A 57671-nucleotide genomic window follows, 5' to 3' on the forward strand; every position below is an offset into this window, starting at 1 on the left:
CTTATCGCTTATAATCTGGTTCGCTTAGAAATGGTAGCGATAGCAAAAGAAGCCAAAGTTGCACCCACCCGTATTAGCTTTACCGCAGCGATAAGCTTGATAGACACTCAATTAAGATGGCTTGCTTTATCACCTGATGGGAAGTTGCCAGCTAAGCTGAAGCAAATGCGGGCCGATATAAAACACTTTATCCTTCCAGATAAAAGAAAGCACCGAACATATCCACGTTCAGTGCTCTATATACCCAGCCGCTATCCACTTAAATATAAGCAGTAGTGCTTATCCGAATAGCATTACACTGTAAAGTGCGCTTTTTTTTGTAGTAATACTGATATGTGACGCTTAAAACTGCAGGCTAATTCTGTGCGATATTTAGCCGAATAAAAAATCTATCACCAATACATCATCATTTAAAGCATGTTACTCACAACAAAAGCGCTAGCTTCTTGAGTGTTATCTTTAAAAACCACTTTCCCAAAAAGAATACTCTAAAATGCGTGGGATAAGCTGCTTATTACTAATTCTAAATATTTCAGTCTAAATTTTAAAAATGGCTTCAACTGATAAACCCTGTGCGCCAAGCAGATCTTTAAGACGTTTTAATGCTTCCACCTGGATTTGACGAACACGTTCGCGGGTCAAGCCAATCTCTTTACCAACATTCTCAAGCGTAGATGGTTCATACCCCAATAACCCAAAACGGCGCGCTAACACCTCTCTTTGTTTGGTATTCAGTTCATCAAGCCATTTAACAACAGACTTAGACATATCTTCATCTTGAACTTTATAATCAGGACCAACATTATCATCATCAGCAAGTACATCGAGCAATGCTTTATCGTTATCACCACCTAGTGGTGTATCGACTGAGGTAATTCTTTCATTAAGCTTAAGCATGCGGCTAACATCAGAACTTGGCAGATCGAGTTTATCTGCAATTTCTTCAGCTGTAGGCTCATGATCCAACTTATGCGCAAGCTCCCTAGCGGTTCTTAGATATACATTAAGCTCTTTAACTACATGTATAGGCAAACGGATCGTTCGAGTCTGATTCATGATCGCACGTTCAATAGTTTGTCTTATCCACCAAGTTGCATAGGTTGAGAAACGAAAACCTCTCTCAGGATCAAATTTTTCAACGGCACGAATTAATCCTAAGTTCCCCTCTTCAATGAGGTCTAACAGAGCTAATCCACGATTGTTATAACGGCGGGCAATCTTAACGACAAGCCTTAGATTGCTTTCGATCATGCGGTTACGTGACTTGCCACAGCCTTTTAAAGCTTTACGTGAAAAGTACACTTCCTCTTCCGCACTTAATAGGGGGGAAAAACCAATTTCACCTAAATACAGTTGAGTTGCATCAAGGTTTTTTTGTAAATCATCTTGAACCTGCTGTTCAAGTTCAGCTTCTTGTAATTTATTCCCTTTAGTTAAATTAACGTCAGACTCGTTCTTCGACAAGTCCACTAACGGCTCCGCTACTGCGGTACTTTTTCTACGACCCATAAAATGATCTCCCAAATTTTCAAATTAAACTACTGCACTGTACTATCCTCCAAATGCCAAAATGGCTCCTAAACCACTATTGTTTAGGTAAATATTTAAGTGGGTCAACAGACTTCCCATGATAACGGATCTCAAAATGTAACATGACCCGATCGGTACCTGTATTACCCATTTTTGCTAATGTTTGCCCAACTGCAACAAACTGCTTCTCTTTAACTAAGATTTTATCTGCATGGGCATAAGCACTTAAGTAATCATCGCTATGTTTAACAATCACTAAATTACCATAACCACGTAAAGCACTCCCAGCATAGACCACTCGTCCATCGGCAGCAGACTTAATGATGTCTCCCCGATTGCCAGCAATCTTAATCCCTTTGTTTCCCTGCTCACTCGCAGAGAAACGTCCAATCAACTTTCCTTTAACGGGCCAAAACCACCTGCTTACCTTTTTAGGGAGCTGAGTCTCTGCTCTGTGGATAGGCTTGTTAATATCTTGTTGACCAGTCGTTACAGAATACGCAGACTGCTGTGGTTGATCAAGTGGTTTCTTTTTAGGCACTTCTGGCTTATTTTTTACTGCCGATGATGCTGTAGACTGTTGTTTTTTAACACTTTCACTCTTTGTCATTGCAACTTTAGACGGAGTATTAGTAACAGGTCTAGACGTTTGGCTATTTGTAACAGCTCGTGTCATATTCAGATTAAGACGCTGACCGGGGTAAATGGTATAAGGCTGTTTCAGCTTGTTTTTATTAGCTAAATCAACAAAATCATTATTGGAAGCCCATGCAATTGAGTAGAGTGTGTCACCTTTCTTAACGACATAAAAATCAGATTTTAATGCACCTTTATTATAAGCAGTCGTCACGGGAGTGGAAACATTAGCGACTGGAGCGGGTCTATCTGATTGAAAACTACAACCAGAAAAAAAGCTACATAGAAGTAATAGAAGTAGATGCTGGTACTTCAATCTAGTAATCAAGAAAAGCTCCTAAAATAAAGCGGCAAAGAGTTAGCGGCAAAAAGATAATGAATAGAAGTTATTGACCCCAAAAGCCATCAACTTAGGCAAGCTCGCCATTGATAAGTGGCACAAAGCGAACCATTTCAACCACCTCTGAAGTATAAGTATCACCTTGGCGGACAACTTTAAGCAGTTGTTGAGCTTCATCCCCTACAGGAATAACTAACACCCCTCCATCAGCCAGTTGAGTAAGCAAGGCCTCAGGAACACTCGTCGCAGCCGCTGTAACCATGATCGCATCGAAAGGACCTTTATTAGGCCATCCCTTCCAGCCATCTCCATACTTAAACGAAATATTATGCAAATCTAAGCGTTTCAATCTCTGCCTTGCCTGAATTTGTAACCCTTTAATCCGCTCAACAGTGCACAGCTCTGGCACAAGTTGCGCAAGTATTGCGGCTTGATAACCAGAACCTGTACCAATCTCAAGCACTCTAGAGGGATCATTGCCTAACAATAATTCAGTCATTCTAGCGACAATATAGGGCTGAGATATCGTTTGCCCTTGTCCTATCGGTAAAGCTGTATTTTCATAAGCTTTATGCCCTAAGGCGGCATCAAGAAATGTTTCTCTCGGTGTACTGGCTACAGCCTGTAGTACCTTCTCACTCTTAATACCTGACTCATGTAAACTTCGAGCTAGATTCAGGGCTAATGTCGTAGCAGCGCCATTCATATCGTATCAATCCATTCTTGCAGTGGTGTAATTCTTTCAAAAGCTGTGAGATCAACGGTTAACGGGGTGACAGAGACATAACCATTGGTTATGGCATGAAAGTCTGTTCCCTCTGATGCATCTTGCTCATCACCTGGTGGGCCTAACCAATAGATATCTCTGCCTGCAGGGTCTTGAGCTTTTATCATTCCAGCCGCTCTGTGCCTAGCGCCTAGACGTGTCACTTTTATACCTTTAATCTTCTCTATGGGGAGATCAGGCACATTGATATTAAGGATCTGATCTTGTGCTATGGGCTTTTTAAGTAAGCCGGCAATAATCTTACACGCAAAGAAAGCCGCGGTATCATAATGCTCAAGATTAGCCCCTACCAATGAGACAGCTACTGCTGGTAAGCCTAAAAATCGTCCCTCCATGGCAGCGGCAACGGTACCAGAATAGAGTGTATCATCGCCTAAATTAGCGCCAGCATTGATCCCTGCCACAACCATATCAGGCTCATCAGGATATAACTCCCGTATTGCAAGGTGAACACTATCTGTAGGCGTACCACTGACTGAAACGAAACCACTGCTTAAAGTATTAATTCTCAAAGGGTTAGTCAAGGTCAAAGAGTTACTAGCACCTGAGCAATTACGATCAGGCCCTACTGTCATCACTTGATAAGACTCAGATAATGCATCCGACAGCGCTTTTATACCAGGTGCTGTGACACCATCATCATTACTTACAAGAATCTTAATCATTACTAATCCACTTGAAATTTTATTATTAAAGGTCAAAGTTAAAAGGCAAAGTTACCAGCCAAATCTGGCAACCAGCTTAATGCTTAAAGTCAGGGCGGTTAAAGCCAGAGTTACTCTTGAGAAGCTTCCTGCTCACGCCGTTCTATTTGACGCTGGCGAAACTCCCGCTCTTTTACGTCTTCATAATCAAACAACTCACGTAAAAATGAAGTAGCAAAGCTGCCTGCAGGAAGGGCAAACTTTAAGATGATGACATCATCACCTTCTTGTTGATATGAGAGGTTTTGTGGCTCAAGCATCAAAGGTCTGCGCTCTTGCTCTAGACCAGCATGTTCTAAACCATCACAGTCAGCAACAAACTCAGCGAGTACTTGAGACTCAAACTCTCCAGCATCACCTTGAGCAAGCACCTGCCCTCTTCCCCACATAGGCGCTGATAACTGAATATCCTTATCAGCTAATCGCTTTAATAGCGGCTCATCCCACAGCTGTGCAGTAAAGTAGCTACGACTTCCTGCCAGCATGACACTGTCACCAGCAAGATTCCCTAACCCATGCTCAGCAAGTCTTGCAGAAGCGACCACATTAAACAGATATGAGCGTACAGCTGAAAGGTACATGCTGCGTTTCTTTCTGTCTTTTACTTTGCGCCCAGTAAACATCTGTCGGCCAAAAACTAAATTTTTTCCATCATGACCAAAACGTTGCTCACCAAAATAATTGGGGACGCCTGTTTGTTTGATTTTATCTAAACGCGCTATCACATCACTGATATTGGTTACATTACGTAACGTCAAAGTAAAACGGTTGCCGGCCAATGCACCGATACGCAGCTTTTTACTGTGCCTACTGCTGGATAAAATGGTGATTTGTTCACTGTTCAAGCTTGCCCATTCAGGTGTTTCTTTGCCAGGAATTCGAACGCCAAACCACTGTTCAGTCACAGCATTCTTATCTTTTTGGCCCGCATAGGTCACCTCTTTAGGGTGAACATGCGCAAAGCCAGAGAGGATTTTTGCAACATCAGCAGTGTTCAAACCATCTTTACGAATATGAAGCAGATGATGCTCTCCCTCGCCTGTTGGAGAGAAAGGCAAGATCTCTTGAACAATAAAGTCACTGTTTACTGATCTTAAATCTGCTTTTGCTATTGGTTTGCCGTGCAAATAATGGAGTTCAATCATGGTTTTTTTATAATCTCAAATGGGTTTAGCTTTTCTGGCGATTTATTTATTAAGCTTAGATACAAGAACAACAGCCTCGACTGCGATCCCCTCTTTTCGCCCAGTAAACCCGAGCTTTTCTGTGGTAGTAGCCTTAACATTGATGCAATCTAGATCACTCAATAGGTCTTCTGCTATTACTTGTCTAATGGCTTCAATATGTGGTGCCATTTTAGGTGCCTGAGCAATAATGGTCACATCTAAGTTACCTAGTACAAAACCTTTATCTTTTATTAACTGATAACAGTGACGCATTAGCTGGCGGCTGTCAGCCCCCTTAAACGCTTTATCGGTATCAGGAAAATGTTTACCTATATCCCCTAATGCTAATGAACCTAAGAGTGCATCTGAAATAGCGTGTAAAACAACGTCTCCATCAGAGTGCGCTATCAAGCCACACTCATAGGGTACGTGTACACCGCCTAATAACAGGGGGTTATCGCCACCAAATTTATGTACATCGAAACCATGACCAATACGTATATTCATTTCAAATCCAAAATAGTAGCAAGCTCAATTCTTTATAATGATTGAACATGTTTATCAATTAAACTATGACTTTGTTAGCTAGCCTTTAGTACGCTGGCTTAAAAATAAGGCGGCGAGTTGTAAGTCATCAGGGTGAGTAATTTTAATATTATCGACTCGTCCGTTAACGAGGCCAGGAGAGATCCCCGCCCACTCCATTGCTGATGCTTCATCTGTGATATTGGCTTTTGCCGCTAACGCCAGACTCAAGTTTTCTTTTAACGCATCAGCCGGGAAATATTGCGGCGTCAAAGCATGCCATAACAATTCTCGACAGACCGTATGGGTGATATTGCCCTGCTTATCGCTACGCTTCATAGTATCTCTAACGGGAGAAGCCAAAATAGCCCCCTGAGGAAACGTATCAGTTGAGTCAATGAGTTTGTCGATATCACTATGAGTCAAACAGGGGCGAGCAGCATCATGCACCATAGCCCAGCAAGGCTCATCAATATGGTTAAGACATGCTAACACCGAATCGGCACGTTCACCGCCGCCAACCACTGTTTGTAACTTAGAATGGTTTGCTATAGCCAGAGATGAAAAATAGCTATCCTTGGGGTGTAGTGCGACAATAACACGATCAATTTTTGCATGGCTTAGTAATAACTCTAAGGTTAATGCCAAAATCGACTTTCCATCTAATTCTAAATATTGTTTAGGGATTTGAGCCCCCATCCGACTACCAATACCGGCAGCTGGTACAATTGCAATAATCTTGTCTATGGAGTTATTCATTAATTTGATATCTGCTAATTTCTGGCTGCAACGCTTTAGTTGGCAGGCTTTAAGCGTTCACCAACAACGCGAAAAAATGTTTCACCTTTCTTGACCATACCGAGCTCATTACGCGCTCGCTCCTCAAGCGCCTCTGTGCCGCTTCTTAGATCAATTATCTCTTCACGTAATACTTGATTGCGAGCAACAAGCTTAGCATTGCTCTCCTGCTGGACAGCAATCTGCTCTCTAAGTTGTACAGAGCCAGGCAAACTGTTTACACCAAACCATAACTGGTACTGGAGCACAGCTAACAGGCTGATTAATACAAGTAGAAACCGTTTCATAGTTAATTTTCATCACACCAATGTTCAGCAAGTCTGCCGTGATAATACAACAAAAAAGGCCACCCAGTGGTGACCTTTTCATTTAAGAGACAATTAAACCTCGCTTAAGTGCAATTAATGCCAGTGATAGCTCGCATTAATGCAGTTATTAGCCAGTTATACTTGTCCTTTTACCTCGCTGCGACCACGGTATGGTGCTTTCTCACCAAGCTGCTCTTCGATACGAAGTAGTTGGTTGTACTTAGCAACACGATCACTACGGCTTAAAGAACCCGTTTTGATCTGACCTGCAGCTGTACCCACAGCTAAATCAGCAATAGTCGCATCTTCAGTTTCACCTGAGCGGTGAGAGATAACAACAGTGAAGCCTGCATCTTTAGCCATCTTGATAGCAGCTAAAGTTTCAGTCAATGAACCGATTTGGTTGAACTTAATTAGGATTGAGTTAGCAATACCGTTGTCGATACCACGCTTCAAAATTTTAGTGTTTGTTACGAATAGATCATCACCAACTAATTGGATTTTATCACCCATTAGTTTAGTTTGGTGTGCGAAACCGTCCCAATCAGACTCATCAAGACCATCTTCAATAGAAACTATCGGGTATTCTTTAGTTAGATCCTGCAAGAAGAAGTTGAACTCTTCTGAAGTGAACTTCTTACCTTCACCTTTAAGGTCATAGATGTTCGCTTCTTTGTCATAAAACTCAGAGGCAGCACAATCCATCGCTAATGTGATGTCTTTACCTAGCTCGTAACCTGCATTTGCCACTGCAACTTTAATTGCAGCCAAAGCAGATGCGTTTGATGGTAGGTTTGGCGCGAATCCACCTTCATCACCAACAGCTGTAGAGTGACCATCAGCCTTAAGTACTTTAGCTAAGCTGTGGAATACTTCTGCGCCCATACGTAGGCCTTCGCGGAAGTTTGCAGCACCAACAGGTTGAACCATGAACTCTTGGATATCAACAGAGTTATCTGCATGCTCGCCGCCATTAATGATATTCATCATAGGTAATGGCATAGAGTAAACACCTGGAGTACCATTTAGGTCAGCAATATGTGCGTATAAAGGTACACCTTTAAACGCTGCAGCCGCTTTCGCTGCCGCAAGAGACACAGCTAGGATAGCGTTAGCGCCAAACTTAGCTTTGTTTTCTGTGCCATCTAAATCAATCATGATTTGATCAAGTTCAGCTTGCGCAGTCGCATCTTTTCCTTTTAGCGCGTCTGCGATAGGACCATTGACAGCTTCAACAGCTTTCAATACACCTTTGCCTAAATAACGTGCTTTGTCACCATCACGCAGTTCTAGTGCTTCACGGCTACCTGTAGATGCACCAGATGGTGCTGCAGCCATGCCCATGAATCCACCTTCTAAATGAACTTCTGCTTCAACAGTTGGGTTACCACGAGAATCCATGATTTCGCGACCAATGACATTAATAATTTTAGCCATAATTTCCTCGGTTTAAGTTTAAAAATTAAATTGAAAATAAAGTAAAACTGAAATTGGATCACTCAAATTTACATCACCAAAAACCAAAAAAGCCGCTTCCATTTATTGGAAGCGGCTCTTTTTATCTGGTTTAGCCTAAATCGCGTTTTTGATACGCGGCGGCTGCAGCAACGAAACCTACGAATAATGGCTGACCATCACGAGGGGTTGATGTAAATTCAGGGTGGAATTGACCTGCTACAAACCAAGGGTGGTTTGGCAGCTCAATCATCTCAACAAGCTGGCGATCTGAAGACAGACCACTAAATATTAAACCAGCTTGCTCTAAACGTTCTTTATAGTTGTTGTTCACTTCAAAACGATGACGGTGACGTTCAACACAAGAGTTACCTTTGTATGCTTCAGCCGCTTTACTGCCCTCTTCAAGGTGACAAAGCTGAGCACCTAGACGCATAGTGCCACCTAGGTCAGACTCTTCATGACGCTGCTCAACAGCACCATCTTCGTTGAGCCACTCAGTGATTAAGCCAACTACTGGATGCGGAGACTCACTGTTAAACTCAGTAGAGTGCGCACCTTCAAGGCCAGCAACATTACGAGCAAACTCAATAAGGGCAACTTGCATACCAAGGCAGATACCAAAGTATGGCAGGTTGTTTTCACGTGCATATTTTGCAGCAAGGATCTTACCTTCAACACCACGCTCGCCAAAACCACCTGGTACTAAGATACCATCTAAGCCTTGAAGCTCTTCTTCGCCTTTAGCTTCAACAGTTTGTGAATCAATATACTTAATATTGACCGACACACGGTTAAACAGGCCAGCATGCTTTAATGCTTCGTTAACTGACTTATAGGCATCTGGTAGCTCGATATACTTGCCGACCATGCCGATAGTGATTTCACCCGTTGGGTTGGCCTCTTGATAGATAACCTGTTCCCACTCGTGAAGATCGGCTTCTTTACACTCAATACCAAAACGCTTAGTCACTAGGTCATCAAGGCCCTGTGCTTTAAGTAAAGCTGGGATCTTGTAGATACTATCAACATCTTTAAGCGAGATAACAGCGCGCTCTTCAACATTACAGAAGAGTGAAATTTTAGCTTTTTCATTTGCAGGGATAGCACGATCACCACGACAAACCAGTACATCAGGTGCAATACCGATGGAGCGAAGCTCTTTCACTGAATGTTGTGTCGGCTTAGTTTTAACTTCACCTGCAGCACCTAAGAAAGGTACTAATGTTAGATGCATAAACAAGGTGCGTTCACGCCCTAGTTCAACACCCAACTGACGAATTGATTCTAAAAATGGTAGTGATTCGATGTCACCGACTGTGCCACCAATCTCTACGATAGCGACATCATGCCCTTCGCCACCAGCAAGTACTTTCTCTTTAATCGCATTAGTAATATGCGGGATAACCTGAATGGTCGCACCTAAGTAATCACCACGACGCTCTTTACGAAGTACTTCTTCATAAATACGGCCTGTAGTGAAGTTATTACGACGATTCATCTTGGTACGGATAAAGCGCTCATAGTGACCCAGATCGAGATCTGTTTCAGCGCCGTCCTCAGTAACAAACACTTCCCCGTGTTGCGTAGGGCTCATCGTGCCTGGATCCAAGTTAATGTAAGGATCCAGCTTCATAATGGTTACGTTTAGGCCTCGAGCCTCTAAAATTGCTGCAAGCGATGCCGCTGCAATGCCTTTACCTAGTGATGAAACCACGCCACCAGTAACGAAGATATACCTTGTAGTCATTCTGAACCTGAGAAAATGAGTTGGAAATATGTGCTTGTAAGAAAGCACTAGGACGGGGCGTTATTGTAGCAAATACCTAGCGCTTCGACAAACATGTTAAGCGAAATTTTTATCTATTTGCATACTTCATTTCTCTTTACTTTATCCCAATAGTGATCTAATTCCGTCAAACTATGGGCTTGCATCGGCTTTCCACTCTCTTTCGCTAAGGCTTCAACCCCTCTAAAGCGACGTTCAAACTTTGTATTTGCCTGCCTTAAAGCTTGCTCAGGTTCAACCCCTAGATGCCTTGCAAGGTTAGTAACGGCAAAAAGTAGATCGCCCATCTCATCAACGACCTGCGCTTTGATTGGCTCATCTTGCTTAACCTCATGTAAAACCTCTTCGATCTCCTCATGAATTTTATCAACCACAGGCTCAAGCTCAGCCCAATCAAAGCCCACTCTTGCAACTCGCTTTTGGATCTTCACAGCGCGAGATAACGCGGGTAAGTTCAATGGAATATTATCAAGCACCGAATAAAGCGCTTTATCTTGTCGCTCTTTGGCCTTTATTGACTCCCAATTATCTTTTACCTCCTTCGCACTCGCCCCTTTAAGCGACCCAAAGACATGGGGATGTCGTGACGTGAGTTTATGGCAAATCTTCTCAACCACATCATTGAAATCAAACAGGCCCTGCTCTTTACCTAGTTGACAATAGAACACGACTTGAAATAACAGATCGCCTAACTCATCAGGTAGCTCATCGAGTGCCATTCGCTCTATGGTGTCAGCCACCTCATAGGCCTCCTCTAATGTAAAAGGCACGATAGAGCTAAAAGATTGTTGCAGATCCCATGGGCAGCCGGACTTAGGATCTCTAAGCTTTGACATAACATCTAGTAGCGGTTGAATTTCATTCGTTTTCATCGTATCCCTTTTATACCAATTCTATTAAAGAGTTGCCCATTCAGCGGGAGTTAAAATCGCTGTAGGCAAGTAAGTGGATTGACACTAATAGTTATTCTATTTCGAAAGCCACATGCGCAGCATAAAGTGATTTTTAACCCGCACTTCGTGAGCTTCTCAGGACTTCCACTCCTACGTTGCACCGCCTCAAAAGGGAATAACCATTTCTTCAACGATGCGTCTTGGATCGAAATCCCTGAGAAAGCTCTGAATTGATCACATGTTTAATAGAACTGGTATTACTGCAACAAAAAGACGGCCAAAGCCGCCTTTCTTTATTTAATCAGATAATCATTCACTCTGATTAATCTATAACCGTCTGGCTTCGCTAACACCGTCAACCTGATTTATCTTAGACAGCACTTTCGATAAGCCATCGAGATTATATAGCTCAAGCTCCAGCTCTATGGCCGCAGTTTGCGTTTTCACATCTGATGATGAGCTCATTGCCATCACATGCGTTTTCTCAGCTGCCAGCACTGAGGTCAAATCACGGAGTAATCCTGAACGGTCACTAGCAATAATCCGTAAACGAATTTTATAACCACCAGAGTAGTTCTCGCCCCAAACAACATCCACTGCGCGTTCAGGATGCGCACGCGTTAGCTCTTTTATCTGATCGCAATCAGCTCGGTGAACAGATATGCCACGGCCTTTAGTAATAAAGCCAAAGATTTCATCGCCAGGTACTGGCTGACAGCACTTTGCAATATGACTCATCAAGTTGCCGACACCACTTACTTCAACCTGGCCTTTACCTTTTCTTCCACCTTTGCTTTGGCTTTTCTTAACGAGGTCCTCTACAACCTCCTCATCAGACACTTCATGTTTGCGCATCTGACTTTGAACGTGATTAACGACTTGATTGAGCCTAACATCCCCACCACCGATCCCAGCCAAAAGATCATCCATGCTGACCATGTTAAAACGCTCGACTGCTGTTTGTGCATCTTTAAGCTTGAGCCCGGCACGAGATAGCTCAGTTTCAAGCATCTCACGACCAGCGACGATATTTTTGTCTCTGTCTTGCTGCTTAAACCAATGCTGTATTTTTGAGCGAGCACGGGAGGAGCGGATATAGCCTAAATTCGGGTTTAGCCAGTCACGCTTAGGGTTAGGGTGCTTAGAGGTAATGATCTCTATGCGTTGCCCCGTTTCTACCTGATAGGTAAATGGCACGATACGCCCGTCAACTTTTGCACCAATACATTTATGGCCCACATGGGAATGAATATAGTAAGCAAAATCTAGCACAGTTGAACCAAGGGGAAGATCGACCACTTCACCGTTAGGCGTAAACACATAGACCCTATCTTCGAAAACTTGACTACGCACCTCTTCAACTAAATTACCGCTTTCAGCCACATCCTCTTGCCACTGTAAAATCTTACGTAGCCAGTTTATCTTCTCTTCATAACCGCTCTGCTTACCACCACTGGTGCCCTCTTTATATTTCCAATGAGCGGCGACCCCAAGCTCTGCATCTTCATGCATCTGTTCGGTACGGATCTGAATTTCAACTGTCTTACCTTCTGGGCCAACGACAATAGTGTGGATAGATTGATAGCCATTGGGTTTTGGGTTGGCAACATAATCATCAAATTCACGAGGAATATGATGCCAAAGGGTGTGCACCACGCCTAAGGCGCCATAACAATCTTGTAGTCTATCTGTCACTATGCGGACAGCACGCACATCGAAGAGCTCATCAAACTTAAGATCTTTACCCTTCATCTTTTTCCAGATGCTATAGATGTGCTTAGGGCGACCATAAACTTTGGCTCTGATCTGATCTTTATCTAATCGCTCTTGTAGCTGGGTAACAAAATCATCAATGAAGGTTTCACGATCCAATCGCTTACCATCGAGTTGCTTCGCTATATCTTTGTAGGTTTCTGGGTGCAGGTAGCGAAAAGAGATATCCTCCAGCTCCCACTTTAACTGACCAATTCCCAATCTGTTAGCAAGTGGTGCATAGATGTCAGCAATTTCCCGCGCAACCAAGACCCGCGTCTCTTCATCTGCATTTTTAATTTCACGGAGTAAACAGATACGCTCAGCGAGCTTGATAACCACTGCACGGACATCTTCAACCATGGCCAGTAACATGCGGCGAATATTATCTATCTGAGGCTCAGCGGTGCGTGATTGGTTATCAACTTTTAATGCACCTATAGCGTTCATAGTTTCAACACTACAAACCAGCGTGGCCAACTCCTTGCCAAAAGTCTCTTCGAGCGCCTCTTTTGAGAGAATGCCAGCTTCATATACGACAAAGAGTACTGAAGCTTGAAGGGTCTCAATATCCATATTCAATGGCGCTAAGATCTCTATCATCTCCCTCGCGCGCTGGGTCAAACTTAGATCGCTTTCAGAGGCTTGCGACACCATAGATTCAATCTGGCCGATCAGTTCAAGTAGAGTTTGCGCTTCATCAGTATCACTGATGTAACGGTTAACCCACTCCTCTAGTTGGAAATCCGGATCACTAAAGTGTGCTTCTCGAACTGATACCATCTGAAATACGTCCTTAATCTGATGTATAAAATTGAGTTAGGGATTCCTCCCAAACAGAATTACCTATCTTCAGCATTCCTGTTGCATTGTCAATTAACAAACGCTGACTAAAGCGCTAATGAGCTATTTTTTCAGCTCTTATCTAACTCAAACAATGCCATGGCTTCGATATGGTGGGTTTGAGGAAACATATCAACTAAACCTAACTTGACCAATTTGTAGCCATGCTTGAGCAAAGGCTCACTATCTCTTGCCAAACTGGCAGGATTACAAGAAACATAAACAATCGACTTAGGCTTCATCTTCTTCAGCCACTGCAAACTTTCAAACGCGCCCGCTCTTGCTGGGTCTAAAAGTAGCTTATCGACTTTACCAAGCCAAGGCTCCTTTGAGATATCAGCGCTGAGATCGGTATGAAAGAAGGAGACATTGGTTAAATCACTTAACTTGGCATTAATCTTAGCTTGATGCACCATCTCTGGTACCCCTTCAACTCCGATCACCTTTCCACCTTTTTTCGCTAAAGGTAGGCTGAAATTCCCCACACCACAGAAAAGGTCTAACACATTTTCATCAGCCTTCACCGACAGCCAATCTACCGCCTGGTCAACCATAGCTTGGTTCATCTGCGCATTGACTTGGACAAAATTACCCGGAGTGAAACTAAGCTTCACATCATCTCCGAGACCATAATGGGGCAGGTCTTCATCACCATTTGCCAGCGACTTCAACTCATCACCAACCAAGGTTAAATCAGATTCATTTCCTTGAATGATGAGTTTAACGTGATGCTGCTTTGCAAACTCAGTGACCTTATTGATATCGTTAGTCGAGAATTCTTTGGTCGTCCTAATCACAGAGAAAAGACCATTATCAGCTTCAATCAACTCCACATGACCTAAGGCTTTTTTACCTGACAGGCTGTTTAATAATGCCGACAAAGGTGAAATCAACTCGGAAAGCGGCGTAGCAAGCACAGGGCACTGGTCGATTTTAATGACTTGCTTACTCGATTGCGCTCTAAAACCTAAGCTTGTCTGTTTTGTCCCTTTGTCATAATAGGTTGCAAGACGCGCGCGGCGACGATAGTGCCAAGGCGCACCAACAAGGGCTGATGAAAGAGACTCTGAGCGTGCATTACTCAGCTTCGCCATCAGATCGACCAAGGCATCTTCTTTATGTTGCCGCTGCTTATCAATATCTAGGTGCTGTAGGTCACAGCCACCACACTGCTCATAATGCGGACACAGGGGCAAAACACGATCATCTGATGGAGTAACGACGTCAAGCAATTTGGCTCTAGCATGACGTTTCTTTTGTTCAATCACTTGAACTTGAGTCGTTTCTCCTGGCAAAGCACCTGGCACGAATATGATTTTTCCATCATGGTGGCCAATACCTGCACCTAAGTGATCTAACTGAGTCACCTGTAGACTCATTTTGGCTGCCATCTGCTTAGATCTGTTTGGTTTTGCTTTAAAAAACTGTGCCATTGAGGCCTCTAAATCAATAATAATACTGGCCAAGACCAACCACTTTCTGGCAGTCTAGTGAAACGTTTGTCAACAAACTGGTAGATTAGCTAACTTAATGAATAATGCCGATAACATGACCAAATACAGTCTCCGCTCTTGGGTACTTGTACTTGCGTTAGCGCCGACAATTCTAGTTGGTATTCTACTGGGCAGCTATTTTACCATAAATCGTTTCTATGAACTCGAACAAACTCTCATTGAACAAGGCAGTAATATTATTGAGCCACTCGCTATTGCAACAGCGATAGGCCTTGAGAAAAATGACTTTGAAAGCACCAAAAAGCTGATCACTGCAACACAACTGAATAAAGCTTCACTTGTTCAATTCATCGCTATCTTTGACACCAATAATCGAGTGGTTGTCACCTCCCATCATTATAAAAATCATGAAATGATGCGTTACGATCACCCCTTCACTAGCTTGCTCAATACCCAGCTAGAACAGGTTGGTGACAGTATTATTCTTCGAACGCCAATATTTTCCTCTGATAATGAACTGCACCTCAACTCAGTTGATGACACCGACTCGGAACGGCTCGTCGCAACAAAGCTTGGATATATCGCGGTACTGGTTAATAAAGAGAATGCACTATTACAACAACATCGCGCGGCTGTCGCTGCCTTCATCATTGTATTGATCGGTGTTCAGCTCAACCTATTGTTTACTTTTAGACTGGTTAAAAATGTCACCCAGCCCATCACAGAGATGGTTAGGGTCGTCGCCAAAATACGTGAAGGTAAACTTGATACCCGAGTTGATGGTAGCTTTATCGGTGAACTTGATCTCCTCAAACGGGGGATTAACGCCATGGCGGGATCGCTCGATGAATACCATGAAGAGATGCAACAGAATATCGATCAGGCCACCTCAGATTTAAGGGAAACCTTAGAACAGATTGAGATACAAAACGTCGAGCTTGATTTAGCCAAAAAACGTGCGCTTGAAGCCAGTAGAATAAAATCTGAATTCTTGGCAAATATGTCCCACGAGCTTAGAACGCCACTTAATGGTGTGATTGGTTTTGCTAAGCAGCTATTAAAAACACCACTTCACTCCAGTCAGCAAGACTACATTAATACTATCGAGAAAAGTGCGACCAACCTACTTGGCATAATCAACGACATTCTCGACTTCTCCAAACTTGAAGCGGGTAAAATGGTCTTAGAAAATATGCCTTTTGCCCTAAGGGAAACCTTAGACGATACCATCACCTTGCTTTCAAATAGCGCGAGAGAGAAAAATATCGAGTTAGTCGTCGATGTTGACCAATCGATACCCGAAGATCTATCCGGTGATGGAATGCGTATAAGCCAAATCATCACCAACTTAGTTGGCAATGCAATCAAATTTACAGATATAGGTAGTGTTCACCTAAAGCTTCAACTTATAGAGTCGAAGAATGAGAAGGTGAATCTTCGCTGTGAAGTGATTGATACAGGGATCGGCATCGATGAAAGTCAGCAAGAGTTTCTGTTCCAAGCTTTTGGACAAGCCGACTCATCAATATCTCGTCGCTTTGGTGGGACAGGTTTAGGTCTGATTATTACTAAACGCTTAGTGAATCGTATGGGTGGGCAAATTGGCTGTAACTCAAAGCCTAACTCAGGCTCGACATTCTGGTTTACGTTACCGTTAAATACCAGTCAATACCCCATAGGCCAGATTCAGGCAGTCGATAAGCTAGTCAATAAAACAGTGTTACTGCTTGAGCCAAGAGAGTTATCTAATAATACCTTAGACCGCCAAGTTAGACATTGGGGTATGCAAGTCACCAACTTACGTTCAAAAGATCAACTTATTCATAGCTTTAAGAAAAATGATACCTATTTTGATTATGCTCTGATCAGTAATAAAGGCTTAGATAAAGACGAAGAGCTTGCGCCACAACTTGAATTGATTAAATCTAGAAGTCGATACTTGCTCTTCATCAGTGGCGATCTCAACCACGAGCTTCACACCATACTGCCCTTTGCAGATAAAGTCCTCGCGGCGCCTGTTGGGGAGAAGCTGCTCGCACAAACACTTATCGACCCTCAACCGAATACAGAAAAACCAAAAGGGTCAGAACAATATAAGTTATCTGATGCAATTTCCAGAGAAACGATGAGTGTACTTGCAGTCGATGACAATCCAGCAAACCTTAAGCTTATTGATACATTACTCAAAGAGCTCGTTAGTCACGTATCTATTGTTGATAGCGGCCAAGGGGCCATAGCTCTCGCTAAAGAGAAAAGCTTTGACCTCATTTTTATGGACATTCAGATGCCTGGAACTGATGGCATCAGTGCGACGAAACAGATTAGACAAAACTCCCTGAACCGTAATACGCCAATCATCGCGGTTACTGCCCATGCTATTGCAGAAGAGAGAGAGAGAATAGAGCAAAGTGGCATGGACGGGTATCTGCCCAAGCCGATTGATGAGGCTGCGCTAAAAAGTGTGATCAGTCGTTGGAAAACACGTCCTCGCTTCACTCACTTCGATCAATTTACCCTTAACTGGGATCTCTGCTTAACCCAAGCTAACAACAAGAGTGATCTAGCCCTCGATATGCTTAAGATGCTCGTTGACTCCCTGCCTGACACTACCGAGCAGCTCGAAAGTGCTATGGCGAGCTTTGATGACAAGCTTATGCTTGCAACGGTACATAAGCTACATGGGGCAAGCTGCTATTGCGGTGTGCCAACAACACAGAAGCTTTGTCAGCAGATTGAATCGAGCTTAAAGCAAGGCGCTGTGATCGCAGAAGTGGAACCAGAAATACTAGAGTTACTTGATGAGCTAACTAAGGTAGAATCGGCAGCAAATCAAGTAATATCACAGTTATCAATGGATGTATTAGATGACAAACAAACTCGGCTTCTTTAAACGTGTAAAAGCATTAGACTTTCAGCAGAAGAAAGTATTTGCCATCGCCCTATGCCAGCGCATGCTGCCTAACTATCAACTTTTTTCAGAAGTTTGTGAATTTGGCGATCCACAAGTGTTGGATACGACCCTGAATCTTCTCTGGCAGTCTGTCTACGATAATAAACTCAAACTCAATATCGATATCTATTTAGAGAGATTAGATCTAAACACGCCAGATCCCGCTGACTATGATGTCTATGGTGTGTACCCTGCAATGGATGCAGCAACTGCACTTATTGCACTGCTAAGTGCGATACAAAGCAAAGTCGAAGAAGATATCGTTAATATCAGTAAACTCTCCTCTAGTACTGTGGCCAACTATATCGAAGCGATTTCTGATGTAGAGCTTGACGAAGACGCCTTCGATGACTACATCTTTAATCATGAAGTGATGGTTGAAGAGAAAGAGCTACAATCTATGCTGCTTCAGTTGATTGAAGATAATCCAAAACTAAAAGCAGATTTTATCAAGTCTTTACGTAATGAGATAATTGAAGCAGGCGTGTCAAACATAGGAATTGGGCGACCAGAAGCCTAATAATAGGGCCTATTTACCTTTTATGGTTGTTGTAGCATGCGAAAATTGATTTATGAAGGTTTTGTACTGACAAATGCAGAGGGACTTACTGATACTTGGAAGCTTACTATAGGTGAGCAAAGTAGAGTGGGTTCCTTGTTTGAACTAAGACGTCAGGTCAACTTTTTCTTAGAGCTGGGTGTGCTGCCTCCCATTAAAGATCCACTCGCTACACGCCAAGTGACGGTTGGCCTTAAAAAAGCTCCCCCGATCTCTGCCAAGCCTAAAGCTTTACAACATAAAACAATAAAGTTAAAAAAGAGTAAGGTTTCCTCTCGCCGACAAAAAGCTAACCAAGCTTAAACTTATCGCTAATTCGCCATCATCTATAGTTGTGGTACTTTAGTTTACTGATAGGTGCAGTACCGCTCAGACTAATACCGTTAAAAGTAATACCGTTCACAGTAGCACTGTTCAAAGTAACACCGATCTAAGCAAATCATTTACGTTAACTATTAGGAAGGAAGTTAATGCCCGCTATTTTTACCCCACTATTTGCCGTTCTTGGGATCATGCTTTTAGGCTCATTCGTTCAGAAGTTGAGGATTTTGTCCTCAGACACAGATCAAGTGTTAAACCAATACGTTTATTACATCGCTTTTCCAGCGATTATGCTGATTGCTTTAGCCGAGACACCGATAGATGGGATTATGCAGTGGGGCTTTATTGCAGGTTATAGCTTAGCGATGTTGATCACCTACCTACTGGTTATATTTATTTCCTATCGAACCAATAAAGGGCGTACAGATATTGCAGCCCTTCGCGCGTTAAACACGACATTTGGTAATTGCGCTTTTATCGGTATGCCGCTACTCACAATCTTGTTTCCTCAACACCCAAATGCATTAACCGCAGCAGCCATAGCCACGTTATTATCAGTGATCGTTTTTGCTTTTGTACTGGTTACCATAGAGCTGTATCTAGGCCAAAAACAAACTTCACCTATCATTATCGTGTCTCAGTCCCTAATTCAAAACCCAATCGTGATTGGCAGTAGCATAGGTGTCGCTTTATCAGCTCTTAATGTTGAGGTTAATCAATCTCTCTCAATCATGCTGCACCAAATCGGTATGACATCGAGCCCATGTGCCCTGTTTGCTATAGGCATGGTGCTAGTCAAAGCACGTGGCGACCAAGATAAGCCTTCCCTTGACACAAAAATAGCTAAAAGCTCATTTTCTACAACTAAACTAAATCATGTTGCAGAGTTAATCTGGATAAATTTCTGTAAGCTAATTATCCAGCCTGTGCTAGCTTATCTGTTATTACGATTATTTGGTGTAAGTGGTGAGTTACTGATTATGGGCGTTTTATTAGCGGCATTGCCCACTGCAGCAAGTGTATTTTTACTTGCACAACGTTACCGAGTTAAATCAACTATTAGTGCTCAGGCCATCATGCTAGGCACCCTATTAAGTATCATCTCTTTGCCGGCAATTGATTATTTGCTCAAGCTTTAAAGCACTCAATAGGGATTTATATTTGAGTCGGTACCTGAGTTGGTATCTGAATTAGTACCTGAATTTGTACTTAAATTATTCCTAAGATATGTGCTCTTAGCGCTATAAGGTACAAGCCTGCACCATAGTTTTATTGAACGGAAATCACACAAAGCTTTACTGTATATAAAATCAGTATATACTGTTTAAAAACACAGTACATTAAAAGGGTGTCATTATGCTTTGCCAACTTAGCATCAATAATTTCGCTATCGTGCGCTTTCTAGAATTAGATTTTAAACCTGGAATGACCAGTATTACAGGTGAAACCGGAGCAGGTAAATCTATCGCAATCGATGCCTTAGGCCTCTGCTTAGGTAATAGAGCTGATGCCAGTACTGTGAGACCTGGCGCCAATAAAGCCGAAGTGAGTGCTCGGTTTTCATTGAATGATATTCCGGTTGCTAAACGTTGGCTTGAAGATAACGATCTTGAGTTAGACAACGAATGTATACTCAGACGCACAGTCAGCAGTGACGGTCGCTCAAGGGCTTATATCAATGGCAACCCAGTACCATTAACTCAAGCTAAAAGCCTAGGGCAACTCCTCATCGGTATCCATGGCCAGCATGCGCACCACGCCATGTTAAAGAGCGAGCATCAACTTACGCTGCTCGACAGCTATGCTAACCATAAAATGCTCCTCGATTCCGTCAGTGCGGGTTATCAGAGGTGTAAACTCGTTGAAAAAGAACTCAAAATATTACAGCAATCACAGCATGAAAGAATTGCGCGTAAGCAGCTACTCCAATACCAAGTTGAAGAGCTCGATGAGTTTAATCTCTTAATTGGCGAATTCGAAGAGATAGAGGCTGAGCATAAGAAATTAGCTAACGGTACAGCACTCATTGAAGCCTGTAAAAATGAGCTATTTATTTTACAAGATAACGATCAAGGCAGCGTTGAATCACTGCTTAATGCAGGAATAACACAAGCTCAAGAGATTGAGAGTTATGACCCACTATTAACGAACGTCGTTAACATGCTCAATGAGTCCCTTATTCAGGTTCAAGAAAGTAGTAGTGAGTTAGAAAGTTATCTTGCAGGTTTAGAGTTAGACCCAGAGCACTTTGCTTATCTTGAGCAGCGACTTACTAAAACGATGGAACTTGCTCGTAAACATCATGTGATGCCTAATGAGCTTGCTAAGCATCACAAGTCTCTAAAAGATGAGCTTAACGCATTAGATTCCGATGAAGACGCACTTGATGAGCTAAAAATGCAGGTTGAAGCAAGTCGCCAAGGTTATCTAGTGCATGCTAAGAAGCTAAGTCAAAGCCGTATGCGTTATGCAAAAGAGCTTGATAAGCAGGTAACCCATTCGATTCATGAACTCAGTATGCCCAAGGGAAAGTTCACTATCTCAGTCGAGTTCAATGAAGAGCTTAGTTCACCTAATGGCTGTGACTCTATCGAATTTCTGGTCACGACTAACCCAGGCCAACCTATGCAGCCACTCGCAAAAGTAGCATCTGGGGGAGAGCTATCTCGCATAGGATTAGGCATACAAGTGATCACAGCTAAAAAAGTATCCACTCCAACCCTTATTTTCGATGAAGTTGATGTTGGGATCTCGGGCCCTACCGCAGCAGTCGTTGGCCGAATGCTTAGAAAACTGGGAGAGTCGACTCAAGTACTGTGTGTCACGCACCTGCCACAAGTTGCTGGAAACGGGCATCAGCATATGTTTGTCGATAAGAAAAACCGTTCTGGTAAAACAGAAACCTCAATGAAGTCTTTAGACAAAGAGCAAAGAATTGAGGAGTTAGCGCGCCTGCTTGGAGGGGATGAGATCACTACCAACACGCTCGCCAATGCCAAAGAACTATTAAGGCTCTAGTTGGATATCGCTTAACCCTTGGTCTATATTTTCCTTAACACCATTGAATAACCACATTGGGTATCAATGGTCTTAAGGAAGCTCATTATACCAATCGGTATAAACCGTGATAAGGCAAGGGATATGATTTATCGACAGAACACATGGAAGCGTGTAATTAACCCTCATTGTAAAATACCTCTCTACCTCATACCTTTTATTTTTACTTCAGCCCTGCTCCCCTTCCCTAGCCAAGCTGATGCGAGTTATTTTGGTTATGCAACAGTCACCACAGACCATAGAGCATATGGGGTATCGCTTACTCAGACCGATCCTGCCGTACAAGTATTAGCGGGGTATGACATAGGCAATGGCTTCTACTTAGGGACCTTCATCTCGACATTCAATTTTATCGACGATGATAGCCCTTATGAGGCAGGTGAAAATTTAGAAACCGATGTTTACCTCGGTTACCGACATATATTTAATGAAGATATCTACCTGTCAGTGACCCTATATCAATACCTCATTCACGGTACTGATAAAGGCATTGAGTTAGATTTTACCGAACTCATGTTTGACCTACACACCCCATATGGCCAGTTCTCATTTAGCCATACACTAAACGATATCTTAGGTGATTTAAGTGTCGATAAAGCTTACAGGCTTGAATACAACAAGTCTTTAGCACTATGGGACTCAGGCCTTAGCTTAGATACTCAACTAGGTTGGTGGGATACTAAAGATGCGCTAGGAGATGATTATGTCTATTACAACTTGGGCCTAAGTTACCCTATCGGGCCGGTAACTGCTTGCTTGACTTATAATGGGACAGACAAGGCCGGACAAGAGCTATTCGGTCATATTGCCGACCCTACCTTTTTTGCAAAAGCGACTTGGGTATTTTAAGCAAAATAGAAAGCCAAAACTTGTAAACAGATTAGCGAGAATATACCAGCAAGTACATCATCAATCATGATGCCAAAACCCCCTTTCACTTTGGCATCTAACCAGCGAATTGGCCAAGGCTTTATAATATCGAAGAAACGAAATAGCGCGAAGCCTACGACTAACCAAAGCCAACCAGCTGGGGCGGCAATCATAGTGATCAATAAACCAGCCACTTCATCCCAGACAATTGCACCGTGATCATGCACGCCCATATCTTTTGCCGCTTTATCACAGATATAAAAACCGGCCAACACACTCAATAATGTAAGCGCAAGGTACCAAGGCAGGCTGAGCGGAGCCATTAGAAGGTAGAGCGGAATAGCCGCCAGAGTACCAAAAGTACCTGGGGCTTTTGCCGCTAAACCTGAGCCAAATCCCAGTGCAAGAAAGTGAATGGGATTTTTTAGTGAAAGCGCCATCAGGGCTTTATCTTTAGAAAGTAATTTCATCAGGAGAAGTGTTCAAAACCTATATTTGTCAGATTAAATTGCTCTCCGTTGCGTTTCAATCTCAATTTATCACCCGGTGTGATCTGCCCAATCTGGGTAAACTGAACACCGGCATGTGCTAAGGCAGTTTCTAAAGCACCTTTCTGTGCTTCAGGTACTGCAAAAAGTAACTCATAATCTTCGCCACCTGACAGTGCATAGCTCAACGCTTCATCATGAGTAACTGAATCTTTCAAAGCCGCAGAAAGAGGCAGTTGGCCAACATCGATCATGGCGCCGACTTCAGATTGCTTAAGTAGATGCTTAATATCAGAAGCGAGCCCATCAGACAAATCTATGGCAGCCGATGCTAATGTTCTAAGAGATTGTCCAGCTAGCACTCTAGGACTTGGATAATAATGCCTATTGATCAAGTATTCGTGATACTCAGCGTCAACAGTACGTTTACCTCGAATCAAATCTAACCCTAAAGATGAGTCTCCAAGCGTTCCAGTCACATAGAGCCAATCACCGTTTTGAGCACCGCCTCGAGTCAATGCTTTGCCTGTCGGAACCTGCCCATTGATGGTAACAGTGATTGAACGGGGCCCTCTGGTAGTATCCCCACCAATCAGTGCAACACCATAGTATTGGGCAGCATCAAAGAAACCTTTACTGAACTCCTTCAACCAAGCTTCATCAACATCTGGCAAAGTAAGTGCTAGTGTCATCCAAGCGGGTTCTGCGCCCATAGAGGCCAGATCTGAAAGGTTAACAGCTAATGATTTATAGCCTAAAGCTTGAGGGGGAATATCAGGGTAAAAGTGAACGCCCTCAACTAAGGTATCACAAGAGATTGCTATCGATTTGTTTATTGCGGGCTGAACTAAAGCGCAGTCGTCACCAATACCGAGTTCAACATCACGACGATTCTGGCTTCTACTATTAAAGAAATGTTCTATTATCTGAAATTCTTTCAAGGGGAAATTCTACCTGTGATCAATGAAGTAAAGATAAAGAGGCTTGCTCTATAAGCTTTTACTAAACGTAGGCAAAAAAAACGGCATCCTAAGATGCCGTTTTAGTATTACTTACGACCAACAATCTTGTCGAGAATACCATTTACAAACTTATGGCCATCTTCTGCACCAAAAGTCTTTGCAAGTTCAATCGCTTCGTTGATAGCGACTTTATATGGTACGTCCTTACGGAAAGTTAGCTCATAGGCAGCCATTCTTAAAACGGCTTTCTCAATCGGTGAGACTTCATCAAATGGACGCTCCACATGTGGAGTAATTAACTCATCAAGTTGAGCTAATTTAGTTGTCGTTCCTGTGAGTAACTCACGGAAGTAGGCGACATCAATACCATCGATTTTTTGCTCTGTGAGAAACTCATGCTCCACATCGGCAACATTGTTTCCGCTTAACTGCCAAGAATAGATGGCTTGTACGGCTAAACGGCGGGCCTTGCGGCGCTCTGAAGGCTTCATCTTTGTTCCTAATCTTGCAACTGCTGTTCTAGTTCTTGCAGTACATTAACAGTCTCAAGCAGACCAAGTGCAGCTTCGCCACCCTTGTTACCCGCTTTAGTACCTGAGCGTTCAATAGCTTGCTCAATGGTATCTGTTGTTAATACACCGAATGAAACAGGAAGGTCAAACTCAAGTGCGATTTGAGCAAGTCCCTTGTTACATTCACCTGCAACAAATTCAAAATGTGGTGTTCCACCACGAATAACAGCACCGAGTGCAATTATTCCATCAAACTTACCACTAGCAGCAACACGACGTGCAGCTATAGGTAGCTCTACCGCTCCTGGTACACGTACGACTGTGATATTCTCATCAGCGACTTGACCAAAGCGTTTAAGTGTATCAACCGCACCGTCGAGTAAGCTTTCAACAACAAAACTGTTGAAGCGTGATACTACGATAGCAACCTTGGCGTTTTTCGACTCGATATTACCTTGAACTATGTTCATTTATCTTACCTAAATTAGCGGATTTTACCAGCACGGGCTCGGAAGAGGCGGTATGATATCACAGCCCCACTCGTTGATCGCCATGCAAATTATAAGAATTTTTAAAATTTGAATAGAACCTAGTCTATTCAGCTATATAATCAGTGACTTCTAAACCAAAACCAGAAAGAGAGTGGTAACGCTTTGGTGAGCTTAATAAGCGCATTTTCGTTACTCCTACATCTGCAAGGATCTGAGAGCCGACTCCCACCTGACGAGACGTACCCTGCCACTTAGCAGGCGTTGGCGCTTGGCCACTATCTTCAAGTTCAAAGGCTTTCACTTTCGCCAAAATATCACTGTTGTGCTCTTCATTTCCCAGTAACACTAAGACGCCGCCTTCATCAGCAATACGTTGCATCGCCTTCTCAAGAGGCCAGCTACGTTGCTGATCGCGCTCAGAATGAAGCAGGTCATTAAAGGTGTTCTGCAGGTGTACACGTACAAGCAGATCTTCTTTAATCTCACCCTTAATCAAAACATGATGAAGCTGATTATCAACTGTATCTCTGAAAGTGATCATGTCAAACTCGCCAAAACGAGTCGGGAGCTTGCACTGAGCTTCACGTACGACACTGGTCTCTTTAGTATTTCGATACTCGATAAGATCGGCGATGGTGCCCATCTTTAAACCATGCTTCTCGGCAAAAATTTCAAGATCAGGACGACGAGCCATGGTGCCATCATCATTTAATATCTCAACAATAACAGATGATGGTTCAAAGCCAGCAAGCCTTGCTAGATCACAGCCAGCTTCAGTGTGTCCTGCACGTATAAGTACGCCACCCTCTTGCGCCATCAAAGGGAAAATATGGCCAGGCTGAACGATATCACTTGGCTTAGCATCTTTTCCTACTGCAGCTTTAACAGTAACCGCTCTATCTTGAGCAGAGATCCCTGTTGTCACACCTTCAGCAGCTTCAATCGAAACGGTAAAGTTGGTAGAGAACTGAGCATTGTTATTCGTCACCATTAACGGCAGGTTAAGCTGCTGACAACGCGCTCGAGTCAAGGTTTGACAAATTAAACCACGACCGAAAGTAGCCATAAAATTAACGGCTTCTGGCGTGACCATGTCTGCTGCCATGATCAAGTCACCTTCATTTTCACGATCTTCATCGTCCATCAAGATAACCATTTTACCAAGACGAATATCTTCGATGATCTCTTCTATACTGTGTAACGACATTGTAAGGCCTTAAATTTTATAGTTTCGAGTATCGAGTTCAGGCGAATTAACCTTAAACTGATATTTTATTAATTATTTAATCTTCTATTTACAGATTTTGCTAGTCACTAACGTAAAAAACCTGAGCGAGCTAACAGATCCATCGTCACATTGGACTCTGGTTGCTGAGAATCTTTATCTGCGTAGGTCATTAATCGCTCCAAGTGACGTGCAATCAGGTCAACCTCAATGTTGACGCTATCACCTGCTTTTAGGTCAACAAGTGTCGTTTCACCAGCGGTATGGGGAACGATTGTTAGTCTAAAGCGGTTATCTTGGACTTCATTCACTGTCAGGCTCACGCCATCTATGGTGATAGACCCCTTATGCGCGATATAGCGGGCCAACGCAGCTGGCGCACTGAGCCAAAACTCAATCGCCTTACCGCGAAGCTGCCTATCATCAACGCTGGCAACACCATCCACATGGCCACTTACCATATGCCCACCAAGACGTGTCGTCGGTGTTACCGCTTTCTCAAGATTGACTTTAGTGCCGACTTGATAGTTAGCAAAACCTGTTAAACCAACTGTTTCAGCTGATATATCGGCCACGTAACCGTCACTTAAACACTCAACCACAGTGAGACAAACGCCATTAGTGGCGATACTGTCGCCTAAACGGACATCTGATAGATCAAGTTTATCACTTGCCACATTAAGACGAATATCTTCACCTAAACGCTCTATTTTTCTTAATGTACCGACTGACTCAATGATCCCAGTAAACATGCGCTATGATCCTATCTTTAACGTCAAACGGGTATCTGCACCCAGTTTACGTTCATCAATTAATGTAATGGATGGAACATCTTCCATCGCCTCATAGCTGGGCAGTGAAATCAAATTTCGACCAGCTGAACCTAATATTTTCATTGCCTGATAGAGCACTAACTCATCGGCATGCTGCTCTGCAATGACGCTTCCTGCGAGTGTTGCACCCGCTTCAACAAGCACTGAATTACAACTTTTACCTAAATGCTCAAACAGTGCCGAAAGCGACACTCGCCCCTTATTATCACAGCCAAGCGTAATCTGACTAACATGTCCGGGCCAGTTTGCTCGCTCATCTTCTGGATAGTCACAGCATGAAACTAAAAGAATAGGGCTATCGATACTAAATAGTTTACCAGCATTCGTTAGCCTAGCTCGAGAATCTAAGATGACGCGCAAAGGTTGAATAACCATAGACTCGTCGAGTGACTCAGCAGCTCCTCCGAGCTCACCATGACGGACATTTAATGAAGGATCATCAGCTAAAACGGTTTCAATACCTGTGACTAATGCACAGTGACGCGCACGAAGGCGTTGGACATCGCGCCTTGATTCAGGGCCTGTTATCCACTTAGATACACCATTTTGCAGTGCCGTTTTGCCATCAAGGCTTGCGGCGAGCTTAACAGTCACCCAAGGTAATCCCGAGCGCATACGCTTCATAAAACCAGAATTGACTGATGCAGCCTCGTCACTGAGCAAGCCGACATCGACCTCTATACCAGCATCTCTGAGCATTTTTATGCCACGGCCAGATACCTGCGGATTAGGGTCTTCAACAGCAACAACCACGCGAGATACACCATGATTAATTAAGGCTTCTGCACATGGTGGTGTTCGTCCGTAGTGGCTACAGGGTTCTAAGGTAACGTAAGCCGTTGCCCCTTTAAGGCCACTTTGCTCACTGAGACTCTTTCTCGCCATCGCCAAGGCATGAACTTCGGCATGGGGGCCACCAGCTTGAATATGGTATCCCTCACCAATAACTTGGCCATTGAGCGTAATGACGCAGCCCACACAAGGATTTGGGCGTGTAGTGTAAAGGCCTTTGCGCGCTAATTGGATAGCGCGGCTCATCAACTCAGTATCTTCTGTTGACCACATAATTAATAGACCAAAATCATGACGAAAAAATAGTTATTATGAATAACGAAAATTACTTCTGTAACTTAGCGATTGCATCACCAAATTCAGAGACATCTTCAAAAGCACGATAAACTGAAGCAAAGCGGATATAGGCAACTTTATCTAGATTGATCAACTGATCCATCATCAGGTTACCTATCATCTCAGAGTTTATCTCACGCTCACCGGTACCACGCAGTGTTGACTTAATCTTAGTCAATGACTGTTCAATCTGATCCATCGATACTGGGCGTTTTTCAACAGCTCTTAACATACCACCACGAAGCTTCTCTTCATCGAATGGTTGGCGGCTACCGTCTTGCTTTACAACACGTGGCATGACCAGCTCAGCACCTTCAAAGGTCGTGAACCGTTCATGGCATTCAACACACTCTCTACGGCGTCGGACCTGATGACCATCAGCCACCAGACGAGAATCAATCACCTTCGTATCTGTTGCGCTACAGAATGGGCAATGCATCGAGCCTCCAAGGAAAACAAAAATGAGATGAGTTAGTGTATATACTCTACACCCTAACTGAAAATAAAATGGCCGCTAAATAGCGGCCATTAAAGTTTACCTGAATTAACCCTAAAGGTTAACCATTAGCTTATGCGTAAACTGGGAACTTAGCGCACAATTCTAGCACTTGGTGCTTAACACGCTCGATGGTACCTTCGTTAGAGATATCATCTAGAACATCACACATCCAGTTAGTCAGCTCAACCGACTGCTCCTCTTTGAAGCCACGGCGAGTGATTGCAGGAGAACCAATACGCAGACCAGAAGTCACGAACGGTGAACGTGGATCATTCGGTACTGAGTTCTTGTTAACTGTAATGTTAGCAAGACCAAGTGCAGCATCAGCGTCTTTACCAGTCATATCTTTGCTGATTAGATCAAGCAAGAATAGGTGATTATCAGTACCACCAGACACAACATCATAACCACGTTCGATGAATGTTTTAGCCATAGCCTGAGCGTTAACAACAACTTGCTCTTGGTATGCTGTAAACTCTGGCTCTAATGCTTCTTTAAATGCAACCGCTTTAGCAGCGATAACATGCATCAAAGGACCACCTTGACCACCAGGGAATACTGCAGAGTTAAGCTTCTTGTAGATAGCTTCATCATCAATAGCAGAAAGAATCAAACCGCCACGTGGGCCAGCTAATGTCTTATGCGTAGTTGTAGTCACAACATGAGCATGTGGTAGTGGGTTCGGGTAGATACCTGCAGCAACAAGACCAGCAACGTGTGCCATATCGACAAACAGATAAGCGCCGATTTTGTCAGCGATTTCACGGAACTTGCCCCAATCGATGATGCCAGAATATGCACTGAAACCAGCAATGATCATCTTTGGCTTATGCTCAACAGCAAGACGTTCAACTTCGGCGTAATCGATCTTACCCGTAGTTTCGTCAATACCATATTGAACAGCATTGTATAATTTACCAGAAAAACTAACGTGAGAACCGTGGGTCAAGTGACCGCCATGAGCTAGGCTCATGCCTAATACAGTATCTCCGCCTTCAAGCAATGCCATAAATACAGCAGAGTTTGCTTGAGAACCTGAGTGTGGCTGCACGTTCGCGTAAGTCGCACCGAACAGCTCTTTAGCGCGTGAAATTGCAAGTTCTTCTGCAATATCAACATGCTCACAACCACCATAGTAGCGCTTACCAGGGTAACCTTCAGCATACTTGTTAGTTAGCTGAGAACCTTGAGCTTCAAGAACACGTGGACTGGTGTAGTTCTCTGAAGCGATAAGTTCGATATGCTCTTCCTGACGGCGAGTTTCATCTTCAATCGCTTGAAACAGTTGTGGATCGAAGTCCGCGATATTCATATCTTTTTTCAGCATTGGTAACTCCAGCTGTAAATTCTTATAGGTAGGGTTGCGCGGTATTCTACTCTGCTATTGATCACAATCCCAGCATTTACAGCATGAAATTACTTGCTTTTTGCCATGAGGATTATTCATGTATTAAAAATATTTATTTCGACAGGTGTCATGAGTGTTTGTTTTTATCCAATTATTTTCAATATCAAGTTAAACGTTTATTTTCGAATGCCTTACATCCAATTCCAGCGAAAACAGTGTTTCAATTTCTACCATAGTTAATTCCGCCAGCCTTTCGTAGCCAGTGGCGATGTCCTTTAAAAAGTCACTTACCCATCAAATCAAAGCGCAATCAAAGTCTATCAGTACGCTTATCTTTAATGAGTTAATCTTAAGCCCCAATAACCGATTTAAGTTCAGCAAAGATTCACGTAGAATTACGCTACTCTTTAGTCAATAAGTGAATTCATCATGGCTCAGTTTGTATATAGCATGCTGCGAGTGGGCAAAATCGTCCCTCCGAAAAAGCAGATCCTTAAAGATATCTCCTTAAGTTTTTTCCCTGGCGCAAAAATCGGTGTCTTAGGCCTTAACGGCTCAGGTAAATCAACCCTACTTCGCATCATGGCGGGTATCGATACCGAAATTGAGGGTGAAGCACGCCCAATGCAGGACCTTAAGATTGGTTACCTGCCACAAGAGCCAAAACTTGATGAATCACAAACTGTACGTGAAGCCATTGAAGAAGCGGTTTCTGAAGCCAAAAATGCACTGACTCGTTTAGATGAGGTCTATGCATTGTATGCTGAGCCTGATGCTGATTTCGATGCGCTGGCAAAAGAGCAAGGCCAATTAGAGGCCATTATTGCTTCACAAGATGCCCATAATCTAGATAACATTCTTGAGCGTGCAGCGAATGCGCTACGCCTACCTGATTGGGACGAAAGAATTGAAGTCTTATCCGGTGGTGAGCGTCGCCGTGTGGCCATCTGTCGCCTGCTGCTTGAAAAGCCTGACATGTTACTGCTCGATGAGCCTACCAACCACTTGGATGCTGAATCTGTTGCCTGGCTTGAACGCTTCTTGCAAGATTACACAGGTACAGTCGTGGCGATCACCCACGATAGATACTTCCTTGATAATGCAGCAGGTTGGATCTTAGAACTTGACCGTGGTGAAGGTATCCCATGGGAAGGTAACTACTCCTCTTGGCTTGAGCAGAAAGATGCTCGACTGCAACAAGAATCAGCCACTGAAAGCGCCCGTCAAAAGACAATCGCCAAAGAGCTTGAGTGGGTACGCCAAGGTGCTAAAGGCCGTCAGTCTAAAGGTAAAGCACGTATGGCTCGCTTTGAAGAGCTTAATACCAATGATTACCAGAAGCGTAATGAAACCAATGAGCTGTTCATTCCGCCAGGGCCTCGTCTAGGTGATAAGGTCATTGAAGTTAACAACCTGACCAAGTCATATGGCGATCGCGTACTTATCGATAACCTTAGCTTTAAAGTTCCTAAAGGGGCTATCGTGGGTATCATCGGTGCCAACGGTGCGGGTAAATCAACCCTGTTTAAGATGATTTCAGGTGCTGAGCAGCCAGATAGCGGTACAGTTGAGCTAGGTGAGTCGGTTCAAATCGCTTCAGTTGAGCAGTTCCGTGATTCAATGAACGATAAGAACACTGTTTGGCAGGAGATCTCAGGTGGGCTTGATATCATGCGTATCAACAACACAGAGATCCCAAGCCGTGCTTACGTTGGACGCTTTAACTTCCGCGGCGGCGATCAGCAGAAGATCATCGGCACCCTATCGGGCGGTGAGCGAAACCGAGTTCACTTAGCTAAGCTATTGCAAGCGGGCGGTAACGTACTGCTTCTCGATGAACCAACCAACGACTTAGATGTTGAAACATTACGTGCACTTGAAGAAGCGCTGCTTGAGTTCCCAGGCTGTGCTATGGTCATCTCGCACGATCGCTGGTTCCTCGATAGAATCGCGACGCACATCTTAGATTACCGTGATGAAGGTCAGGTGAACTTTTATGAGGGTAACTACACTGAGTACTCGACTTGGCTGAAAGATACCTATGGTACTGATGTGGTTGAACCACATCGTCTTAAGTACAAGCGTATGAGCTAATTCGTCGCTCAGCATAACTAGCCACCCTTTTGGGTGGCTTTTTTGTTTTTAACCAAAGGGGGATTGTTTACTTGCCTGGTAACAAGTTAGATAAATATCCATTTAATTGGGTTCATTGGGCTGGTTTGGTATTTGGCAGCATTGAATTCACCAATACAGTATTGTTATCAAACGCCTGCCCGTGGAGTGAGAAACTTGATAACAGCAAGATTAATTGCCCAGAATAGAGTCTACTCTGCTCCTAAGCGGTCCCCATTTATTCATTGCCAATGTTACGTGTTAATCAGCGGGCAATGGGAACCTAGTTAGTCTTGCCCCTGAAACAGCTTGTTATATGGTTTGCAATTTGGGGCGCAGCGTCTCAATGATCTGGGCATCTACCCAGTAGATAGTCACATCTGAGTTTCCGCGTTTTATCCGGCGATCAAAGAAGATAAATTTGCCATCGGGTGACACACTTGGATTTTTTTCTGAGGCTTGAGTATTTATCTTGTCGCCCAAATTGATCGCAGGCCCCCAACCATCAGCTTCCCGAAAGCTGATGTAGAGGTCAGATGAGCCCAGCCCTGCATCTCTTACGCTATCAAAAACAATATAACTTTCATCTGGCGCAATGTAGGGATGGGCATTATATCTGCCAATGCCAAACTGTGGGCCCAGTGATTTCGGCGTCTCATATTTGCCGTCAACCAAACGAGAGTAGCGCAGAGGCGTATCTAACTCTTTAGTATAGGTATCAAAATAGATGGTTCCGCTTGAGGCGATAGCAGAGCGCATAATACTGATACTAGCAAACGGCTCACCAAGGCTTTTCATCTCTGACCAACCGTCACTTGTGCGTTCTATATATCCAGTCTTGAACAAAATGGTGTTTCCATCGGGAGAGATAGAGGGCTCGCTCGCTGCTTTTGCAACAACCGATTGCTGCCATTGATTATTTTTATATTCAATCACTGCCAGCCCATAAGACTCTTCATCTCCTTTAAACTCCCCCACTTTAACTACGCCGGCATACTCTTCCGCTTCCCTCACAAAGTAAAAGGTATTCATGTCCGAACCGAACATGCCTTCAAGGTCAGTAGAACCCTCTTTATTAACGATTCCGGGCGCGAAAATTTCAGGTATTGCTCCTGGTGGTGTTTGACCTAGATAAGGACCATTTGGGATAGAAATATCATCTTGGCTATAACTCGTGCTGCTCACCACTAGAGCAGAAAATATCAGAACAATTGCAGTGCTAACACGCTTCATAATTTTATCCCTTAATTTGAAACCAACGAATTATTTAACGTCCATATTGAGGTCGCGCTCTATTAATAGCATGCATAAATGTTATTTAACCAGAGAACAAATGTAAGCAAACCCGCTTCAGAATGCCTGATGCCCTTATGGCTTAATAGATGATTTTTTCCACAACGATCACCATCAAGAGGTTGTATGCCCATTTTATTGGTTTAAAGCCATGATTTATAAACTTAAAGCTTAGAAGTTTAAGCCAGTAATAACCCCAGCAACCTTTTTATTAACTACCAAGTACAGCTGTGGCTGCGAGCTTCTAAATTATGCCGAATATGCTCCATAAAAAATTTGGCATTCCTTCCATCCTAGGAGGCCAGAAGTGCTTGCGGCGTTTCGAAGAACTTTCTCAAAAAAAGAGCGCATATGCCCGCCGACAAACGTTAGGCGACATTGAAACACAACCTTCAAACATACTCCCCAATAACAGCTGGATTCCGGCTCAAAATCTCTGCCGGAATGACGGTTGAATCAACGATAAATGTAATCAGCCTTCATTTTAAGGTAAGCGCTTTGGCCTTCAAACACTCGACTAATGGGCAATAAACCCAGCCTTTATGCCCCCTTTTAAGGTGAACTCATCACCCACAGACCCTACGACCATATGCTTTCTATCTGAGTGAAGATGGCCGCGTAAAGTATAGAGGGCATCGATACCGGTACAGTGGCCGCCAATCATCTGCTCTAGCCCGAATCCTTGCAGCTTATTTGCGGTCCAAGCTAAATGCTCATCGGAGGCAAACACCAGATGAAAACCACCTATCGCTGTCTTGATTTTACCTGGATGAATGTTAGCGGTGATATGTTCCATGGTATTGATGATCCCCGCATGGCCGCAGCCAGATACCAGAACAAAACCTTCATCGGTATCTATCACCAGTGAAAGATCTTCTGGAATATTATCCTCAACTAAGCCTGATGCCATGACCAGCTTTCCATTTCCGCCCCAGTTTTTCTCTGGATGAATCCGAGGAACTTGCCCTGTTAACCAGACACCTGGAAATATCTGAGTCGGCTCTTCATACACGATAAACTCACTACCTAAAGCAATAAGCGCATCACGAGTCTGCCAAATACTATTGTTACTGTTGGCTCGCTCACTGAAGATGCCTTTACCAACATGAATGCGGCTTAAGGCCTTTGGGTTTTGTTTACGTAAGGTTTCTCTCAGTGAAATAAGCCCGCCAGTATGATCCCCATGGTTATGGCTTAAAATGACATCTTCGACATCGGACAGATCAATCTCTAACTCTTTGGCATTTTGAAGCACGGTTTCTGGCCGGTTGCCAGTATCAAACAATATCTTCTTACCATCGACTTCGATGAGAGCGGCATAACCCCATTCACCTATGCCACGACTGGCAAGCATGGTCGATAATGTCGTGACTGTTAACGAGCTTGCTTTAAACGGACTGGATTCAATAACAGCTTCTTGCGCTAAATCCTTAGCTTGAGCCGCCAATGGCTGGAAAATGCAGCTGATAAAGATCAGCAGCACAGTTGCACATTTATTCATTTATCTTCCTTAATTATTTAAACCAATAGCCCATTAGTCACTTTACTTTTATCCCTAAAACACTTTAAGTTGAATTAAGAGTTAAGGAAAGACTCAATTAGAAAGTCATCTTACCCTATGACTTTAATAAAAATTCAATGGACTGGCATAAGAGTAACGCATACGACATGGCAGTTGGCCTTTGGCTACATTTCGTGATGAAAATAACAACAACATCAGGAATGCATTATGAACACACACACAACCCCCTTGGGCGTTTTGCGCCTTAAACCCCTTCTTTACCGCAGTCTTATCGCGTCTAGCCTGTTATTTCCAGGAATTAGCCAAGCAGTAGATTGCACAAACTTAGCTATTTGGGACTCCAATCAAGCCTATAACGGTGGCGCCCAAGTTCAACACCTTGATATCGCCTACAGCGCCAACTGGTGGACAAGAGGCAATGATCCTGTCACTCGCTCCGGTCCCTATGAGGAGTGGAGCGCAGTGGGCCCGTGTGATGGAGGAGTCTCAAATCTCCCTCCTCAGGTATCTGTCGCCTCACCTTTAGACAATGCTTCTTCCACTGAAAATGACAACGTTGTCATCAGTGTTAATGCAAGTGACAGTGACGGCTCTATTGCCAGTGTCGAGTATCTCGTCGATGGCGTGAGTATAGGCAGTGATAATCAAGCCCCCTATAGCCACAACTGGACGGCGATATCAGGCAACCATGAGATCCAAGCATTAGCAACCGATGATAAAGGCGCTAGCTCAACTGCGAGTGTGACTGTCAGCGTGAATGCGGCCAATGGGAATACACCGCCGACTGCTGTTTTACTGAGTCCAACAGCCCAATCACAACTCACTGCAGGCCTTGATACTCTATTGCGTGCAGAGGCATCAGATAGCGATGGCGCCATCACTCAAGTAGATTTTTATCTGGATGATGTATTGCTTGTCACGCTCGCTAATGCACCCTTTGAGCATAGCTGGACTGCAATTGAAGGGCTTCATCGCTTTAAAGTTAAAGCAACAGATAATGATGGCGCCACCAGCTTTAGCTCAGAAGTTCAGGTCAATGTAAGTGGTGGTCAAGCCGGTGGTGGCTGTGCTGGCGTACCGGCTTTTGTTGCAGGTACTAGCTATCAAAACGGCAATGAAGTGGAAAATATTAATCATAAATATCGTTGTGATGTCGCAGGATGGTGTTCTTCAAATGCCGCATGGGCCTACGAGCCAGGTGTTGGGGATCACTGGAGTGATGCATGGAGCGATCTCGGCGTCTGCGCCATTGTACCAACGCTCAGTATCACCTCTCCTGCGGCCAATGCCGTGGTCCTTGCAGATAGCACCATCGACATAACAGCTGATGCCACAGATAGTGATGGCAGCGTGACTCAGGTAGCGTTCTTTGCTGCAGGTGTTAGCCTTGGCGTTGATACTACGGCCCCGTACTCTGCAAGCTGGACAGCAACAGGCTCAGGCGAGATGCAACTCAAAGCTGTCGCTACCGACAATGAATCAAATACGAGTGAGAAGACCTTACTTGTTACGGTTAGCAACGAGCCAATTGTCGCCAGCATCAGCGCCACCAACGCTAATGGTACTGTGACCTTAGGCAAATCCGTTAATTTTAGTGCTAACGCCTCATCGGTTGTCGCCGAAATAACCCAAGTGGAGTTTTTAGTGAATGGCGCGCCTCTGTCCACAGATACTAGCTCACCCTACTTGGCAAGCTGGACACCGGGCGCAATTGGCAACTACAGCATCTCAGCAAAAGCAACCGATGCCCAAGGTAACAGTGTCACCAGTTCAGCAATCAGCATTAAGGTTGTTAATGCTCCTGTTGGACAGAAACATAAGTTGATTGGCTATTGGCATGATTTTGTTAACCCTGCGGGCTGCCCTATGCCGCTAAAAGAGATCTCATCGAAATGGGATGTTATCGATATCGCCTTTGCCGATAACGATAGAAACTCCAATGGTACAGTGCACTTTAACTTGTACAGTGGTGATATTCACTCAACTTGTCCCGCACTTGATGCCGATGAATTTAAGCAAGATATTGCCGCGCTTCAGGCACAGGGCAAGATAATCGTATTATCACTGGGCGGCGCAGAGGGCACAATCACCCTTAATACCGACTCAGATGAAGCCAACTTTATCTCTAGTCTCACCGATATCATTGCCGAGTGGGGCTTTGACGGGTTAGATATCGACTTAGAGAGTGGCTCTAACTTGCTTCATGGCTCGCAGATCCAAGCTAGATTACCAAGAGCCCTAAAGCAGATAGAGGTCAACATGGGCGGTGATATGTATCTCACCATGGCACCTGAGCACCCTTATGTTCAAGGTGGCATGATCGCTTACTCTGGGATCTGGGGAGCTTATATCCCGCTGATTAATGAGTTAAGGGATACGTTAGATCTGCTTCACGTGCAGCTGTATAACAATGGTGGTCTGTCGAATCCATACACCAGTGGCGCTGCACCTGAAGGCTCTGTTGATATGATGGTCGCTTCGGTGAAGATGTTAGTTGAAGGCTTCGAGCTGGCTGATGGCTCTCAATTCTTACCATTACGGGACGATCAAGTGGCCATTGGCTTGCCTTCAGGCCCGGCTTCAGCCAACTCAGGGCAAGCGCCGACGCAAAACATCATAGATGCACTCGACTGTATCACTAAAGGTGTGGCCTGTAGCAGTGTCGTGCCGAGCCAACACTTCCCCAACTTTGGCGGAGTGATGACGTGGTCAATTAACTGGGATAAGTTTGATGGGTATAACTTCTCAGGACCGATTGGCGATAAGATTGATGCCATGAATGCTGAGAATTAGAGTTAAAACCTGATTAACTCGCTCATATCTACGTACATTAATAACGCCCTATGCATTCACTTTCATAGGGCGTTTTCTAATCGAATTCGACTAGTCATTAGGTAGCTATGAATAAGAACACATTAACCATGATGAGAAACTAAGACCATTAAAACCTTTACAGATAAGAGAAAACCCACCGCCTAAAACTCAATCAACAACCTCGTTTTTATCTCTATTTTATCTCTCTTTATATGTCGGCCATAGATGCACTGTTAAAGATAGTGCTAGTATGTTGCCGAGCAGTAAATATGAAAGGGATGCAGTGTGAATCAAGACGTTACCACAGAAAATAATCAAAATGCGGCGAAGCAAGAAAGGCTGTCTCCCCCTGCTAAAAAAGCGTTTTTAAATAGCATCAACCACTTCCGTGGTATCGCTATTATTTTTATCGTGATGGCCCACTGTTACAGGCCTGCTGGCTGGCAGGTAGAGACGTTAGCCGACAAAGCTTGGTTTAACTTGATGATGAACGGCACCGTCTTCTTTGTGTTTATCTCAGGCTTTCTATTTCACCATGTATTCTCTCATCGCTTAGATTATAAGAAATACATGAAAAATAAGACCAAATTTGTTTTTCTGCCCTACTTGTTGCTGTCACTCCCATGGATAGTCTGGCATATCACGGCAGGAACCGATCCGCTCATGCACCTTAACTATACCTCACTGACGAATCCTGTGGAGGTAGCCAGTTGGTATGTCATCACCGGGAGAACCTTGACCGCCTATTGGTATATCCCAATGGGGATGATGCTGTTCGCGCTATCTCCTTGGGTCATGCACCTGCTTAAAAAGCAGCACCTTATCCACTATTCCATTCCCCTCTTTATCATCGCCATGTTGATCCACAGACCGGAATCAAACCTTAACGCGATTCAGTCCCTGTTCTACTTTCTGCCTGTGTATCTCTTTGGCGTCTGGAGCTCAGAGCACAGAGACAGCTTATTCCCATTTATCGAAAAGTATTGGATAGCGATGCTCATTGCTGCCATCGGCTTAGCCGTGGGACAAGCCTACTTCTTTGGGGCTGGAACCTTAAATAAATCGGCCTTTGAACTCACGGCTCCCGATCTGATGCTGCCACAAAAAATACTACTGACTCTAGTACTGCTGGCTATTCTCAATAAGTTTGAGCATATCAGTATCAAGCCATTGCAAAAGTTGGCCGAAGTCAGCTTTGCCATCTACTTTATCCACCCTTGGATCACAACGCCCTGGTGGATGCTCTACGACAGCCCAGATCTGTTTAACCTGCAGGGACAAGGGAATATTCTCACCACGCTTTTAGTCACCTTAGCCATAGTGGGGATCTCATACTTTATTGCCGTGATCATTAAGAAAATACTGAGTAAACGCAGCCGCTATCTCATCGGCTGGTAGGTGCAAAGACAACACACTAACGCCATAACGAAACAAAAATTACAGTCTGAGCTAAAACCAGTACTGAAACCAAAACTAATCGATATCTAAAACAAGAACTAAAATAAAAGTGAGCTTCAATTGAAAATAATCCTACCTATCGCTGTGCTTGCTCTACTGCTTAGCGGCCTACAGCCGAGCGTCTTAGCAAGCGAATCAAATGCTAGCACCACCTTTGATGGTCCCTACCTGTTTGATAAAGCAAAACATCAAACAAAGGCGCAGGCTTATTGGGTCTGTGCTGGCGCACTATTAACCACCCCTGTAACTGACAAACAGCTCACTCGCCCCAATAACTGTGGCCAGTTACCTGAGCCAGTGCTTAACCCTACAGCGAAAAACATCAGCGACCACACCTATACAGGCGTAAGTAAAATTGTCGCGCTCAGTGATATCCATGGTCAATATGATGTACTCATCACTCTGCTTAAAAACCAGAAGATTATCGATAAAGATAACAACTGGGCCTTTGGCAATGGCCATATGGTGATGACAGGCGATATGTTCGACCGTGGCCATCAAGTTAACGAAGTCCTCTGGTTTATGTATAAATTAGATAAACAGGCGCAAGATGCTGGCGGTAAGCTACATCTGCTAATGGGTAACCATGAGCAGATGGTGATGCGCGGTGACTTAAGGTATGTGAATGAGCGCTATCAGGTTGCAGAAAAACTGCTAAATCGTAGCTACGATGAGCTGTATGATTCCAGCAGCGAGATCGGCCAATGGCTACGTAGCAAGCACACCATAGTAAAAATCAATGACAGCCTGTTTCTCCATGGCGGAATCAGCGGCGAATGGGTCGACCGAAAACTCACCTTAGACAAGGCCAATCAGGTATACCGCGCCAATATTGATAAGAGCAAGCCGGAGATAAAAAGTGATGAGCTGCTTAACTTCCTGTTTTTAGGCAATGGACCCACTTGGTTCAGAGGCTACTTTGAAGATGATTATCACGAGAGCGAGATCGACCGCGTGCTTGCCTATTTCGATGTGAAACATATCGTCGTCGGCCACACATCACAAACTCAAGTACTAGGCCTGTTTAACAACAAGGTATTAGCTGTCGATTCCAGTATTAAAAATGGCGAGTCAGGAGAGTTGCTGTTAATCACCCCTGATGAAAGCAGCAAAGGCACACTAATCCGCGGTCTTTATGATGGTAGCCGAGTAAGCCTCTAAAACGATTAAAAATGGGCCAATGACCAAGGTGTGATTAACAGGAAAAACCTTCCTGTTAATCAAGCATCATTATCGAACTCGCAGGTTGATTATCAAATAAGGATTCTGATTTACTTATATAACCCTTGACTACTGGTTAGACCACTAATAGTTTATTTATAAACTCTACCACTGTTTAAATAATTATGCCGCCATTTACCAGCCATGGAACATCGATAATTTGCGCTGATCAATATGAAATTTCAGCAACTATCTATACGCCCCACAGTACACCAGAACAGCCAATCAAAGGCGCCGTGTTGATCGGACCTGCCACAGGGATAAAACAACAGTTTTACGCTAATTTTGCTTCCTATCTGTGTGAAAATAACTATGGCGTTATCACCTTTGATAATAGGGGGATTGGCAACTCGAAAAAAGACAAGCTCAAAAAAAGTGATGCCTCCCTGCAATGCTGGGGAGAAAAAGATATGCCTGCCGTGCTTGAGCAGTTAAAGACGAGTTTTCCTGACACTCGATATCATCTGATTGGCCATAGTGCAGGAGGTCAGCTGGTTGGGCTCATGCATAATGCCATGGAATTAAGCTCTATCTTCAACTTTGCCAGTTCATCTGGCCAACTAAAAAATATGAAGATGCCATATTTTATCAAGGCACATTTCTTTATGAATCTCTTCATACCTCTGTGTAATACCCTTTTCGGTTATACCCAGTCTCAATGGCTAGGTATGGGGGAGCCGTTACCTAAGGCTGTAGGTCAACAATGGCGCGAGTGGTGTAATGGTGAAGGTTACGTAAAACAAGCTTTCGGTAAAACGGTCCACTGCCACCAGTATGATACATTGTCTATACCTTCGATGTGGGTCAATGCCGTAGATGATGATATCGCCATCGATGCAAACGTCTTAGATATGCAGTCAGTGTTTAGTCGCTTGAAACCTGAAACGCTCACCCTATCACCTGAAAATTACCAACTCGATGAGATTGGCCATATGAAGTTTTTTAGCAAAAAAGCCAAGGTGTTATGGCCACACGCGCTAAATTGGTTAGAAAGGTTCTCATATCAATCGGTATAAACTATAACCTTCATCACTCTATAATCAATTTGTCATAGAAATGGTAAAATAGAGGCCTGCGCTTTCTTGGTCATCTTAGCCACCACCAGCTGGAACGAATTATCTATCATGCGCTCAATCTCACCCGATGGGATTGAACCATCGAGAATAATGGTATTCCACAGCGTCTTATTCATATGGTAACCCGGGATCACTGACGGAAAGATATCACGTAAAATCGCGGCTTCATCTGGGTCGCACTTAAGGTTCATCCACCAGTGCGGCTCTAAAACGGGCTCATCCTTATCACTATCCTTATCGCCACCTTTTTTGCCCATTTTTCCTATTGATAAGGTCGCGAACATTTTTCCTTTGACCTTAAACACAAACACATCGGCACCAAAAGGAAAGTCTAGCAAGGTGTGAGGTTTAGTTAATAAGTACTGTTTAGCCGTTTCAAATTCCATCTTCAAGCCTAGGCATATTACTGAAGTTGCTAGATTAGCATTGGAGGCTCACTTTTTACCAATCCCCCCAAAAAAGTACACCAGGATAACGCGACTACATTTGTGCCGACAGTAAATCATAACTCAATGAATTTCACTGTGTAGATGGAAAAACCAAAGATATGCTAGCGCTATTTTTAAACCGCTTTTAAAGTGGCCAAGTACTTCGGACTATAACCTTATGAATCCCCTACCACTTTCACAAGCTGAAACAATCATTAAACTTGCCATAGCACAAGCTCACACACTCAATGTAACCGTGAACATAGCGCTCCTTGATACAGGCGGTCATCTCATCACCTTTAAACGAATGGATGGCGTGCTACTCGGCGCAATCGATATTGCCATAAAGAAAGCATACACCGCAGCCCTATTTCAAAAACCAACCTATGAGTTAGGCCAGCGATCTCAACTAGGGGAGCCTCTATTTGGCATTGAATCGTCAAATGGAGGCTTGATCACTTTTGCAGGAGGATTACCCATCACGCTTGGTAAGCAGGATACAGATAGGCATTGTATAGGAGCAATTGGTGTATCCGGCAGTCCGGCAGCACGATTGAGAATGACCACTCTATTGCAGAGGCAGCCCTTCGACTTTAAATAAGTCACTAGCAAGTCATTCAATTATTGAATGACTTGCTACCGATATCGGTTCTACTTAGCTAAAGTTGATTGCTGCGCCTCTATAGCCTCATTAAGCTGGGCCTCAACAAAACCAGGAGAGTGTGTTGCGCCTGAAATCAGCCTATACATTGCAGGTATGACCAATAACGTCACAAAGGTCGCAAATGCCATTCCAAAGAACACCACAGTACCCACGGCAATACGACTCTCAGAGCCTGCACCGGTTGACATAATTAAAGGTACAGCGCCAATCAAGGTTGTAAAGGCTGTCATCAAAATTGGACGTAAACGACGCGCCGAAGCATCAATAATCGCCTGCTCAATTTCAAGCCCTTTATCCCTAAGTTGATTGGCAAACTCAACAATCAAGATACCGTTCTTAGTCACCATACCAATGAGCATGATCATGCCTATCTGGCTATAGATATTCAGCCCTTGTCCAGTCAAGAAAAGCCCGAGGAAACCGCCAAAGACCCCCATAGGTACGGTAAACATAACCACCATAGGGTTAATAAAGCTTTCAAACTGAGCTGCTAAAACCAGATAGGCCACTAACAGCGCTAAGCCAAATACTATGAGAACACTACTCTGGTTCTCTTTAAAGTCTTTCGACTCACCGGTGTAGCTCACTGAGATATCGCTAGGTAAGATCTCTATCGCTTTAGCATCGAGAAAATCTAATGCTTCACCTAAAGTATACCCTTCCCCTAAGTTGGCTTTTAGCGTGATCGATTTCTGTTTATTGTTATGGCTGAGTTTATGAGCCGAAGCCACCTCTTCGATATGAGTTATCGAGTCCAACGTGATCAATTCACCATTACCTGAACGCATATAGATTTGACTCAAATCCGCCATGCTATTAAAGCTATTCTCATCACCTCGTAAATAAACATCATACTCTTCACCGCGTTCAACAAAGGTGGTTTCACTGCGCCCACCTAGCATCACCTCAAGCGTTTCTGAGACCTCAGCAACACTAATACCAAGCTCAGCTGCACGTTGTCTATCAACGCTCACAACCAGCTCTGGCGTTGTCTCGGCATAGTCAAGATCCGGGCCTTCAAGTATTGGGCTATGGATAGACTCCTCTTGAAGGATCTCTGCCCACTTAAATAACTCCTTATAATCTGAGCCTCCAATCACAAACTGTACAGGCTCACTCGACTGACCTCTAAAGCCCGGTAGCATAGGGCGAACCATCACATCAGGGATCCCCTGCAATGCTTTCGCCACTATGCCAAGCGCCTGCTGGGCATTGATATCTCTATCTTCCCAATCTTCAAGCTGCATAATCACAAAGCCTGTCTGATCGCCAGCTCTACCGCCAAATGCGGGGGCTTGAATACTGAAAGATTTAATCACGCCTTGACCTAACAGTGGCATCAACTTGTCTTCTACAATATCCATATTGGCTGTCATACGATTGTAACTGGTACCTTCTGCCCCTTTGACGAAGGCAAATATCACACCTCTATCCTCTTGAGGGGCAAGTTGTGATGGCACGTTTTGCATCAAGACACCACTGCCAGCGATACATAAAATGATCACGATTGGTGCGGCAAACCTAAATTGAATTGCCTTAGCGACAGTCAGTCGATAAACGCGCTCAAGCTTGCTAAAACCGCTATCAACCCAGAGGTTAAATCGGTTCTTCTTAACGTTAGCCTTGAGGATTTTGCTGCCCAATACTGGCGTTAAGGTTAAGGCCACAATCGATGAGAAGATCACCGACATCGCCAACATAACTGAAAACTCAGTAAATAAGCGCCCTACCATACCCTCCATAAAGGAGATTGGCAGGAAGACCATTACCAATACAGCTGTCGTCGCGACAACTGCAAAACCGACTTCTCGGGTACCTTTATAGGCAGCCAACAAAGGTGGCTCTCCCTTCTCAATATGATGGAAGATATTTTCCACCACCACGATGGCATCATCCACCACGAGACCAATGGAGAGAATCAACGCCATCAGAGTCAGCAAGTTAATCGAAAAGCCGAAAAAGTTAGCCGCGATAAATGCAGAGATAAGTGATACAGGTACTGTCACAGCAGGGATAAGTGTCGCCCTTGCTTGACCAATAAAGATGTACAACACCAGCACCACTAAACCACCTGTGATAAATAACGTGTTGTAGACCTCAGTAATTGAACGGTCAATGAAAACAGTGGAGTCATAGTCCACCACCAGCTGCGTACCTTCTGGCAAAAATTGTTGAATCCGCTCAACTTCGATATGTGCAGCCTTTGCCACTTCAAGTGGGTTAGCATCAGATTGCGCAATGATACCTAAACTTAGGTTTGGCACACCGTCACTCTTAAAGGTCGAGTTTTCATTCTCGGCGCCAATAAATACCGAAGCAACATCCTTTAAATACACCGGAGTACCGTCACTCGCGGTGCGAACGACAAGGTAATCAAAGTCATCAGGATTGTTATAAAGACGGGCCGTACGCACTGTCATCACAGTGGTATCGTTTCTTACTTCACCGCCAGGTGTTTCAACATTTTCAGTTTTTAAGCTAGCGATTATATCGGCAGTGGTCACATTGCGACCCGCCATCAACTCAGGTTTGAGCTGCACATACATCACTTTATATAAGCCGCCAGAGATACTGACCGAGCTCACTCCGGTGATCAGGCTAAACCTGTCTTCTAATACACGCTGAGCATAATCGGTGAGCTGGGTTCTATCCATGACCGACGAACTCAGATTGATATAGACCGAAGGCTCACCCGAACCATTATCTTTCGAAACAATGGGATCGTCGGCTTCATCAGGCAAACGGCGCTGCGCTCTTGCAACAGCATCACGCACATCACTCACCCCTTCGGTTAAATCCCAATCGAGATCGAAGGTGATAGTAATACGTGACATACCGTTTCTTGTCACTGAGCTGATCTCATCAATACCGCTTATACCAGTGAGCTCATCCTCAAGCGCTGTAGTGATCTGACTTTCCATAATTGTTGCAGATGCACCTTCATAGGTGGTCATTACTGTCACAACTGGGTTTTCTACATCTGGCATTTCACGTACGGCTAACTTAGAGAAAGACACCGCACCAAATACACATAACAGCAGGCTTAAAACAATGGCAACAACCGGGCGTTTTACCGACACGTCAGAAATAAGCATTAAATTCTGTCTCCCTGATCGTCACTTTCCTGCTTACTGGCAGTTCTAGCATCAGTACCATCAGAAAGGTCATCGACTCTTAAGCCATCACGCATATTCACCAAGCCCTGCACGACGATTCGGTCGCCAATTGTCAGGCCGGATGTGATCATCACTTCATCCTGAATTCGCGCCCCTAGGAATACCTCTGTACGCTGGGCAAGTGCATCTTCACCAACCACATAAACAAATCGCTTAGTACCTGAGTATTCAATAGCTTGAACAGGAATAACGGGTTCTGATACCGCAGGAAAACTTAGCTTGGCAGACATCATCATACCCGGCTTTAACTTATGGGCGGCGCTATGCTCATCGTTATCAAAGTTAACTCGCACCTTAAGGTTTAAGGTCTCTTGGTTAATCCTGGGATCAATTGCTACCACATGCCCTACAAAAACATCATCCGGCCAAGCTCTATTTGTGGCAGTCACCTCCATACCAACACTCAACATAGACAGGTAGTTTTCAGGCACCTGCAGATCGACCCTCATTGAGGAAAGATCGTCTAGGGTGAATAGTTCACTGCCCGCAGTGACCATAGAACCTCGGCTGAAATCTAATAAGCCAGCAGTACCTGAAAATGGTGCTTTAATATAGTGATAATCGAGATCGGCTTGTACGAGTTCGAGCCTAGCTGTTGCGATATCTACACTGGCTTTCTGGGCATCGATTTCAGTTTGAGTGATCGCATTACGGTCAATTAACTTGAGGAACTCTCTAAGCTTACGCTTCTCATCATTTAGGTAGGCAATCGCCTCAGAAACGCTTGCCTGCGCTTTAGCATCTTCAAGTTGAATTAACAATTGACCCGCTTTGATCTCTTGATTCGCCGTCACCTTGATGGCTTTAACTTTCCCTGCAACCTCTGGGGAGATATAAACAGATTTATCAGCCTCAAGCTTACCGATTAATGAGATAGTTTGAGATAACAGATGCTGATCGACAACGCCAGTCACCACAGGTACCACTCTAGGTGCGCGGTCCGACTTGTCGCCTGGCTTTTTCGCTTGAGTAAAACTACTGAATGAAGCAACAGCTATCACAGCAAGCAGGGGGATCAATAGCAGACTTTTTTTCATTGATGAATTTCTTATATTACCAGCATGGAGAATGCTTGCTATTTTAAAGAAAAAGCAGCCTGTGTAGGGTAAAGCAGTGTAAAGCAGCGCAAATGATTAGTCATTATTGAGCGATATCTTGTAACAGAGTGCTACAACACACTGATGTGCAACACAGATAAAACCGAACAGAAACAAACCTCCAACCTAGGCAACACTCACCAACCAAGAGGATACAAAATACTCAGTTCGCTATGAGCACACTATGAGTACGCGATGACTTGAATCTTGATACCTGTTCTTTAATAATCTTGAGCATGAAGAAACACAGTTAAAGAAGAGAAAAAAATTGAAACTAATATGGGTTGAAAAGAAACAGCGAAAAGCAGTGTTCCGCTTTTATAAGCGTTTTATGCCGTATGCGCGTATCAGTCAAAAAGAGCAGGTCGCGTTATTGATTAATCACCCAGAGACATTTAGCCCAGATCAAACAATTCATGCAGATCAAATTATTGCAGGACTGAGACTTAGGCCCATTGGTGAGTTCGATCTATTACTCGGAATGCTTGTCCAACCAGAACAAAGAGGTCAGGGAGTGGGTCACCAACTCATGAGCGCCGTCTCAGATAAGCTAATCTCAGAAAAAACCTATCTGTTCGCTTTGCCACACCTAGTTGAGTTTTACCAACAGCATGGCTTTGACAATACCTCTCAAGCACCGAATGATATCGAGCAGCTTTATGAAAAATATACAAGTCAAGGCAAGGAGTTAGTCATGATGGGCTATCAAATGCCACAAGCATTACTATAATTATTCTGGTTGATATTAAAGCTTGGCTGACAAAGTTTGATTAACAGTCTAGGGTTAATCAAGGTATACCCAATCAGTTTAAGTTGTAATACCAAGCCAGTTAGTGATGTGCACGTCCTGAGCAGATAGCTAATGAGCTTGGTATAAAAATGGACAAGATTTACATGGAGCAACGAGATGACTCAAACTAACACCCGCTGGCTACCTAAATTTGCCCCACTTTTAACCGGTTTAGCTTTGAGTTTAATCACTTCATACCTAGTGACCGAATCAATCACTTCAGCACTTACGATAGGCGCCATTAACGCTGTCATTATTTTAGCGATACATTGGAACCATAGCAGGCTGACAATCAAGGATATTAACGCCATTTCAGGTGCATTATCGACCCCCGAAAATAACATAGACTTGACCCTACGCATTAATGAGCCGTCATCAGCACACTTAGCTCACCTGCAAGGCACTATAAACCAGCACTTAAGCCAATGTGAAGCAGCGGTTTTTGCAGCATCAGAGTCAGCAAGTCGCCTTATCCCTATGTCATCAGATCTTTCTGAAACCTATTTCAATATGACTCAAAAGGCCAGCCTACAATCCAGTGTCAGCTTACAAGTCGAATCATCGGTTGACCGTATGTATCAAACCTCCACTCAAGTCAATGAGCTCATAGGCACCATGACAGAAACGGCCACACGCGGTGAGTCGAGAGTCATACAGGGGCAACAGATAGTCTCTCAAACCGTTGAAGGGATACACTCACTGTCGAGCAAAATGGATGAAGCATTTATTGAACTGCAATCTCTGCAAAATAGTAGTCAACAAATAGGTTCAATTTTAGAGGTGATCACCGCCATTGCAGAGCAGACCAACCTGTTAGCCTTAAATGCAGCAATTGAAGCAGCTCGCGCGGGTGAGCAGGGACGTGGTTTCGCCGTGGTTGCCGATGAAGTGCGCAGTTTAGCTCAACGCACCCGAATATCGACCAATGAAGTGAAAACGATGATTGAGGAGATACAAGGGTCCACAGAGCAACTCTCTGAGCACATCCAAGGCAGTCATACCCAAACAGAGAACTCAGTCAAACAGGTGGAACAGGTTAATGTGGAGCTCAATGAGATTGAAGCTGTTGTTGCCGAGACTAAAGCATCTATCGATCTCATCGCTCAATCAGTCGCTTGCCAGACTCAAGCCGCTGAAGAGGTAAGAACATCAATATCGGGGATGCAAGATCTAAACAACGATGCCCTTGAGACTTCAAAAATGCATAATGTCTCTTCTGATGACCTGAAAAATTTAGGCCAAGTCGTACGAGATAAACTCGATGTATTCACAATTTCAGATAACCCTTGGCAAGAGCATAGAAGAACAATTAGACGCAAAACCAACGAGCAAGCAAATCGAACTCAGCAGTCAACGCCTGAGATAGAGCTCTTTTAGCCTTTCAGCTTATCGTCTCATTATTTTGTCATCAGGTAGCCTTCTCTGACTTCTCAATATCTTATAAGAGAAGCGCGACTTGTTTTCATCAGTGGAAGTAGGTCAAAATAGCCACCTCTCACCAAGCCATAGTAGAACTAGAATGATAGAGAAAAAAATAGCCATCTTCGTCGACGTACAGAATATCTATTATACCTGCCGTCAAGCCTATGGCCGTCAATTTAACTATCGAAAGCTATGGCAACATATCAGCCATGAAGGTGAAATAGTATTAGCGACGGCATATGCTATTCACAGAGGTGACGATGGGCAGCTAAAATTTCAAGATGCACTTAAACACATAGGTTTCGATGTAAAGCTCAAACCCTTCATTCAACGCAGTGATGGCTCAGCTAAGGGCGACTGGGATGTTGGTATTGCTATTGATGTAATGGAAGCCGCCAGTGAAGTTGACCGTATTATCTTACTTTCAGGTGACGGGGATTTCGATCTACTTATGCTTAAGGTCTATCAAAAGTATGGTGTAGACACTCAAGTTTATGGCGTGCCAGCACTAACTGCTAAATCACTTATTGATGCGAGCTGTCAGTTTATTGAAATAGATAACAGTTTATTGCTTTAACCCAAAAGAACACTAACAGACTAAAAATCAGCAACTTAAATATAAAACCTAATAATCGATGTCCGCCAAACACAAAAAAGTTAACTTTATTTATCAGCTAAGCTGAACTTTTCTTGAAATAGTGACTCTGACTATATGTAACAAGTTAAGCGTAACTTGTTTTAGTTTTCATCATGGTTCATCACCTCCCTATTCGAGGGCTCAATGAGTTCTCAACTGATAGATAAGTGAGTTTGCTAGCGCTATACCGCATATCGATTCAGACATTTATTCTTTTATAGAATTTTATGGCACCTCATTGAGGTGCCATTTTTTTATCTTTAATCTAAGCTTATGCTTTTATCTAGCTGTACCACAATTGAGGGGTGGTAGCCTTGTCTAGCCTTGCTGTATATCTCTTTTATCTCACTTTCATAGCCAGCAACTTGCAGCTCTGAATATAGCGGTCTAACAAATTTACCCCGCCCGATCTGAATGAGGTAATCACTTAACGCGGGTAAGACTGGATCATAGTGATTGCGAATAGCGACCCGAAACCAGTCACAAGCAATCTCAGCGTTGGTCGATTGCGTCAGGCTAAAGCATTCATCTAATTCCATCAGTTGAACCTGACTCAACACCTCAGGTAACGAGTTCAAGAAATATTGCCAATGATGAACTCGCCACGCTTGCGTACTAAGCTCACTCGCCACAGCGCCATCGAGCCAAGCGGCTAACGCGGCATCGACTTTATCTAAGCTGTTGGATACCGGAGCCTTAAACCAATCGGGCATACCGCAACCATAGACCCACTCAAGCAATTCAGCCTCAATGATACAGTCAGCATGGTCTATAAGTAGTGTTTGCTTAGCGTATTCTATAAACTTTTCTGTGGTTATCGCTTCAAAAGCAAAGTGCTGCACATAGCGATAAAGGAATTTATCGAATGATTGACGCCCTAATCTGCGCTCTAAATCGTGCACAAACATAGATGCCTTGTCATAGGTGAAACGATTGAACGCATCATTTGGGTCTTGTGTTTGTACATTCGCAGGTAAGTTTTGCTCGCTAAGCTCAGTTGTCCCCAGCTCCTCTCTTAAACGTCCATACTCTAAAACGACTTCGAGTTCAGCTTGCTCTTTGCCAAATACCGCCTCAACAATACGGTTTGTAAAGTAAGTCGTGAAACCTTCATTAAGCCAGAGATCGCGCCAAGTCGCGTTACTAACCAAGTTTCCAGTCCAAGAGTGTGCCAGCTCATGAGCCACAGTAGACACTAAGCTTTTATCTCCAGCAATAAGTGTTGGAGTAATGAAAGCTAAACGAGGATTTTCCATTCCACCAAAGGGAAAGCTTGGCGGTAGCACTATCATGTCATAACGGCCCCAGGGATAAGGGCCAAGTAGAGATTCTGCAATCTCAACCATCTTCTCGGTATCTTCAAACTCTTTCACTGCAGCCTGTAAAACCTCAGGCTCAGCATAAACTCCTGTCCTCTCACCTATTTTGCCAAAAGCAAGATCCCCTACTGCGATTGCCATCAAATGAGTTGGCATTGGCTTTTCCATTGAGAAAGAAAACTCGCCATTTAAACTTGCAGAAGAGTCATTCATCGCGCTCATTACAGCCCGCATCCCAACAGGTGCAGTAACTTTAGCGTTAAAGGTTATTCTTGCTTTGGGACTATCTTGCAGCGGGATCCAGCTTCTAGCATTTACAGGTTGAGATTGGCTAAAAAGAAACGGCTGTGATTTCCCACTGGTTTGCTCTGGTGATAACCACTGTAGCCCTTGAGCCCCTGTTGTGGTTTGGTATTGTACCTTGACACTTTTGCACTGCTCTACAAGTGATATATTGAGCCTTTCACCTAAAATATCATCTCGCTTATCGATATTAAATTTAAGCTGCCTTCCCTTGTCATCTTCAACATTAAAAATATTGAGTTCACGTAAGTCTAGGTATAAATCAAGACAGTTTGAGTTGATAAAATCTAATGCCAGCTCCGCAATACCTGATAATTTTTTACTCTCAAAATCAACGCTTAAATCTAAATCTAAATGTGTAACTCTTATCTCATCGACATTAGCAAACGAATGATAGTCGTGATTATTATCCCATTGGTTCGACACAGCATCTTCCTTTTAACACTTTGATATTTGATTGTTCGGCATGAATAGACATTGATACCGATAGAGATTGATAACTTAGCCATTAATAGCGTTAATCTTAGCGACAGCACACTCACTTGTCATCGAAATTGACTTCATTTAGCTAAGATGAAACACTTGGGAATATTGTATACAAAAACAAATATTGAGGAAACACGCTTTGAAAACCTATCAATTACTGCCTATAACTGGATTATTATGTTTAGCTTCAACAGCAACGCAAGCAGAGCAAGTAGCAGGTATTTCAGAGGTACTCTCTCAAAGCCATGCCTGCAGTGATACGATTGTTATTCGCTCCCAAGCGCTAACCCCTAAGCAGGTCACAGATGCTTGCCAGTTACTCAGTAAGCAGGAAGCTAAGTTTCACCAGTTATTTGGTACAAAAGGTAAACCTGTAGCTAACGACAACAATGTCAGCATGCGCGCCAATGTCTACCATACACGAGAAGACTACGTGCAGTATGTAACCGCTCACTTCAATGTACCTAGTGATAACGGCGGTATGTTCTTAGAAGGCTTCCCCGATCAACCAGGTAATCAGGCTGAATTTGTCGCTTATGAGAAAAAAGGCCAAATTTGGAATTTAGCTCACGAATACGTGCACTACCTCGATGGGCATTTCAATCTATACGGTGATTTCTGTGCTTCGCTACATGACTCCCACAGCGCGCCAGAGTATTGCCCCAAGCCCGCACCACTATTACCTCACTTAGTTTGGTGGAGCGAAGGTTTAGGTGAATATATCTCTCAAGGCGACGACAACCCTAAAGCTATCGAACTGGCAAAGCAGTCTCTCGCCGAAAACAAAAGCTACCCGTTAAGTGAACTGTTCGATACGAGTTATGAGATCAATGGCGGAACAGACAGAGTCTATCGTTGGGGCTATTTAGCCGTACGCTTTATGATGGAAAATCATAAAGACAAAATTGATAACATGCTTAGCTTCACTCGCAAAGGAGACTACCCAAGATACCAAGCGCTTATTAAGGTGTGGGGAACTGACATGGATAAAGAGTTTAAGGCTTGGTTGATAGAGTTAACCCCGTAGTTTGAGCAAACTTTTTAAAATAAAAATAACTATTTTTAGTTTTTAGGTGAACTTTTCCAAACTTTGGGACTCTGACTATATGAACCGAATATTTAGCTTCTGTTTATACCTAATGTTTAATGAACGTTTAGCGTTAAACCGAAGTTGTTTTCACTGTTCATCATCACTCCCTTTTAGATAGTTTCTAGCGCAACTATCCACCCTATTCCGAATTGGAACTTGTAGCGACCTGATTAGGTCGCTTTTTTTTGCCTGGATTTTAAGGAAACGATAGGATTAAGACAAAGAAATCTTAGGCGCTGCCTAACAACAGGCAAGAAAAACGTACGAAAACCAAGATCAAAAAAGGCCTCAATTGAGGCCTTTTTACAGGTCGAGCTAAGAGGGTTACAGACGGATACCGGCTTTCTGTAAATCTTTAGCTGTCACAGAGCGTGGCAATGGTACATAACCATCTTTCTCAACAATCTGCTGACCTTGCTTAGACAGAGCAAACTTCAAGAATTCGCGGTCCATTGGAGATAGCTCCTTGTTCGGGTGCTTGTTCACATACACATAAAGGTAACGTGAAAGTGGGTAAGTACCACTTGCAGCATTGGCAGCACTTGCTTCGATATACTTAGTACCCTTCTTTGAGATAGCAACCGCTTTAACACCTGCAGTCTTATAACCAATACCAGAGTAACCGATAGCATTCAGTGATTGAGATACAGACTGAACCACTGAAGCTGAACCTGGCTGCTCATTCACATTGGCTTTGAAGTCACCTTTACATAGGCCCTTCTTCTTAAAGTAGCCATATGTACCAGATACTGAGTTACGGCCGTAAAGCTGCACGTCACGAGCAGACCAACCACCTTCTAGTCCAAGGTCACCCCAACGCTTCACATCGCTGCCACCACATTTGTGGGTTGCAGAGAAAATCCCATCTATCTGCTCAATGCTCAAGCCTTTAATCGGGTTATCTTTATGTACAAATACTGCTAACGCATCAATAGCAACGCGAATCGCTGTTGGCTGGTAGCCATAATGCTTCTCAAATGCTTCAATTTCATTAGGCTTCATTTTACGGCTCATTGGACCGAACTGAGAAGTACCTTCAGTCAATGCTGGTGGCGCAGTAGAAGAGCCAGCAGCTTGAATTTGAATGTTCACATTCGGGTACATCTCTTTAAACTCTTCAGCCCACAGAGTCATCATGTTGGCCAATGTATCTGAGCCAACAGAAGAGAGGTTACCCGATACACCACTTGTTTTTTCATAAACAGGAAGTGTCTGATCGATTGCAGCCATTGATGCTGCAGAGAATACACTAGCGGCTGTTAAACTAACCGCGCCGACAAGCTGTTTCAGTTTCATTCTTTGCTCCAGTGTTAAGCGTACTTGCTCATTAATTGAGTTAACATTTAAGTTGCAGCCAGTATCTGTTTCTATGATGACAAGTCTATTACTCGGACATGACACTTAGATGACAATCGTCATATTCAGTCATTTTTTAATGCTAGTTTAAGTAAAAGGTATTAAGGATTATCTATGCTTTGCGATATCTAAAAGTAAAAAAGCAGACCTCAGTCTGCTTTTCACCCAATACTAAGTAACTTTATTTTATCTAGGTTGAGTGGCCGCTACCTTCAATAAGGTTACTGGGAATAACAAAGCTAAAGGTACTGCCTTTACCAAGTTCACTTTCTATCATTAACTCACTCTGATGGTTACTAAGCGCATGTTTAGTGATGGCAAGCCCAAGCCCTGTACCACCTCTTTGCCTCGTTCTGGCACTATCGACTCGATAAAATCGCTCTGTTAACCTACTAATGTGTTGCTGGGCAATACCATCACCACTATCAGTAACACTAAAACGGCCACCAGCTGCCACTCTTTTCCAGCTAACACTGATATCTCCACCAGGCTCTGTATAGCGAATCGCATTCGAGATAAGGTTAGAGCAAGCGCTCCTAAGCTCAAGCTCATTACCATAGAGGTGAACATTAGCCACACAATCAAAGCTTAGGTGATAACCCCCTTGTGATAGGGCGTTCGCTTCCTCTTTTAAAACCTCAAAGAGATGATCCATATTGATGGTATTTTCTACATTTAATTCGGTCGAATCCTCTATCCTTGAAAGTATTAATAACTGCTCAACCATAGATCTCATACGGTTTGTTTGCTGCTGCATCTGCTGCATCGCTTTAATGTTAGGTGAACCTGGCTCAGCCATCCCCTGCATCATCTCCAAGTAGCCCTGCAGTACCGTCAGTGGGGTTTTCAGTTCATGCGAGACATTCGCAACAAAGTCTTTGCGCATCCCCTCTAGCTGTCTCACACGGGTGATATCTCTGGCAATAAGAAGAAATTGTCCCGTACCATAGCCCATAATACGGATCTCAAGAACACGTCCTTCAGACAAGGGAGAGGCTAACTCTAGCGGCTCTTGATAAGCTGCCTTTTTGAGGTAATTAGAAAAGTCAGGATGACGCAGTAAATTATCGATACGTTGGCCGCTATCAAGAGGCCAAACAAAACCCAGTAGCAGTTGGGCTAACTTATTACACCAGATAATATTGTGTTCAGAATCTAATACTACAGCGGCATCGGGAAGTGCTTCAGCGCCCTGCCTAAATCGACCAAGTAAAAAAGCTAATTGAGAAACGCGTTTACGGTTTTTACCCTGAAGACGATAGATCCCATTGAAGACCCCTTCCCAACTGCCTTTACCATTGGGCGGTGTTAATCGCCTATCACGCCATAGCCAGAAGTTAAGTCTTGAAAGCTGACGATAATGCCAAATAAGCAGTGCGATTGCGCCAATGAGCAAAACCAGAACCACTTCACCTAGAAGTAACCCTAGCACCATACAAAGCAGTAGGTAGGTGACTAGCCGAGATAGCAGTCGATAACCCGAATATGAATCAAACATAAGAGTAGTTTCGAAACCATAGGTAAGAGACGGGCACAAGATAACCTAAATTAGATCTCATGCCTAACTGTATCTTATGCCTAGCACTGTAAATACGAGTTATTGCCTCGTCGAGAATCGGTAACCTGCACCACGCACAGTTTGTATCAATCTGTCATGCTCAGAAGGCTCAATGGCTTTGCGTAAACGCCTTATATGCACATCCACTGTTCTATCTTCAACATAAACATTGGTGCCCCACACATTATCGAGTAACTGCTCGCGGCTATAGACTCGCTCAGGATGGGTCATAAAGAAGTGCAGTAACCTAAATTCAGTCGGCCCCATCTCTAGCACCTTCTCACCCACCGTCACTCTGTGACTAATAGGGTCGAGTAGCAGCCCTTGTACATCTATCGGCTCTTCAAGACTTGTTGGCGAGCTACGGCGCATCACAGCTTTAATTCTTGCAACTAGTTCCTTGGGCGAAAAAGGCTTAGTGATATAATCATCTGCCCCAACTTCAAGACCTCGAACCTTATCCTCCTCCTCACCACGTGCTGTAAGCATGATGATAGGGATCTGTCGAGTAAACTCATCTTGACGTAAACGCTTAGCTAGCCCTATACCGCTGCCACCAGGAAACATCCAGTCTAATAAAATAAGATCGGGATAAGGCTCCGATATCATGTCTAGTGCAGAGTCAAAATCTTCAGCGGAAGTCGTGGTAAAACCATGTTGCTCTAAAACAAAGGTCAGCATCTCTCGGATAGCCAACTCATCTTCAACAATTAATATCTTAGCAGTCATATGCAATCTTCTGTCAGTGAATGTTCACGCTTCTATTATTGGTCAGTTTTATTACAAAATTATGATCAGCCAGGGTTATATTGTCATAAAGTTCAATTTGTTGTCATAAAACTTATCTATTTGTGTGAAAAGCAGACACAAAAAAGGAGGCCTAAGCCTCCCTTTTATCTAGTTGTTCGTTAATTAGAACAATTAGAACTTATGTTCTAGACCAAGACCGATGAAGTTATCATCTTCAGTTTTGCTTTCATAAGAGCGGCTAGAGTAGAAGGCAAATAGTTTAGTTGGCTTACCTAACTTATAATCACCACCGACTGACCATGAATCGCCCTTCTCTTCCATATCTTGGAACTGTGCTTTAAGTACGATAGCATCGATAGTGTATGCAGCACTTACTAAGTAACCTGAATAGCTATCACCGTCAAATGGGTTAACAACCCCCTCTTCGTCGTAAGCATAAACTTTCTCTTCCTGCTGGTACATAGCGCCTAGCTTGAAGCCTGCAAGCTTACCTTGAACCGTAGCACGAGCGACTTGGTAACCTTTTACATCTGAGTCATAAGCAATAGAAGCATAGATAGGAGACTTCTTAAGCCCTGAATCACCATACATAGCCGCTAAGCTGTATCCATCTTGCTCAAGCTGATCGCTATCACCACTTGCAGCATAGGTCGCTCCAAACTTAAAGCCACTCAAAGATGGAGTCACATAAGTTGCAGTCTGGGCTAAGCGGTTTTCACCTTTAAATAGGTTCTTAAGATCACCAGAAAGGTCATTGAACTGATCCACCTTGCCTTGTGATTTCTTAAGCATTGTATCGTTACGACCAACAGAGACTTCACCGAAGTTACCTCTTAGGCCTACAAATTGATTACGCGCTTTGAAGTTTTCTTTCGA

General features: G+C 43.7%; 48 protein-coding genes and 1 pseudogene (1 of these 49 running past the window's edge). 17 read left to right on the forward strand and 32 right to left on the reverse strand.

The window, feature by feature from the left end; genetic code table 11:
• A pseudogene (locus tag BM736_RS12280) lies at positions 1-276 on the forward strand (IS4 family transposase); the annotation flags it as partial.
• Positions 277-537: 261 nt separating this feature from the next.
• On the opposite strand, the gene rpoS reads toward BM736_RS12280, so the two are convergent.
• The 13 genes from rpoS to rlmD form a co-directional block, all read right to left on the reverse strand.
• Positions 538-1509 carry an RNA polymerase sigma factor RpoS gene (gene rpoS / locus BM736_RS12285; protein ID WP_076412551.1) on the reverse strand — a complete coding sequence of 324 codons (972 nt, stop codon included), beginning with the start codon at positions 1507-1509 and terminating at the stop codon, positions 538-540.
• A gap of 76 nt (positions 1510-1585) precedes the next feature.
• A complete protein-coding gene (locus tag BM736_RS12290) occupies positions 1586-2494 on the reverse strand; it encodes a peptidoglycan DD-metalloendopeptidase family protein (RefSeq protein WP_306170165.1) in 909 nt (302 codons plus the stop codon).
• A gap of 82 nt (positions 2495-2576) precedes the next feature.
• Positions 2577-3212 carry a protein-L-isoaspartate(D-aspartate) O-methyltransferase gene (locus BM736_RS12295; protein WP_076412553.1) on the reverse strand — a complete coding sequence of 212 codons (636 nt, stop codon included), beginning with the start codon at positions 3210-3212 and terminating at the stop codon, positions 2577-2579.
• The gene (gene surE / locus BM736_RS12300) at positions 3209-3958 is read right to left on the reverse strand and encodes a 5'/3'-nucleotidase SurE (RefSeq protein WP_076412555.1); all 750 of its coding nucleotides are present in this window, start codon (positions 3956-3958) and stop codon (positions 3209-3211) included. Before surE ends, BM736_RS12295 begins: the two co-directional genes overlap by 4 nt.
• Before the next feature lie 110 nt (positions 3959-4068).
• Positions 4069-5142 carry a tRNA pseudouridine(13) synthase TruD gene (gene truD / locus BM736_RS12305; protein WP_076412557.1) on the reverse strand — a complete coding sequence of 358 codons (1074 nt, stop codon included), beginning with the start codon at positions 5140-5142 and terminating at the stop codon, positions 4069-4071.
• A gap of 42 nt (positions 5143-5184) precedes the next feature.
• On the reverse strand, positions 5185-5670 hold the full coding sequence (gene ispF / locus BM736_RS12310; RefSeq protein ID WP_076412559.1) for a 2-C-methyl-D-erythritol 2,4-cyclodiphosphate synthase: 486 nt from the start codon (positions 5668-5670) through the stop codon (positions 5185-5187).
• Between the two features lie 78 nt (positions 5671-5748).
• The gene (gene ispD / locus BM736_RS12315; RefSeq protein ID WP_076412560.1) at positions 5749-6447 is read right to left on the reverse strand and encodes a 2-C-methyl-D-erythritol 4-phosphate cytidylyltransferase; all 699 of its coding nucleotides are present in this window, start codon (positions 6445-6447) and stop codon (positions 5749-5751) included.
• A gap of 35 nt (positions 6448-6482) precedes the next feature.
• The gene (gene ftsB / locus BM736_RS12320; RefSeq protein ID WP_076412562.1) at positions 6483-6773 is read right to left on the reverse strand and encodes a cell division protein FtsB; all 291 of its coding nucleotides are present in this window, start codon (positions 6771-6773) and stop codon (positions 6483-6485) included.
• A 156-nt stretch (positions 6774-6929) separates the two neighbouring features.
• Positions 6930-8231, reverse strand: a complete 1302-nt coding sequence (gene eno / locus BM736_RS12325) for a phosphopyruvate hydratase (protein ID WP_076412564.1) — start codon at positions 8229-8231, stop codon at positions 6930-6932.
• Positions 8232-8361: 130 nt separating this feature from the next.
• Entirely contained in the window at positions 8362-9999 is a 1638-nt protein-coding gene (locus tag BM736_RS12330; protein WP_076412565.1) for a CTP synthase, read from the reverse strand.
• A 113-nt stretch (positions 10000-10112) separates the two neighbouring features.
• Positions 10113-10910 (reverse strand): nucleoside triphosphate pyrophosphohydrolase, encoded by a 798-nt coding sequence (mazG, locus tag BM736_RS12335; protein WP_076412568.1) that lies wholly within the window; start codon positions 10908-10910, stop codon positions 10113-10115.
• 348 nt (positions 10911-11258) lie between these two features.
• Positions 11259-13466 carry a GTP diphosphokinase gene (gene relA, locus BM736_RS12340; RefSeq protein ID WP_076412570.1) on the reverse strand — a complete coding sequence of 736 codons (2208 nt, stop codon included), beginning with the start codon at positions 13464-13466 and terminating at the stop codon, positions 11259-11261.
• Between the two features lie 131 nt (positions 13467-13597).
• Entirely contained in the window at positions 13598-14959 is a 1362-nt protein-coding gene (rlmD, locus tag BM736_RS12345) for a 23S rRNA (uracil(1939)-C(5))-methyltransferase RlmD (RefSeq protein ID WP_076413012.1), read from the reverse strand.
• A gap of 97 nt (positions 14960-15056) precedes the next feature.
• Between rlmD and barA the strand changes: the two genes are divergently transcribed.
• The 6 genes from barA (at position 15057) to BM736_RS12375 (ending at position 22716) form a co-directional block, all read left to right on the forward strand.
• On the forward strand, positions 15057-17870 hold the full coding sequence (gene barA / locus BM736_RS12350) for a two-component sensor histidine kinase BarA (RefSeq protein ID WP_076412572.1): 2814 nt from the start codon (positions 15057-15059) through the stop codon (positions 17868-17870).
• Positions 17845-18450: a YjaG family protein gene (locus BM736_RS12355; protein WP_076412574.1), complete on the forward strand. Its 606-nt coding sequence runs from the start codon at positions 17845-17847 to the stop codon at positions 18448-18450. The genes barA and BM736_RS12355 overlap by 26 nt, the downstream gene beginning before the upstream one ends.
• A 36-nt stretch (positions 18451-18486) precedes the next feature.
• Complete coding sequence (locus tag BM736_RS12360; RefSeq protein ID WP_076412576.1) at positions 18487-18792, forward strand: hypothetical protein; 306 nt, start codon at positions 18487-18489, stop codon at positions 18790-18792.
• 167 nt (positions 18793-18959) lie between these two features.
• Positions 18960-19949 carry an AEC family transporter gene (locus tag BM736_RS12365; protein ID WP_076412578.1) on the forward strand — a complete coding sequence of 330 codons (990 nt, stop codon included), beginning with the start codon at positions 18960-18962 and terminating at the stop codon, positions 19947-19949.
• A gap of 217 nt (positions 19950-20166) precedes the next feature.
• Positions 20167-21828 carry a DNA repair protein RecN gene (gene recN, locus BM736_RS12370; protein ID WP_076412580.1) on the forward strand — a complete coding sequence of 554 codons (1662 nt, stop codon included), beginning with the start codon at positions 20167-20169 and terminating at the stop codon, positions 21826-21828.
• 123 nt (positions 21829-21951) lie between these two features.
• Positions 21952-22716 carry a TorF family putative porin gene (locus BM736_RS12375; RefSeq protein ID WP_076412582.1) on the forward strand — a complete coding sequence of 255 codons (765 nt, stop codon included), beginning with the start codon at positions 21952-21954 and terminating at the stop codon, positions 22714-22716.
• Here BM736_RS12375 and BM736_RS12380 read toward each other — a convergent pair.
• The 9 genes from BM736_RS12380 to glyA form a co-directional block, all read right to left on the reverse strand.
• Entirely contained in the window at positions 22713-23207 is a 495-nt protein-coding gene (locus BM736_RS12380) for a phosphatidylglycerophosphatase A (protein ID WP_076412584.1), read from the reverse strand. The two genes, BM736_RS12375 and BM736_RS12380, sit on opposite strands and share 4 nt — an antisense overlap.
• Complete coding sequence (gene thiL, locus BM736_RS12385; protein WP_076412586.1) at positions 23207-24166, reverse strand: thiamine-phosphate kinase; 960 nt, start codon at positions 24164-24166, stop codon at positions 23207-23209. Before thiL ends, BM736_RS12380 begins: the two co-directional genes overlap by 1 nt.
• Before the next feature lie 107 nt (positions 24167-24273).
• A complete protein-coding gene (nusB, locus tag BM736_RS12390; protein ID WP_076412588.1) occupies positions 24274-24678 on the reverse strand; it encodes a transcription antitermination factor NusB in 405 nt (134 codons plus the stop codon).
• Positions 24679-24686: 8 nt separating this feature from the next.
• Positions 24687-25169: a 6,7-dimethyl-8-ribityllumazine synthase gene (gene ribE, locus BM736_RS12395; protein WP_076412590.1), complete on the reverse strand. Its 483-nt coding sequence runs from the start codon at positions 25167-25169 to the stop codon at positions 24687-24689.
• 124 nt (positions 25170-25293) lie between these two features.
• On the reverse strand, positions 25294-26397 hold the full coding sequence (gene ribBA / locus BM736_RS12400; protein ID WP_076412592.1) for a bifunctional 3,4-dihydroxy-2-butanone-4-phosphate synthase/GTP cyclohydrolase II: 1104 nt from the start codon (positions 26395-26397) through the stop codon (positions 25294-25296).
• 107 nt (positions 26398-26504) lie between these two features.
• On the reverse strand, positions 26505-27167 hold the full coding sequence (locus BM736_RS12405; RefSeq protein ID WP_076412595.1) for a riboflavin synthase: 663 nt from the start codon (positions 27165-27167) through the stop codon (positions 26505-26507).
• A 3-nt stretch (positions 27168-27170) separates the two neighbouring features.
• Positions 27171-28313: a bifunctional diaminohydroxyphosphoribosylaminopyrimidine deaminase/5-amino-6-(5-phosphoribosylamino)uracil reductase RibD gene (gene ribD / locus BM736_RS12410; protein WP_076412597.1), complete on the reverse strand. Its 1143-nt coding sequence runs from the start codon at positions 28311-28313 to the stop codon at positions 27171-27173.
• 52 nt (positions 28314-28365) lie between these two features.
• Complete coding sequence (gene nrdR, locus BM736_RS12415) at positions 28366-28815, reverse strand: transcriptional regulator NrdR (RefSeq protein WP_076412599.1); 450 nt, start codon at positions 28813-28815, stop codon at positions 28366-28368.
• Between the two features lie 130 nt (positions 28816-28945).
• Complete coding sequence (gene glyA, locus BM736_RS12420) at positions 28946-30202, reverse strand: serine hydroxymethyltransferase (RefSeq protein WP_076412602.1); 1257 nt, start codon at positions 30200-30202, stop codon at positions 28946-28948.
• Positions 30203-30652: 450 nt separating this feature from the next.
• Between glyA and ettA the strand changes: the two genes are divergently transcribed.
• Positions 30653-32317, forward strand: coding sequence for an energy-dependent translational throttle protein EttA (gene ettA / locus BM736_RS12425; protein WP_076412605.1), 1665 nt, complete (start codon positions 30653-30655; stop codon positions 32315-32317).
• Between the two features lie 330 nt (positions 32318-32647).
• Here the strand turns inward: ettA and BM736_RS12435 are convergent, their stop codons facing one another.
• Both BM736_RS12435 and BM736_RS12440 read right to left on the reverse strand, forming a co-directional pair.
• On the reverse strand, positions 32648-33568 hold the full coding sequence (locus tag BM736_RS12435; protein WP_076412610.1) for a PD40 domain-containing protein: 921 nt from the start codon (positions 33566-33568) through the stop codon (positions 32648-32650).
• Positions 33569-34145: 577 nt separating this feature from the next.
• Positions 34146-35129, reverse strand: a complete 984-nt coding sequence (locus tag BM736_RS12440) for an MBL fold metallo-hydrolase (protein ID WP_076412613.1) — start codon at positions 35127-35129, stop codon at positions 34146-34148.
• 228 nt (positions 35130-35357) lie between these two features.
• Here BM736_RS12440 and BM736_RS12445 point away from each other — a divergent pair, with 228 nt between their 5' ends.
• From BM736_RS12445 to BM736_RS12460, 4 genes are all read left to right on the forward strand, one after another.
• A complete protein-coding gene (locus tag BM736_RS12445) occupies positions 35358-37943 on the forward strand; it encodes an Ig-like domain-containing protein (protein ID WP_076412616.1) in 2586 nt (861 codons plus the stop codon).
• A 306-nt stretch (positions 37944-38249) separates the two neighbouring features.
• Positions 38250-39362, forward strand: a complete 1113-nt coding sequence (locus BM736_RS12450; protein ID WP_256717833.1) for an acyltransferase — start codon at positions 38250-38252, stop codon at positions 39360-39362.
• Between the two features lie 120 nt (positions 39363-39482).
• Entirely contained in the window at positions 39483-40583 is a 1101-nt protein-coding gene (locus tag BM736_RS12455) for a metallophosphoesterase (protein WP_076412618.1), read from the forward strand.
• 185 nt (positions 40584-40768) lie between these two features.
• Positions 40769-41659: an alpha/beta fold hydrolase gene (locus BM736_RS12460; RefSeq protein WP_076412621.1), complete on the forward strand. Its 891-nt coding sequence runs from the start codon at positions 40769-40771 to the stop codon at positions 41657-41659.
• Between the two features lie 32 nt (positions 41660-41691).
• Here the strand turns inward: BM736_RS12460 and BM736_RS12465 are convergent, their stop codons facing one another.
• Positions 41692-42105: an MmcQ/YjbR family DNA-binding protein gene (locus BM736_RS12465; RefSeq protein ID WP_076412623.1), complete on the reverse strand. Its 414-nt coding sequence runs from the start codon at positions 42103-42105 to the stop codon at positions 41692-41694.
• Positions 42106-42325: 220 nt separating this feature from the next.
• On the opposite strand from BM736_RS12465, the gene BM736_RS12470 reads away from it, so the two are divergent.
• On the forward strand, positions 42326-42748 hold the full coding sequence (locus BM736_RS12470; RefSeq protein WP_218638762.1) for a heme-binding protein: 423 nt from the start codon (positions 42326-42328) through the stop codon (positions 42746-42748).
• Positions 42749-42798: 50 nt separating this feature from the next.
• On the opposite strand, the gene BM736_RS12475 is transcribed toward BM736_RS12470, so the two are convergent.
• Both BM736_RS12475 and BM736_RS12480 read right to left on the reverse strand, forming a co-directional pair.
• Entirely contained in the window at positions 42799-45906 is a 3108-nt protein-coding gene (locus tag BM736_RS12475; RefSeq protein WP_076412626.1) for a multidrug efflux RND transporter permease subunit, read from the reverse strand.
• Positions 45906-47024 (reverse strand): efflux RND transporter periplasmic adaptor subunit, encoded by a 1119-nt coding sequence (locus tag BM736_RS12480; RefSeq protein ID WP_076412628.1) that lies wholly within the window; start codon positions 47022-47024, stop codon positions 45906-45908. The genes BM736_RS12475 and BM736_RS12480 overlap by 1 nt, the downstream gene beginning before the upstream one ends.
• 328 nt (positions 47025-47352) lie before the next feature.
• Between BM736_RS12480 and BM736_RS12485 the strand changes: the two genes are divergently transcribed.
• From BM736_RS12485 to BM736_RS12495, 3 genes are all read left to right on the forward strand, one after another.
• Positions 47353-47814, forward strand: coding sequence for a GNAT family N-acetyltransferase (locus BM736_RS12485; protein WP_076412630.1), 462 nt, complete (start codon positions 47353-47355; stop codon positions 47812-47814).
• A gap of 177 nt (positions 47815-47991) precedes the next feature.
• Positions 47992-49251 (forward strand): methyl-accepting chemotaxis protein, encoded by a 1260-nt coding sequence (locus tag BM736_RS12490; protein WP_076412631.1) that lies wholly within the window; start codon positions 47992-47994, stop codon positions 49249-49251.
• Between the two features lie 142 nt (positions 49252-49393).
• Positions 49394-49873, forward strand: a complete 480-nt coding sequence (locus tag BM736_RS12495) for an NYN domain-containing protein (protein ID WP_076412633.1) — start codon at positions 49394-49396, stop codon at positions 49871-49873.
• A gap of 320 nt (positions 49874-50193) precedes the next feature.
• On the opposite strand, the gene BM736_RS12500 is transcribed toward BM736_RS12495, so the two are convergent.
• Positions 50194-51981: a M1 family metallopeptidase gene (locus BM736_RS12500; RefSeq protein WP_076412634.1), complete on the reverse strand. Its 1788-nt coding sequence runs from the start codon at positions 51979-51981 to the stop codon at positions 50194-50196.
• A gap of 199 nt (positions 51982-52180) precedes the next feature.
• Between BM736_RS12500 and BM736_RS12505 the strand changes: the two genes are divergently transcribed.
• A complete protein-coding gene (locus tag BM736_RS12505; RefSeq protein WP_076412635.1) occupies positions 52181-53068 on the forward strand; it encodes a collagenase in 888 nt (295 codons plus the stop codon).
• Positions 53069-53455: 387 nt separating this feature from the next.
• Here the strand turns inward: BM736_RS12505 and BM736_RS12510 are convergent, their stop codons facing one another.
• The 4 genes from BM736_RS12510 to BM736_RS12525 form a co-directional block, all read right to left on the reverse strand.
• Positions 53456-54427, reverse strand: a complete 972-nt coding sequence (locus tag BM736_RS12510; protein WP_076412636.1) for a PstS family phosphate ABC transporter substrate-binding protein — start codon at positions 54425-54427, stop codon at positions 53456-53458.
• Positions 54428-54677: 250 nt separating this feature from the next.
• On the reverse strand, positions 54678-55985 hold the full coding sequence (gene phoR / locus BM736_RS12515) for a phosphate regulon sensor histidine kinase PhoR (RefSeq protein ID WP_076412638.1): 1308 nt from the start codon (positions 55983-55985) through the stop codon (positions 54678-54680).
• Positions 55986-56084: 99 nt separating this feature from the next.
• On the reverse strand, positions 56085-56774 hold the full coding sequence (gene phoB / locus BM736_RS12520; protein ID WP_076412639.1) for a phosphate regulon transcriptional regulator PhoB: 690 nt from the start codon (positions 56772-56774) through the stop codon (positions 56085-56087).
• A 192-nt stretch (positions 56775-56966) separates the two neighbouring features.
• Positions 56967-57671: the 3' portion of a porin gene (locus BM736_RS12525; protein ID WP_076412640.1), read on the reverse strand. Its footprint extends 255 nt past the window's final position; only the last 705 of its 960 coding nucleotides appear in the window; its start codon lies off the right edge, out of view; the stop codon is at positions 56967-56969.

The sequence above is a fragment of the Shewanella sp. UCD-KL12 genome (assembly GCF_001957125.1).
Classification (GTDB): domain Bacteria; phylum Pseudomonadota; class Gammaproteobacteria; order Enterobacterales; family Shewanellaceae; genus Shewanella.

Excerpts from the sequence above, each read along its gene's own strand:
- rpoS (WP_076412551.1), bottom strand. The coding sequence starts at position 1,509 with ATGGGTCGTAGAAAAAGTACCGCAGTAGCGGAGCCGTTAGTGGACTTG.
- BM736_RS12295 (WP_076412553.1), bottom strand. The coding sequence starts at position 3,212 with ATGAATGGCGCTGCTACGACATTAGCCCTGAATCTAGCTCGAAGTTTA.
- surE (WP_076412555.1), bottom strand. The coding sequence starts at position 3,958 with ATGATTAAGATTCTTGTAAGTAATGATGATGGTGTCACAGCACCTGGT.
- truD (WP_076412557.1), bottom strand. The coding sequence starts at position 5,142 with ATGATTGAACTCCATTATTTGCACGGCAAACCAATAGCAAAAGCAGAT.
- ispF (WP_076412559.1), bottom strand. The coding sequence starts at position 5,670 with ATGAATATACGTATTGGTCATGGTTTCGATGTACATAAATTTGGTGGC.
- ispD (WP_076412560.1), bottom strand. The coding sequence starts at position 6,447 with ATGAATAACTCCATAGACAAGATTATTGCAATTGTACCAGCTGCCGGT.
- ftsB (WP_076412562.1), bottom strand. The coding sequence starts at position 6,773 with ATGAAACGGTTTCTACTTGTATTAATCAGCCTGTTAGCTGTGCTCCAG.
- eno (WP_076412564.1), bottom strand. The coding sequence starts at position 8,231 with ATGGCTAAAATTATTAATGTCATTGGTCGCGAAATCATGGATTCTCGT.
- BM736_RS12330 (WP_076412565.1), bottom strand. The coding sequence starts at position 9,999 with ATGACTACAAGGTATATCTTCGTTACTGGTGGCGTGGTTTCATCACTA.
- mazG (WP_076412568.1), bottom strand. The coding sequence starts at position 10,910 with ATGAAAACGAATGAAATTCAACCGCTACTAGATGTTATGTCAAAGCTT.
- relA (WP_076412570.1), bottom strand. The coding sequence starts at position 13,466 with ATGGTATCAGTTCGAGAAGCACACTTTAGTGATCCGGATTTCCAACTA.
- rlmD (WP_076413012.1), bottom strand. The coding sequence starts at position 14,959 with ATGGCACAGTTTTTTAAAGCAAAACCAAACAGATCTAAGCAGATGGCA.
- barA (WP_076412572.1), top strand. The coding sequence starts at position 15,057 with ATGAATAATGCCGATAACATGACCAAATACAGTCTCCGCTCTTGGGTA.
- BM736_RS12355 (WP_076412574.1), top strand. The coding sequence starts at position 17,845 with ATGACAAACAAACTCGGCTTCTTTAAACGTGTAAAAGCATTAGACTTT.
- BM736_RS12360 (WP_076412576.1), top strand. The coding sequence starts at position 18,487 with ATGCGAAAATTGATTTATGAAGGTTTTGTACTGACAAATGCAGAGGGA.
- BM736_RS12365 (WP_076412578.1), top strand. The coding sequence starts at position 18,960 with ATGCCCGCTATTTTTACCCCACTATTTGCCGTTCTTGGGATCATGCTT.
- recN (WP_076412580.1), top strand. The coding sequence starts at position 20,167 with ATGCTTTGCCAACTTAGCATCAATAATTTCGCTATCGTGCGCTTTCTA.
- BM736_RS12375 (WP_076412582.1), top strand. The coding sequence starts at position 21,952 with ATGATTTATCGACAGAACACATGGAAGCGTGTAATTAACCCTCATTGT.
- BM736_RS12380 (WP_076412584.1), bottom strand. The coding sequence starts at position 23,207 with ATGAAATTACTTTCTAAAGATAAAGCCCTGATGGCGCTTTCACTAAAA.
- nusB (WP_076412588.1), bottom strand. The coding sequence starts at position 24,678 with ATGAAGCCTTCAGAGCGCCGCAAGGCCCGCCGTTTAGCCGTACAAGCC.
- ribE (WP_076412590.1), bottom strand. The coding sequence starts at position 25,169 with ATGAACATAGTTCAAGGTAATATCGAGTCGAAAAACGCCAAGGTTGCT.
- ribBA (WP_076412592.1), bottom strand. The coding sequence starts at position 26,397 with ATGTCGTTACACAGTATAGAAGAGATCATCGAAGATATTCGTCTTGGT.
- BM736_RS12405 (WP_076412595.1), bottom strand. The coding sequence starts at position 27,167 with ATGTTTACTGGGATCATTGAGTCAGTCGGTACATTAAGAAAAATAGAG.
- ribD (WP_076412597.1), bottom strand. The coding sequence starts at position 28,313 with ATGTGGTCAACAGAAGATACTGAGTTGATGAGCCGCGCTATCCAATTA.
- nrdR (WP_076412599.1), bottom strand. The coding sequence starts at position 28,815 with ATGCATTGCCCATTCTGTAGCGCAACAGATACGAAGGTGATTGATTCT.
- glyA (WP_076412602.1), bottom strand. The coding sequence starts at position 30,202 with ATGCTGAAAAAAGATATGAATATCGCGGACTTCGATCCACAACTGTTT.
- ettA (WP_076412605.1), top strand. The coding sequence starts at position 30,653 with ATGGCTCAGTTTGTATATAGCATGCTGCGAGTGGGCAAAATCGTCCCT.
- BM736_RS12435 (WP_076412610.1), bottom strand. The coding sequence starts at position 33,568 with ATGAAGCGTGTTAGCACTGCAATTGTTCTGATATTTTCTGCTCTAGTG.
- BM736_RS12440 (WP_076412613.1), bottom strand. The coding sequence starts at position 35,129 with ATGAATAAATGTGCAACTGTGCTGCTGATCTTTATCAGCTGCATTTTC.
- BM736_RS12445 (WP_076412616.1), top strand. The coding sequence starts at position 35,358 with ATGAACACACACACAACCCCCTTGGGCGTTTTGCGCCTTAAACCCCTT.
- BM736_RS12460 (WP_076412621.1), top strand. The coding sequence starts at position 40,769 with ATGCCGCCATTTACCAGCCATGGAACATCGATAATTTGCGCTGATCAA.
- BM736_RS12465 (WP_076412623.1), bottom strand. The coding sequence starts at position 42,105 with ATGGAATTTGAAACGGCTAAACAGTACTTATTAACTAAACCTCACACC.
- BM736_RS12470 (WP_218638762.1), top strand. The coding sequence starts at position 42,326 with ATGAATCCCCTACCACTTTCACAAGCTGAAACAATCATTAAACTTGCC.
- BM736_RS12475 (WP_076412626.1), bottom strand. The coding sequence starts at position 45,906 with ATGCTTATTTCTGACGTGTCGGTAAAACGCCCGGTTGTTGCCATTGTT.
- BM736_RS12480 (WP_076412628.1), bottom strand. The coding sequence starts at position 47,024 with ATGAAAAAAAGTCTGCTATTGATCCCCCTGCTTGCTGTGATAGCTGTT.
- BM736_RS12490 (WP_076412631.1), top strand. The coding sequence starts at position 47,992 with ATGACTCAAACTAACACCCGCTGGCTACCTAAATTTGCCCCACTTTTA.
- BM736_RS12495 (WP_076412633.1), top strand. The coding sequence starts at position 49,394 with ATGATAGAGAAAAAAATAGCCATCTTCGTCGACGTACAGAATATCTAT.
- BM736_RS12510 (WP_076412636.1), bottom strand. The coding sequence starts at position 54,427 with ATGAAACTGAAACAGCTTGTCGGCGCGGTTAGTTTAACAGCCGCTAGT.
- phoR (WP_076412638.1), bottom strand. The coding sequence starts at position 55,985 with ATGTTTGATTCATATTCGGGTTATCGACTGCTATCTCGGCTAGTCACC.
- phoB (WP_076412639.1), bottom strand. The coding sequence starts at position 56,774 with ATGACTGCTAAGATATTAATTGTTGAAGATGAGTTGGCTATCCGAGAG.